This is a genomic window from Bacteroides sp. Marseille-P3684 (assembly GCF_900291465.1).
Lineage (GTDB): Bacteria > Bacteroidota > Bacteroidia > Bacteroidales > Bacteroidaceae > Phocaeicola_A.
Genome location: NZ_LT985808.1, coordinates 2,779,198 through 2,836,868 on the forward strand (window position 1 = coordinate 2,779,198; position 57,671 = coordinate 2,836,868).

The window sequence follows — 57,671 nt, forward strand, 5'->3', positions numbered from 1 at the left end:
ACGACTGCCCGGCAGAAGGTACGACTTGGCATAGAGGGCACGGGTACGAAGATAGGTGTCGTAATCAATCCAGCCATTAATGGCTCGGTTCTCGTCGAAAGCCACCCGGTCAGTCAGGCTGCTGAACACTTCCACACTGTCGACCAGCAGACGGATGGAGCGCACCCCATAGATGTTGCTGGTCCCGGTCATGTAGTCATTGGCACGGATGGCTACGCCAATCTTTCCCCATGCTTCAATCCGACGGTTCAGGGAGTTGCCACCCTGGGTCCACTGAAACTGCTGCTTCGCCGCACTTCCGTTGACCACTCCCTCACCCTGACGGGGATAGAGCATCACGCCCCGTGACAACGGACGCCGTGCATCCTTCAGGTGTTCCATATAGAAAGGCAAGGGGTCAATCATCTCGTTCGTGTCGGTACGACGCAGTTCCAGATGCAGATGCGGTCCGCCCGATGAACCGGTATTACCGCTCAGGGCAATGACATCCCCCTCCCGGTAACGGAAGAGCGTACTGTCCGGCGTAAGGTTGACGGCAAAGCTTTCCTGCAGGTATTGCTCTTCACGGACATAGCGGGCTATCTCCGGAGCGAAACTCTCCAAATGACCATACACCGAGGTATAACCGTTCGGATGGGTCACATACAGCGCATTGCCATAACCGGTGGGGCTGACCGAAATACGCGACACGTAACCGTCCGCCACCACATGTACCGGCTTACCGGTGACTCCCTGCGTCTTGATGTCCAGTCCGCCATGGAAATGGTTGGGACGTAGCTCGCCAAAGTTGGCACTCAGCAGCATGGGAAAGTCAAAGGGAAGTCCAATATGAAGCGTCTGCTCTTGTGCACGGACCAACGTCACGGCACAGAGCAGACAGAGAAAGAATAGTTTTTTCATACAAGGGATTCGTCTGTTAGCATTGCATCAAGCCGGAGTCAGCAGGCTTTGAAACTCATGTCCAACCCCTTTACCGAGTGAGTCAGTGCACCGACGGAGATGAAGTCCACACCCGTCTCGGCATACTGACGAAGGGTATCAAACGTGATGCCGCCGGAAGACTCGGTCTCGTAGCGTCCGCCAACCATCTCCACCGCCTTACGGGTCAGCTCGGGCGTGAAGTTGTCGAACATGATGCGGTCCACACCGCCGAGGTCGAGCACCTGTTGCAGTTCGTCCAGGTTGCGCACCTCGATTTCAATCTTCAGGTCCTTGCCCTTCTCCTTGCAATATTCCTTGGCACGGTGAATGGCCTTGTCGATGCCTCCGGCAAAGTCCACATGGTTGTCTTTCAGGAGAATCATGTCAAACAGTCCGATGCGGTGGTTCACTCCGCCACCAATCTTTACCGCCTCCTTCTCCAACATACGCATGCCGGGAGTCGTCTTACGTGTATCAAGCACACGGGTATGAGTACCCTCCAGTTGCTTTACATACCTGCGGGTCATCGTCGCGATACCGCTCATGCGTTGCATCACATTGAGCATCAACCGTTCCGTCTGCAAGAGAGAACGCACCTTGCCCGTCACGACCATAGCCACGTCACCGGGCTTCACTTCCGAACCGTCTTCCATCATCACTTCCACCTGCATGGTCGGGTCAAAACGGTGGAAGATTTCTTTGGCAATCTCTACTCCTGCCAGCACGCCCGGCTCCTTAATAAGCAGTTTCGACTTGCCCACGGCATCCTCCGGAATGCACGACAGGGTGGTGTGGTCGCCGTCACCGATGTCTTCGGCAAAGGCAAGATCAATCAAACGGTCAATCAATTCGTGTACTGTTTCCATTGTGTTTATGTTGTATTAGTCAAATAGATTCAACTTGTTGGCCTGTGCATCCTGAAGGGACACGAGAGGGACCTCGTTCTTCTTCCGCCGCTCACACAAAGCGCGGTAGTTGTCATAGACCTCTTTCACGTATGCGTCCCGCGTCTCAGGATTGAGCAACCGGGCAGCTGCCGGCGCATTCTGCGACGCATCTTTCAGGTGGATGACCGGTCCGTCATAGACGGGGACAATCTTCAGCGCCGTATGCAGCGCACTGGTCGTCGCCCCACCAATCAGCAAGGGGATACGCAAACCGGCTTTCTGGAGTTCACGTGCCACATGGACCATCTCGTCGAGCGACGGGGTAATCAGTCCGCTCAAGCCGACAATGTCCACCTTCTCTTCCACGGCACGGCGCACGATGACGTCGGCAGGTGTCATGACTCCCAGGTCTATAATCTCATAGTTGTTGCAAGCCATGACCACCGAGACGATGTTCTTGCCGATGTCGTGCACATCGCCCTTCACCGTGGCAAGCAGAACCTTACCCGCCGAGCGGCTGCCTTCCACCTTCTCGGCTTCTATCAGCGGTTGCAGGATGGAGACCGCCTTCTTCATCGTACGTGCCGTCTTCACGACTTGCGGCAGGAACATCTTGCCGGCTCCGAAAAGCTCGCCGACCTCATTCATCCCGTCCATCAGCGGACCTTCGATAATGGCAACCGCATGGACGTATTTCCGGACGGCTTCGGCAAGGTCCTCCTCCAGGTAGTCACCGATGCCCTTTCGCAAAGCATATTTCAACCGGTCTTCCACCGTACCGTCACGCCAGGCATCGTGATGCCCCTGTGCAGTGTCGGTTCCTCCTTCCTGCTGTCCCGCCTTCAACCGGTCAGCCAGTTCGATGAGTCGCTCCCCGGCATCCGGACGTCGGTTGAGCACCACATCCTCGATGCGTTCCAGGACGTCCGCAGGAATGTCGCTGTAGAGCACCGAAGTCGCCGGATTGACAATGCCTATGTCCATCCCTTCCCGAATGGCATGATAGAGGAACACGGCATGCATTGCCTCACGGATGTAGTTGTTTCCACGGAAAGAGAACGAGAGATTGCTCACCCCACCGCTCACATGGGCTCCGGGGAGGTGCTTGCGAATCCAGCCGGTGGCACGGATGAAGTCCACGGCATAGTTGTTATGTTCCTCCATACCGGTCGCAATGGCAAGCACATTGGGGTCAAAGATGATGTCGTTGGGGTTCAGACCTGCCTGTTCGACCAACAGGCGATAGGCACGTTCACAAACTTCTATCTTGCGTTCATAGGTATCCGCCTGCCCCTTTTCATCGAACGCCATCACCACGACGGCTGCACCGAGACGGCGCACTTCGCGGGCATGGGCAAGGAAGACATCTTCTCCCTCCTTCAGGGAAATGGAATTGACGATGGACTTGCCTTGCAGGCATTTCAGTCCTGCCGTAATAACCTCCCATTTGGAGGAGTCTATCATGATAGGGACGCGCGACACATCAGGATCGGAAGCCACCAGGTTGAGGAAGGTGGTCATCTCGGTCTGCGTGTCAAGCAGTCCGTCGTCCATATTGATGTCGAGCACCAACGCTCCGTCTTCCACCTGACGGCGTGCGATGGAGAGTGCTTCTTCGTAGTTCTTCTCTTTAATCAGCCGGAGGAACTTGCGCGAACCTGCCACGTTACAGCGCTCGCCGACGTTGACAAAGTTAATCTCCGGCTTCACCTCCAGCCGTTCAAGTCCCGACAGCCACAGATGCTCGGGCTTCTGTACCGGACGGTGAGGCGCTGCCCCGTCGACCAGGGCGGCATAACGGGCAATATAGGCATCGGTCGTGCCACAACAACCGCCGATGATGTTCACCAACCCTTCGTCAATGTACTCCTTCACCTCGGCAGCCATCTGTTCGGGCGTCTGGTCATACTGCCCCAGGCTGTTGGGAAGTCCGGCATTGGGATAGGCGGATATATAATAAGGTGCATTGTCTGCCAATGTCTTCAGGAAAGGTTTCAGCTGTGCAGCCCCGAACGAGCAGTTCAGACCGACAGAGAACAGCGGCGCATGCTGCACGGATGCCAGAAACGCCTCCAGCGTCTGTCCGGACAAGGTGCGTCCTGAGGCATCGGCAATGGTCACGGAAAGCATCAGAGGCACCCGCCGTCCGACACTCTGCATGGCATCCTCGGCTGCATAAAGGGCGGCTTTGGCGTTGAGCGTATCAAAGATGGTCTCAATGAGCAAGGCATCGACCCCTCCTTCCAGCAACGCTTCCATCTGCTCCCGATAGGCAGCAGCCAGTTCGTCGAATGTCAGGGCACGACAGGCTGGGTTGTTCACATCGGGACTCATGGAACAGGTCTTGTTCGTCGGTCCTACCGAACCCGCCACAAAACGGGGCTTATCCGGTGTGCGGAGGGTATATTCATCCGCCAGCGCACGTGCCAACCGGGCAGCAGCCAGATTGATTTCGCGGCAAAGATGCTCCACATGGTAGTCTGCCATTGACACCCGGGTAGAACTGAACGTATTGGTTTCGATGATGTCTGCCCCGGCTTCCAGGTACTTGCGGTGAATCTCGCTCACCACATCGGGCCGTGTCAGGCAGAGCAGGTCATTGTTTCCCTTCAGTTGTCCGGGAATGTCGGCAAAGCGGTCTCCCCGGAAATCCTCTTCTCGCAAGTCGTATTGCTGTATCATGGTTCCCATCGCTCCATCCAGTATCAGGATACGGCGGGGAACTAACTGTTCGATTGTAATATCCGGCATAAACTAACTGTTTCTCTCACTTCTATCTTTTAAAGGCACGGTCCATCTCACGGCGTGCATCTTTCTCTTTCAACGTTTCTCGTTTGTCGAACTGCTTCTTTCCTTTTGCCAGGGCAATCACCAGCTTCGCCAGTCCCTTTTCGTTGATGAAAAGGCGGGTCGGGACGATGGTGAAGCCCGGAGCCTGCGAGTCTCGCTCCAGCTTGCGCAATTCCTTGCGGTTCAGAAGCAGCTTCCGGTCACGACGCGCCGTATGGTTGTTGTACGAGCCATAAAAATATTCGGCGATGTGCATGTTCTTCACCCACAGTTCTCCACGGATGAAGTAACAGAACGTGTCCACCAGGCTGGCTTTTCCCATACGGATGGACTTGATTTCCGTCCCCGTAAGGACAATGCCTGCCGTATAGGTATCGACAAACTCGTAGTCAAACGAAGCGCGTTTGTTCTTGATATTAATAGGAGTAGACTTAATCATAAACTCTGCTGTTATTTAACTTTACTTACGTTTCGCATGTGCCGGTCCACTTGTCAACTGACAGCCCGGACACGGGTCTGCAAACGTCGGATTACTGTAACAAGTACGACAGGCGCATGAACACCCATCGGATGAGCATCGGGGCGACGATGATAAACACGGATACGCTGAGCGTATAGACCAGACGTTTGTTCTCTTCCACCTTCATCAGGCGTCCGGCCCCTTCCCACACCACATAGACAACATAAAACTGGAAAATAAGTTGCAGGATGAGGAAGCTGGGGAACAGCCCTGTCACGATGTCGAGCACGAAAGTCACCACCATGCTGTAACCGACGAACTGCTGGCACAAGGCCGGCTCGCTCGGACGGTTCAGATACCTCATTCCACATTGGTTCGTCAGGTAGGAAACCAGAAAGTAACCTCCGAAGAGTGCCACAAACACGGCGCAACAGTTGGTCATGGCCAGCTGCAACGAGGAGCCTCCCCACCCGACACCGATGAGGGTACCGATGAACATCGACAACCCGCAAAATGCAATCATAGGATAGACGAAGGTGCTCATCACCGCTCGCCTATCCTCTTCTAAACTAATTTCCTCCCAAGCCTTCGCCGGGGAGGAAATCAGAGTTATCACTTTTCGAAATAATTCTTTATAGTTCACCTCAATCAATAAGTGCGTTTCAAATAGCCTTTCTGAATGGAAGCATAGTTCATGGATACTTTCACCTCCTCATACTCGCCCTTGCTGTTCTTCTGTGCCTTGTAGATATTAAAGGTCACAGCGTCCTCATCGGCAATTCCATTCAGATAGGTATACAGTTCATAAGTATCAAAGTAGAAGCAGAACGTGCTCTTCTGGGAGATGTAGCCTTCCTTCAACTTCCCATTCTCATCCAGGCATTCGCTGGAACGGTTGTCATAACCGAGAACCAGGTCCACAATCTTGTTGCTCGTATCCAAGCGTTTCACTTTTACATAGTAACGGGGAGTCAGCAAGGTATACGAATCGCTGGAAGAAGAGCTGGAGCTTTCGTTCTTCTTGGCATAAGCCATACCGGTAGTCATGAAGTTCATATAGCCGTTCAGGGCGTTGACCAGGCTGTAACCGTCCGGAGAGAACCAGTTCAGGCTTTCCATCTCCGACAGGTTCAAATCCGACCACGAAGCGTCTTCCAAGAAGGATTGCGCCTTGGACAGGGTCACGTAGAAGTTCGGGGTAATCGTCACTTTATCGCCCGGATTGATTGATTCCAGATTGGCATCCTCGCCGGTGAGCTGACCGTAGACATACATGCGGTCGATATCCATCAACGTCGTAGCCGAGATACCTGAAAGGGTCACGATGACACCATTGTCCAACTTCACGTCTGCACTCAGGCTGCCCAAAGGCTTTCCGGTACATCCGATGGAAGGTGCATAGTCAGAGTCTCCCAGACAAGACGAGAACAACAGTGCAACGACTGACAGCATTGCAAGAACAGAAGTCTTTACTTTTCTCATAATCCCAATGAAATTAGTTAATGTAGTATGTTATTGTTTTGTTTAGTTAAGTCGCGGCAAATATATAAAGATTCTGACTAATAATCAAAAAGGAAAGAATGATTTTCAGGGAGGAACAGCGTCCGGACCGGCATCCGTCACGTTCAGTCCTTCACTACCTCGGCAAACAGCTCCAGGTGCTCGTCCACATAGTGGGCGATGGCGGCAGTGATGGCCTCCTCCTCCTCAAGGTATGTTTCTTCGAGGGGATCGAACACTTCATATTGTTCGTACATGGCCATGAACTCCTCGTCGGTGCAGTCACGGGTCAGGTCTTCCTTGTGGGCATCGTAAATCTCACGGGCCTTGTAGATGAGCTTGGAGAAGTCTTTGAGTCCGAAGAGGCGCATGGCTTTGGCAAACGGGTTTTCAAAGATGTAGGGACCGTAACCGTTCTGAATGAGTTGGACGAAACCGCCTTCCATCACCTCGTCACGGAACAGCTGGTAACCCAGCAACACGTGTTGTTCGCCCGTGAGCAGAGGCATGGTTGCTGCGGTCAGCTCGCCCCCCACACGCTCCCAGTAGGCATCGGTGAACACCTTGATAAACTCGTCCATGCCGGCTTCTGCCGCGGCAATGACTTTCGATTCGGCTATTTGTATCGGTTTGATTGTTTCCATCGTGCTATTTGATTGATGAGGGAACAAAGATAGGGCTTCTTCTCGAGGAATGAAGAACGATTCGTCCACATTTTTTGTGGCGCATCCGCCCGACTGCCCGACGGAGACGCATCCGGCAGGCTGGGGAAACAGTGCCTTCACTCCTGCGCCTGACTGCCGTCTTCCAGCTCTTCCTTTGCCCAATTGACCAGGTAAAGGCGCTCCGTGGCACGGGTGAATGCGGTGTAGAGCCAGCGGAAGTAGTCGGGCGTCAACATGTCCTCGACCAGATAGCCCTGGTCCAGGTAGATGTGCTGCCATTGCCCGCCCTGTGCCTTGTGGCAGGTCACGGCGTAAGCATACTTCACCTGCAGGGCATTGTAGTGGGGGTCCGCCTTCATCTTCTTCATCCGGTCTGCCTTGTGGGGGATGTCGGCGTAGTCTTCCAGGACGGTATTGAAGAGGCGGTCATTCTCTTCCCGCGAGAGGGAGGGATAGTCGGAGTGAAGGGTGTCGAGCAGGACAGTGGCTTCGAGTTCCCAATCGCCGTAATCGGGAAAGGACAGCAGCACGTCCGCAAAACGGAAGCCGTACAGTTCGCGCGTCCGGCGTACCCGGCGCACGACAGCCAGGTCGCCGTTGGCTATGAACTCCACGTCCTTGTTGCCCTCCGTCCAATAGTAGTTGTTCTTCGCCACCATCAGCCAATCTCCGGAGGTCAGCTCTTCTTCCCGGTAGAGAATGGTCGAACGGATACCATTATTATATTGGTTCGCACGTTTGTTGGAGCGGCAGATGACCATCGTCTCGTCCATACCGACCTTGTCATAGCTCGACGAGAGCGCCTCAATCAGCTCACTGCCCGGGAGTCGGCGTATGTCCGCAAAGCCCTGAAGCCGGAACTTCGGGAAATCGAAGCAGGCCTCTTCCGCCAACAGGCTGCGCAGAAGGGTGGCATTGAACAGGATGCCGGAGCTGTCCAGCTGACGGACGACCTGGGTCAGGCATACCTCGGTCACTTGTAGCCCGTAGCCTTCAAGCATCGGCACCGACAATGCCGGGCTCTCCTCCTCTCCCACCGGCGGCAGCTGTGCCGTGTCTCCCATCAACAGAAGCCGGCATCCCTGACCGGAATAGACATACTGCACGAGGTCGTCCAGCAGACGTCCGGAACCGAAGCCCGCGCCTGCCAGCCCCTCGTTGGCAATCATGGAGGATTCATCGACCAGGAAGAGCGTATGCTGATGGAGGTTGTCGGACAGCGAGAAGTTGTCGGTGCGGTTGGAGAACGACCGCTGGCGGTAAATCTTCTTGTGGATGGTATAGGCGGGATGACCGGCACTGCGTGAAAAGACCTTGGCGGCACGCCCGGTGGGTGCCAGCAGGACCACTTTCTGTTGGAGGGCATCGAGCGTCTTCACCAGCGCACCGACCAGCGAAGTCTTTCCCGTTCCGGCGTATCCCTTGAGCAGAAACAGACTGTCGGGCTGCGTGGACAGCATGAAATCCGCCAGGGCATCCAGGGCTTGTTCCTGTCCGGAAGTAGGTTGAAATGTCAGGTTTGATTTGATTTGTTGGACAAAGAAGGCGTTTATCATTCTTTTTAGTGTTATTTTTGCAGCACGAATGTAAGCTAAAAAGCCCTATCCGGCAACAATCAGAATGAATAAATCGCAAACAAGCATTCAGTAGACCATATACCCAGCGACATGACAAACGACCTTTTTGACTACAACCTGACGGAACAATACCGCCTCTGCCTGCGCATCAGTGCCGAACGGTTCACCTTTGCACTCCATGACGAAACGGGGAAACCGGCATTCTACAGCCGGGACTATTCCACGGACCGTGAACGTTCGCTGACCGCCAACCTGAAGACCATCTTCAAGGACAATCCGTTTGCCGGACGGACGTTCCGTCATGCTGACATCCTGCTCGCCAACACGCCGTGTGTCGCCATCCCGCGAGAGGAGTTTGAGGAGGAACGGGCTGAAAGTCTCTACTACGGCTGCATGCCCAGGGAGAACCGTCAGACGGTCTTCCATCATGCCCTGCCGCAGGAGAACCCGGTATTGCTCTATGCCGCCGACCGCACATTCTGCCAGCTTCTGTTGGAGCAGCTGCCCGGTGCACATATCTGCGCGTCCGTCCTCCCGGTTCTGGAGTACCTGCACCGACGGAGCCTGACCGACGACCAGCGCAAACTGTTCGTCCACTTCCACGACAGACGGATGGACGTGTCCGCCTACGAACCGGGCAGGCTCCTTCTTCACAACACCTTCCGCAGTACGCAGGGGGCAGACGTGGTGTACTACCTGCTCTACATCTGGCAACAGCTGGGCTTTGACCAGCAGAAGGACGAGCTTTACCTCATCGGACGTGTCCCCGACCAGGAACATACGCTCCGGGAACTGCACCGTTTCCTCGCGGAAGTGGCATTCATCCATCCGGCGGCAGAGTTCAAGCGCGCTGCCTATGCCCGAGGGGATGCGGACTTCGAGATACAGGCGGACTTCGCCCTTTCCTAATGTAAAACCGTAAAACAACCAACAAACCGTATGAGAGTCATCAGTGGAATCTATAAACGCCGTCGCTTCGACGTGCCCCACAGCTTCAAGGCACGCCCGACAACCGACTTTGCCAAGGAGAATCTGTTTAACGTACTGACCAACTACCTCGATTTCGAGGACGGGGTATCCGCCTTGGACCTGTTCTCAGGAACGGGGAGCATCAGCATCGAGCTGGTGTCGCGGGGTTGCGACAAGGTGATTTCGGTAGAGAAAGACCCGCAGCACCATGCGTTCATCTGCCAGGTAATGAAAGAGGTAAAGACCGACAAGTGCATCCCCATCCGCGGCGATGTGTTCCGCTTCATCGAGCGTTGCCACGAACAGTTCGACTTCATCTTTGCCGACCCGCCCTATGCCCTGCCGAACCTGGAAGAGATTCCGTCGCTCATCTTCAAGCACGGACTGCTGAAGGAGGACGGCATCTTCGTCCTCGAACATGGCAAGGACAACCACTTCGAGGACGACCCGCACTTCATGGAGCACCGCCACTACGGCAGTGTGAACTTCACGCTGTTCAGAGCAACGGCGACAACAGACGAACCACCGACTCTTTGAACTTCTCGCTGAACGGACGCTCCCGCCACTCCTTCAGGCGGACCATCCGGCACGAGCGCTGGTCGTTCAGGAAAAGCATCCTTGCCTCCAGTGCCGTCAGTTCGTCATAGACAAAGGCATTGATTTCAAAGTTGTGCTCAAAGCTGCGGAAGTCCATGTTGGTCGAGCCTACGGTGACCAGACGGTCGTCGGAGACCATCAGCTTGGAGTGCAGGAAGCCCTTCCGATAGAGATAGACCTTCACGCCTGCCTTCAGCACATCCAGCACATAGGACATCGACCCCAGATGGGTGAGCAGGCTGTCGGAACGTTCGGGCAGCATGATGCGGACGTCCACCCCCGCCAGGGCTGCCGTCTGCAAAGCGGACAGGACCGGTTCGGTGGGCATGAAATAGGGAGTCTGAATGTAGAAGTAGCGGCGTGCCCCCGTAATGGCAAGCACCAGTCCCTGCATGATGGCACGCCACTCGCCCACCGGCTCCGACGTGACCGTCTGCATCAGGGCGGTCCCTGTCCCTTCGACCGACGGATAATATTTGGATGCCGTCAGCAGGGAGCTGTCCACAAAGAACCAGTCCATCAGGAAGTTGCTCTGAAGTCCGTAGACTGCCGGACCGGTCACCTTCAGGTGCGTGTCCCGCCATACGCCGAAGCTGACGCCCTTCAGGTAACGCTCGGCAATGTTCATGCCGCCAATGAACCCCACCCTGCCGTCGATGACAGCCACCTTCCGGTGGTTGCGGTAGTTCACCTTGCTGGTGAACAGCGGGAAGCGGACCTTCAGGAAGCCCTTCACCTCGATGCCCTCGCTGCGCATCCGGTCATAGAAGGCATTGGGCACCTTCCAGCAACCCACATCGTCATAGAGCAGACGCACCTCCACCCCCTTCTTCACCTTATCCACCAGCAAATCGCGCACCAGACGCCCCACGGCATCATCCTCGAAGATATAGAACTCCAGATGGATGTGGTGGCGGGCGCTGGCAATCTCATGCATGAGCGACTGCAACATGGAGTACCCGTCCGGATAAAGCTCCGTGCTGTTTCCTTCAAAGGGAAGGGCCTTGTTGAGCGAGTGGAAGAAATTGATGAGCGAAGCGTATTCCGGCGGTGCCTGGAAGGAACTTTGCTCCACATACGCCTGCAACGACTTGCGGCTAATGCGGCTGGCAGCCTTCCGGCTGATGAGGTGCTCGCGCCGCGTGTTGCGTCCGAAGAAGAAATAGAGCACCAGCCCGACGACCGGCAGGAAAAGCAAGACAACGACCCACGACATGGCACGCACGGGGTTCCGGTTGTCGAGCACGACAACCAGCACCGTACTGACGACCAGCACCAGATAGGCGAGTCCCAGCACAGCCAAGAACACTTCATGCATCATTACATCCCAAACCATAGGGCACGTTTCTTAGATAAGTTTGTACAAAATTAATCCGAAATGCAGAGGTAACCAAGCAGAATCGTCTGATTGTTGTGCCCACAAGGTGCGTTTTTATCAACTACAGGCCGGGGATAGACGTTACTTAACCGCCACTTGAACGGACCAAAGTATAATACTTAGCCTGCCAAAGTATAATACTTAGGGTGTCTAAGTATAATACTTTGGTCTGTATAAGCCCGGCTTGGTTCGTATCTATCCCTGCCTGGGGGAAGGACAAGCCATGCCTTCTTCCGGTAGCATCCCCGGACCGAGGCTCAGACGGACGCCCCATAGCCGTCCGAAAACAAAACGATGCGGACTACACGGCGGCCCATTGGCCTGTCAGTGTAGTCCGCATCGCTTCAGAGGAGCAGCATGCCTGCAGCATCAGAATCTCCGGGGTCTGCCGAAGCCACCGCCGCCACCGGGAGGACGATGTCCGCCGGGACCAAAGCCCCCGAACCCGCCCTCATCGCGACCCGCCTGCTTGCCTCCGAAGAGGTTCAGACGGTAGATGAAGTGCAGCATGCAATAGCTGTTGATGGCATTGGTCTCCGAGTCCCGACGCATGAAGGCGGTAATGTTACGGCTCACGTTGCTCTGGTTGCGAAGGATATCAAAGACCTGGAAGGTGATGGTAGCGGCATTGCCCTTGAGGAAGCTCTGCGAAAGCTGTGCATTCCAGATCAGTTCGTCGGTATTCATGCTGGCGCTGCTGTAACCCCGACGGCTGCTGTTGGATATATTGGTGCTCAGCTCCATGTTCCAGGGGAAACGCACGGTCGCCTCACCACCGTAGGAGAAGTCGTAGGTATTCATGTTGTTGCTTTCCTGCAACTTGTTCTTCACGTCACTGTAGCGGATGGTTCCGTTCAGCGAGAAGTCATACCAGTCTGAACGGTAGTTGAAGCGCAGGGCCTCCATCAGGCTCAGGTTGTTCGTCACGTTCTTCATCGACTCGTCGTTCTGGAACAAATAGGAAGGCTGGTTGGAGTAGCTTCCGCGCGTGAAGGTATTGATGGTGAACTTCTGGTTCTTCAGGGCGGTACTCAGCATGAACATGGCTGACGCATTCCAGTCGCCGTTGATGTTCTCGGGTCTCGTGGTGCGCACACCGGTTTCCGCGTCATAGCTCATCCGCGAGCTGATGGAGTTGAGCGTGTTGGTATAGTCCAGACGCGCCATCATGTGGCGTTGCTTGTCGGGATTGAAGGTTCTGAACTCCGAGCTGATGCGGTTGTTGTACGACGGTTTCAGACCCGGATTACCACGGGTGATGTTCAGCGGGTCGGAATCATCCACCACATCGAGCAGGTCGGTCATGCTCGGCTGGGAGGTGGAACCGCGGTAGTCCAGACGGAGCTGGGTCTGCTTGGAGAAGCGGTAACGGAAACGGATGTTCGGCGAGAAGTTCTGCACGTGGCGTACGACTGCCGTATCGAGTCCCTGGTACTTGTAGGACATCTCCGACTTCTGGGGCACGAAGTTCAAACCTACATTCAGGCGGAGCTTCTCCCGGGTCACACGCAGGCTGATGGCTGCCGTATGGATGAAGTTGCGGTATTCGGCAAACTGGCTCTGCTCGTCGTCACGCGTCAGGTTGTCGGGGTTGTCGAAGTCCACCGGCAGCTCGAAGCTGTCGAAAGGAATGCCGCCAATGTCATAGGTCGCACGGTCGCTCTTCGAGTAGCGATATTGGTATCTGTAACGGAACTGGAGCCAGCCGCCCTTGAAGATGGGTTCGCTGTAGAGGGCTTCCGCCGAGTAGTTCCAGTTCTTGGTCGGGGTGACGGAATAGCGGTTGATGGCTTCGGGGTCCTGCGGATTCAGGAAGTACTCGATGCGCGACAGGGACACCGACTCGCTGTCTCCGTCCGTGTAGCCCGCCGAACCGCGCAGCGTGATGTTGCGTCCGTCATTGCTCAGCCGACGGTTCACCTGCAGGTTCAGGTTGGCATCGGTCGAGTTGCCGTTGCTGGTCGACCACCGGCGGTTGCTGTTCACCAAGATGTCCGACAGGGCGCTCTCCGCCATCTGCTCCAGCGGGTCGGTGATGCCGTCACGATAGGGGTCATCGTTAAAGGTAGCCGACGTATTGTTGGAGTTGCTGTCGTCTTTGCCATAGGAGAAACGCGGACGGATGATGATGTTGGTCAGCGTGTCCGGCTTCCACTCGAACTTGAAGTCCGTATTGAAGTTGTTCGAGGTGCTCAGGCTCAGGCTGCGGGCATTCTCAAAGGAGCTGGACGCATCGAGGAAGGTCTCGCTGCTGGTCTTGCTCTGGTTGTCATTCTTGTTGTAACCGAAGCGGGCGTTACCCTCAATCTCCAGTTTCTCGGTCTCGTTGGTGTAGTTCACACCGAAGTCCTTGCGCGTGCGCAGTCCCCGGTTGCCACGTCCCCTTCCGCTGATGCCGCGGTCGTCCACGTTGTTCAGACCTCCCATCACGGTGAGCTTCTGCACATCGTCAAAGCGGTTGACCATTCCCTTCAGCGAATAACGGCTCTTGGTACCTCCGGCAGCATCGACATTGGAGAACATGCCGTGCTTCATCTCCTTCTTCACCGAGAGGTCGAGCACCGTCTCCTCTTCTCCGTCATCGATGCCGGTGATGCGTGCCAGGTCGGACTGACGTTCGTAGGTCTTCAGCTTCTCGACCATCTCCACGGGGATGTTCTTCATCGCCATGTCCTGGTCGTCGCCAAAGAATTCCTTTCCGTCAATCAATATCTTTGAAATGCTCTTGCCGTTGATGGTGATTTTTCCTTCATCGTCCACTTCGGCACCCGGCAGCTTCTTCACCAGCTCTTCGAGGGCAGAGCCTTCTGCCACCTTGTAAGCCGCAGAGTTGAACACGACGGTGTCTTCCGACATCTGTACCGGAGCCACGTGTCCCACGACAACCGCCTCCTGCATCATGATGGCGTCTGCCGAAAGGGAGATTCTGCCGACGTCGTGTTTCGGACGGTTGGCTGCCAGCTGAAGGTTCTTGAACTGGGATTGATAACCGATGAACGACACCTTCAACAGGTACTTACCGGCTTTCACAGCAGGCAGCTGGAAGCGTCCGTTCATCTGGGTGACTCCTCCGTTGACAAATGAACTGTCTTTTGCCGAAAGCAGCTGGACAGTGGCCTGCCCCATTGCTTCATTCAAATCGGCGTCCCATACCAAGCCTGATACGGTCACTTTTCCGCCCTGGGCATACAGGAGCAAGCTCATCCAGGACAGGCATAAGAATAACAAACTCTTTTTCATATATTACGTTTACCACTGTTACGTTTTCTCCGTTTGACCTTTCGTGTGTGGAAAAGTTCAACGATTAAAGTTTTTTTTGCAGATATTTTCCAGATTAAGGCTCACAAATATACAGCTAACAGCACGCTTTTGTCCGTCTTTGTCCGTTAAAAAACTATACAATCCCCGATATTCCGGGCGGACGGACACGCGTCAAGCACAAGAAAGGTTATCTTTGCGGGCAAATCCTAACGAAACGAGAGAAACATGAGCAAACAAGAAGTTATCATCTCCAGGCAGCTGGACGAGAGCCTCAGCCTCGCCGTCAGCCAATGTCCCCACGACAAACGATTCATCCTGACCGACACACATACCCGGCAGCTGTGCCTGCCGCTCATCGACCGGCTCCCCTGCCTGGAAGGCAGCGAAATCATCACCATCGGCGCCGGAGACGAACACAAGACCCTCGACTCACTGGCAGCGGTATGGAACGAACTGAGCAACCGGGGAGGTTCCCGCCACTCCTTGCTGCTCAATCTGGGAGGTGGCATGGTGACCGACCTGGGGGGATTCGCCGCATCGACTTTCAAGCGGGGCATTACCTATATTAATCTGCCGACGACCCTCCTGGCGATGGTGGATGCTGCCGTCGGCGGAAAGACCGGCATCAACTTCAACGGACTGAAGAACGAGGTGGGTGTGTTCAATCCCGCACGTTTCGTTCTGCTCGACACCGGATTCCTGCGCTCGCTCGACGATGCGAACCTGCGCTCAGGCTATGCCGAGATGCTGAAACACGGACTTATCAGTACCGAGGAGCACTGGGCGGAACTGCTCAATTTCGACCTGGAACATCCCGACTACCAACTGTTGCAGGACCTCGTCGCCCGGTCCGTTGCCATCAAGGAACACATCGTGGAACAGGACCCCTATGAGAAAGGCATCCGCAAGGCCCTCAACCTGGGACACACCGTCGGACATGCCTTCGAGAGCCTTGCGCTGGAAGAGGGGCATCCCCGTCTGCATGGCTATGCCGTGGCATGGGGCATGGTGTGCGAACTGTACCTCTCGACCCTGCGTACGGGATTCCCGAAAGACAAGCTGCGGCAAACCGTGCAGTTCATCAAGGAGACGTACGGCACCTTCGCCTTCGACTGCAAGCAGTACGACCGCCTCTATGCCTTCATGACCCACGACAAGAAGAACGAAGGCGGACACATCAACTTCACCCTGCTGGGGGATGTGGGCGACCTGCGCATCAACCAGACTGCCGGTAAAGAAGAGATATTCGAGATGCTCGACTTCTACCGGGAAGCCATGTGACCGTCCGCTTCCTCCCGGCACATCACCACATACAAAAGGCACAAAGAGGCAGAAGGACTGACTGTTTCCCCTGCATCTTTGTGCCTTTTATGTATCAACGGACGGCAAACGGAACTTCTGCCCGCCTCGGTCCGGTTTGCGGTTTAACGGATGGTGACCATGGTGGCACCAAAACCGTACTCACGGAAGGAAGCGTCCTGGTACGGATAGTCGCGGTATTTCGACTTCAGCTCCTTCAGGATGGCGTTGCGCAGCACCCCTTCCCCCTTGCCGTGGATGAAGACAATCTTCTGTCCCTTCCGGTCCTTATACTCGTCCAACGTCTTGCGGAACACGCCCAGCTGGTATTCGAGCATTTCGCCGTTGGTCATGTTGGTGGTGTCGTCGAGCAGTTCATGGATGTGCAGGTCCACCTCCACCAGGTCGTTCTTGCGTTGCGGTTTCTCGATAGGCTGCGACTTCGGACGTTCGGGTGTCTTCTTCTGCAACAGCGCTTCCTTCAGCGTATCGGCGTCGGCGAAATACTGGCAGACGGGTTCATCGTCCTTCACCAGGTCATACATCAGCGACGGCTCCTCAAAATAGATGGACGGACGGAAGGTATGCAGCTTGTAGAACTTCACGGTGTCCACGCGCAGCTCCACGCTCACGGCAGGTTTCAGCTGGAAGCTCTTATCCTCCTTGTAAGCGACGAACTGCACCGCCACATGCTCCAGTTCATTGAGCACCTCCTTGCCGAACTCCTCCAGGAAGAGCTTCGTATTCGGTTCGATGACGCCTTGGGAACGTACCCGCCAGCTCTTGCCTTCCGCACTCAGGTAGGTATAATAAAGGTAATAGTTGCTGTCGTTCACCAGGTAGGCGTCAAAGTCGGTAGCCGAAATAGCCTTCACGTCCTGCGGGACGTATGCCAGCATCACATTGAGCCGTTCGCCCTCCCTGGTCTCTGCCGGACGATAGGTAATCTCCGGTTCCCGTTCCTCCTGCTTGGGCGGTTCGGGTTGTGCCTGCGGCTTGCGCTTGATGTTATAGTCATCGGTATCAATGACCACGCACTCACGGATGAGCATGGGGATGTCGAAGCCGTCGGCATCTTCCACCAACACCGTGTCTTTACCCTGGAATCCTTTCACGATGCCGCCTCCCACTTCACTCAGGAAACGGACTTTATCTCCAATCTTCATCTTTGTATCTGCTTTTGATGTTTTCAGGTTGCAAATATCGCGATATTTCTTGAGCAGACAGCCGCTTGTCCTTGGGAAAATGCAAGTTTCTTCCCGGACTGAAGGATTGCCGGTCCCGTCGCCCTGCCTTTGCACTGACGGACCATTCCCGCTCCAGGGGCTTTTGACATTTTGTCAAACGAAGGCCTCCACAGTGCGCATCCTCGCACCAAAATACAGTTTGGTGGATTCCGAGGCCCTTCTCAGGCGATTCGCAAAATACACATTGTTGCAGATGGAGGGGGAATGCTGTCCTTCTGAGCAGTTGAGGTCCTTCAACTTTTCATCGCGGATACCCGGAACCCGGTATACCATCCTTTCTGAAACCTTCCGATTTGTTGACACGACACACCTTCTGGAGAGTGAAACTCCGGATTTATTACTTCCATTTTCCAAAGATTTGACTTCCGGGCATGAAACAATTGTGTTTGGCAGGTGAAACTATATTGTTTGACTCGGCAAACTATATTGTTTGGCTCGCGAAACAATATTGTTCCGGGCACGTTTTGTCTGTTTTTCGAAAAAGAAATGTATAGTTTTCTAAAATGAAGGGCTTTTTTCGGACGTTTCGTTTGCAATCATTCACGTTTCTTCTCCAGATGATTGGATTTTCGAAAAGTACGAGTCAGTTTAAAACGGCAAATCCGTAACTAACGGAAGCAAATGGGGCCGTTCCGGCTTCAAAATGTCAACCGCCGTTCGTCCGTCAGCTGAACAAGCCGGACGGATGCGGAACTTCCGTCATCAACACAGGCAAAAACCTCCCGGCTCTGCTGAGAAATGTTTACCTTTGCCCCATAACCATCTGCACAGTCCTATGAAAACAGAATTTGAGAAAATGCGTAGCGAGGAGCTTTATGACTTCTCCGACCCGGAAATCGCCCGGAGCCTGGTCCACGCCAAAGAGACGTGTGCCCGTCTGCAAACCATGACCATCTACAGCCCCGACTACCGGGAAGTAATCGAAGACCTCATCCCCGGCTTTCCGCAGAGCGCCACCATCTGCCCGCCCTTCCACTGCGACCACGGACACGGCATCGTGGCGGGCGAGGGAGTCTTCGTCAACTACAACTGTACGTTTCTCGACGGTGCGCTGATACGTATCGGACGGAACACCCTCATCGGGCCTCACTGCCAGCTCTACACACCCCAGCATCCCATGGATTACGTTCCCCGTCGGAAACAACAGGAGACCGCCTACCCCATCACCATCGGCGACGACTGCTGGCTGGGCGGAGGAGTCATCGTCTGCCCCGGTGTGACCATCGGGAACCGCTGCATCATTGCCGCCGGCAGTGTGGTGACGCGGGATATCCCCGACGACTCGTTGGCAGCAGGCAATCCCGCCGTGGTAAAACGTCGGCTGAACGGGTAGCGGAAGGCAGAGGGTTCTTTCATTCTTCATGGAAAACCCTTACCTTTGCATCCGCTAAAAAACAGGAAGCGTGCCGACCGGCACGTCCGTCCCTCCCGCATCCCGACCGGAGCACGCCGGCACTGCTTCCGCCAATTCCAACAAACGACATGGAAGAAACCAAACACATCCGTATTGAAGATTTCGACTATCCCCTGCCCGACGAACGCATCGCCAAATTTCCGCTGCCGGTGCGCGACCAGTCAAAGCTCCTGGTCTACCGCCACGGTGAAGTGAGCGAAGACCGTTTCACCTCCCTTCCGGAGTACATCCCGACGGGCAGCCTGATGATATTCAACAACACCAAGGTAATCCAGGCACGCCTGCACTTCCGCAAGGAGACCGGCGCCCTCATCGAGGTGTTCTGCCTCGAACCCATCGCCCCCAATGACTACGTGCTGTCCTTCCAGCAGACCCACCGGTGCAGCTGGCTCTGCATGATAGGCAACCTGAAGAAATGGAAGGAAGGCACGCTCGTCCGCGAGGTGGAAGTGAAGGGAATCCCCGTCCGCCTGAGTGCCACGCGCGGTGAATGCCGGGGCACCAGCCACTGGGTGGACTTCGAATGGGACAACCCCTCCCTCACGTTTGCCGATGTGCTCGAAGCCGTCGGCGAACTGCCCATCCCGCCCTACCTGAACCGCGAGACCCAGGAGAGCGACAAGGAGACCTACCAGACGGTGTACTCCAAAATCAAAGGCTCGGTGGCAGCCCCCACAGCCGGACTGCACTTCACCGAACGGGTACTGGACAGCCTCCGACAGAAGGGCGTCGACCTCGAAGAACTGACCCTGCATGTGGGTGCCGGCACCTTCAAGCCGGTGAAAAGTGAAGAGATTGCCGGACACGAGATGCACACGGAATACATCTCGGTGAGCCGCACGACCATCGAAAAGCTCATCGCCCACGGCGGAGAAGCGACAGCCGTCGGCACCACTTCGGTCCGTACGCTGGAGAGCCTATATTATATAGGTATACATATCCATGCCAATCCGGATGCCAACGAAGAGGAGCTGCACGTGCACCAGTGGGAGCCCTACGAGACCGACAGCCCCCTGACAACCCTGGAAGCCCTGCAATGCATCCGGGACTACATGGAACGCCATCACCTGGAGGCCCTGCACTCCAGTACGCAGATTATCATCGCCCCGGGCTACCGGTACCGCATCGTCCGCCGGATGGTGACCAACTTCCACCAACCGAAGAGCACCCTGCTGCTGCTCGTGTCCGCCTTTGTGGGCGGAGAAAAGTGGCGTACCATCTATGACTTTGCCCTCGGTCACGGCTTCCGTTTCCTGAGCTATGGTGACAGTTCGTTACTCATTCCCTAATTTTAACCTTATTTTTGGGCATAAACGGTGAATTTATGTCCCTAAACATAGTTTTCGATAGCATAATGCTCAAATATTCTCCTTACCTTTGGGGACAAACATTTGAGCATTATGACTATTACACTACCTAACCATCTACCTGAGTATCCCACATTCGTGGAAGGCATACGTCGTGCTCCGGACAGAGGGTACCGCCTCACTCCCGCACAGACCGCCACAGCCTTGAAGAACGCACTTCGCTACATCCCTGAAGAACTGCACGAACAGCTCGCCCCCGAGTTCATGGACGAGCTGTTGACCCGCGGAAAAATCTACGGTTACCGTTTCCGTCCGCAAGGCGACCTCAAAGCCAAACCCATCGACGAATATAAAGGCAACTGCATCGAAGGCAAGGCTTTCCAGGTAATGATTGACAACAACCTGTGTTTCGACATCGCGCTCTATCCCTATGAACTGGTGACCTACGGCGAGACCGGACAAGTCTGCCAGAACTGGATGCAATACCGCCTCATCAAGCAATATCTGGAAATCATGACCAACGAGCAGACGCTCGTGGTGGAAAGCGGCCACCCGCTGGGCCTGTTCAAGTCGAAGCCCGAGGCACCGCGCGTCATCATCACCAACTCCATGATGGTCGGCATGTTTGACAACATCAAGGACTGGGAGATTGCCGCACAGATGGGTGTGGCAAACTACGGACAGATGACCGCCGGCGGATGGATGTACATCGGTCCGCAGGGCATTGTCCACGGGACCTTCAACACCCTGCTCAACGCCGGACGCATGAAGCTGGGCATTCCCCAGGACGGCAACCTCAACGGACACCTCTTCGTCTCTTCCGGACTGGGAGGCATGAGCGGCGCACAACCGAAAGCCGCCGTCATTGCCGGTGCTGCGGCTATCATTGCCGAAGTGGACGCTTCACGCATCGAGACCCGCTACAAGCAAGGGTGGGTGGAACATGTCACCGAAAGCATTCCCGAGGCATTCAGCCTGGCAGCCCAGGCGATGCTCGACCGTCGTCCCTGCTCCATCGCCTACCACGGCAACATCATCGACCTGCTGCAATATGCCGTCGACCACCATATCCACATCGAACTGCTGAGCGACCAGACTTCCTGCCACGCCGTCTATGAAGGCGGATACTGTCCGGCAGGCATCACCTTCGAGGAACGTACGCGCCTGCTGAAGGAAGACCGTGAACGTTTCGAAGTGATGGTCAACGAGTCTCTTCGCCGCCACTTCGGGCTCATCAAGGAGCTGGTGGCACGCGGCACCTACTTCTTCGACTACGGCAACTCCTTCATGAAAGCCATCTATGACGCCGGCGTACAGGAGATATCCAAGAACGGTGTCGACGAGAAAGACGGCTTCATCTGGCCTTCCTATGTGGAGGACATCATGGGACCCGAACTCTTTGACTACGGCTACGGTCCCTTCCGCTGGGTATGCCTGAGCGGAAAGCATGAAGACCTCATCAAGACCGACCATGCCGCCATGGAATGCATTCCCAAGGAAAGACGCGGACAGGACATGGACAACTGGATCTGGATTCGCGACGCCGAGAAGAACAACCTCGTGGTTGGCACACAGGCACGCATCCTCTACCAGGACGCCGTAGGACGTATGAACATCGCGTTGAAGTTCAACGAAATGGTGCGCCGCGGTGAGGTGGGTCCCATCATGCTGGGACGTGACCACCACGACGTGAGCGGTACCGACTCTCCCTTCCGCGAGACCTCGAACATCAAGGACGGCAGCAATGTCATGGCAGACATGGCCGTACAGTGCTTCGCCGGGAACTGTGCCCGCGGCATGAGCCTCGTCGCCCTGCACAACGGTGGCGGTGTCGGCATCGGCAAAGCCATCAACGGCGGCTTCGGCATGGTGTGCGACGGCAGTGAACGGGTAGACCGGATTCTGCGTTCGTCGATGCTGTGGGATGTCATGGGCGGTGTGGCACGCCGTTCGTGGGCACGCAATCCGCATGCCATGGAGACTTCGGCTGAGTTCAACACCTCGCATGCCGACGGCTACCACATCACCATGCCTCACCTGGCCGAGGATGCACTCATTGAAAAAACACTGAAAGACAAAGGAATTCTGTAATCCGTGATTTCAAATCTCTCTCAATTCTTCTTTAACCTTATAAATACCCACCGTGAGCCCAAAAGCTCCGGATAAAGAGACCTAAGAATACAGGAACTTAAGAACTTAAAACCTAAAATACCATGTGGACAAGAATTATGGAATGCGTGCCCAACTTCAGCGAAGGGCGCGACCTCGAAAAGATAGATAAGATTGTTTCTCCCTTCCGCGCCCGTCAAGGCGTGAAGCTGCTGGACTACAGCAACGACGAAGACCACAACCGCTTGGTGGTCACTGTCGTGGGTGAACCGGAAGCCCTGAAGGAGGCCGTCATCGAAGCCATCGGTGTCGCCGTGAAACTGATTGACCTGAACCATCACCAGGGTCAGCACCCCCGTATGGGAGCAGCCGACGTGGTACCCTTCATCCCCATCAAGGGATGTACCATGGACGAAGCCATCGCCCTGTCAAAGGAGGTAGGCGCCCGTGTGGCAGAAGCGTACAACCTGCCGGTGTTCCTCTATGAGAAATCGGCTTCAGCTCCCCACCGTGAGAACCTGGCAGCCATCCGCAAAGGTGAATTCGAAGGGATGGCAGAGAAGATACACCAACCCGAATGGAAGCCCGACTTCGGTCCTGCCGAACGTCACCCGACAGCCGGTACCGTTGCCATCGGCGCACGCATGCCGCTCGTTGCCTACAACATCAACCTCGACACCCCGAGTCTGGAAATCGCACACGGCATCGCCAAGAAGGTACGCTTCATCGGTGGCGGCCTGCGCTTCTGCAAAGCCATGGGCGTGGAACTGAAAGAGCGCGGCATCACCCAGGTATCCATGAACCTGACGGACTACAGCAAGACCGCCATCTACCGTGCGCACGAGATGGTGCGTTTCGAGGCACGTCGCTATGGAGTGAACATCGTGGGCAGTGAAATCATCGGACTCGTCCCCATGGAAGCCCTGATTGACACAGCCGCCTACTATCTGGGACTGGAGAACTTCTCCATGCAGCAAGTGCTCGAATCACGCATCATGGAATAAGCTATGAAGAATTCCAACCTCATCATTACCGGTGCACGCATTGTCACCCCGCTGGGACGGACTGCACGCAAGGGAAAGGACATGAACGAGCTCTTCGATGAATACGGAAGCATCGAAATCACCGAAGGGAAGATTACCTATGTCGGTCACGACCGTCCGCACCTCCCTGAGGGGTACCAGGTCATCCATGCAGACGGGAAAGTGGTGTTGCCCGGTTTTGTGGACTCACACACCCACCTCGTCTTCGGCGGATTCCGACCGGACGAATTCATCTGGCGCCTCAACGGAGATACCTACATGAGCATCCTCCAACGGGGCGGAGGTATCCTGAGCACGGTCAAGGCCACCCGTGAAGCGTCTCCCTCCTCACTACGCAACAAGACGGAGTGGTTCATCCATACGATGAGCCAGATGGGAGTCACCACCGTGGAAGGCAAGAGCGGGTACGGACTCGACCGCGACACCGAACTGAAACAGCTGGAAGTGATGCAGAGCATCAACTTCGACCCGATACGCAAGGTCGACATCGTGCCTACCTTCCTGGGAGCACATGCCGTCCCCACGGAATACAAGGGACGGGAAGACGACTACATCGACTTCCTCATCCGGGAGATGCTGCCCCTCATCAAGCAACGGATGCTCGCCGAGAACTGCGACATCTTCTGCGAGCGAGGTGTCTTCACCGTGGAACAGTCCCGCCGGTTGCTCCGTGCCGCACAGGAGATGGGCTTCGGTGTCAAGATACATGCCGACGAGATTGTGAGCTTCGGCGGCTCGGAACTGGCAGGAGAACTGCATGCCTTGAGTGCCGACCACCTGCTCCATGCGTCAGACGCCGGCATCCGTGCCCTGGCAGACAACGATGTGGTGGCAACCTTGCTGCCCCTCACTGCCTTCACCCTGCGCGAACCCTATGCACGCGGACGGGAAATGATTGACAGCGGATGCGCCGTGGCACTCGCCACCGACCTCAATCCGGGCAGCTGTTGTTCCGGCTCCATCCCCCTGACGTTCGCCCTCGCCTGCATCTACATGCATCTCACCGTGGCAGAAGCCATCACGGCAATGACACTCAACGGTGCAGCAGCCGTCAACCGTGCCGACACCATCGGCAGCATTGAGGTGGGCAAGCAGGGAGACCTCGTCATGCTCGATGCCGACACCCCCAACGTCATGCCCTACTACACCGGCATGAACGCGGTGGAACGAACCATCAAGGGGGGACGCGTCGTCTCCCACAGAGAATGATTACGATTGATTCATACCCAACAACCTAATACCATTATGTTAGCAGAACTTACACTAAAAGCTTTCATTGATAAAGTCATCAGCAACGATCCCGTACCCGGCGGAGGCAGTGTCTCGGCGCTCAACGGTGCACTGGCAGCTTCGCTTGCCGCCATGGTGGCCAACCTGACCGTCGGACGGAAGAAATACGTCGAAGTGAACGACCTCATGCAGGAACTTGCCGGACGCCTGGAAAAGACAGCCGGCAAACTGCTCGCCGATGTCGACCGTGACTCAGACGCCTACAACCGGGTGTTTGCCGCCTTCAAACTGCCCAAAGAGACGGATGAAGAAAAGGCTGCACGCAGCGAGGCCATCCAACGCGAGACAAAATACGCCGCAGAGGTGCCGATGGAAGTGGCACGTGCCGTCCATGACATCCTGCCGCAAATAGCCACCGTAGCACAACGGGGCAACTCCAATGCCGTAACCGACGCATGTGTGGCAATGATGTGTGCCCGCACGGCTGTGCTGGGAGCATTGCTCAACGTGAAAATCAACCTGTCGTCCATCAAGGACGAAGCCTACGTAAAGGCCATGAGCGAAGAAGCTGCACGCTTGGAAATCGACACGATGGAGCAGGAACGCAACCTACTGTTATACGCCAAAGAACAACACGGATTATGAAACACAAGAACGTCTACCTGATAGGGTCGGAAGACCTCACCTTCGAAATCATCGAACGGATTATCAACGAGAACCTCAAACTGGAACTTGCTCCCGAAGCCAAGGAACGCATCGAACGGTGCCGCGACTACCTGGACCGGAAAATCGAGCAGTCGGAACAACCGCTCTATGGCATCACCACCGGCTTCGGCTCCCTCTGCAACCGCAACATCTCCCCGGACGAACTGAGTACACTCCAGGAGAATCTGGTAAAGAGCCATGCCTGCAGTGTGGGTGCGGAAATGCCCCACGTCATCGTCAAACTGATGTTCCTGCTGAAAGCCCATGCACTCTCATTGGGACACAGCGGCGTGCAGCTCATCACCGTACAACGCATCATCGACTTCTTCAACAACGACGTCCTCCCCATCGTCTACGACCGTGGCTCCCTGGGTGCATCGGGCGACCTCGCTCCACTGGCCAACCTCTTCCTGCCGCTCATCGGCGTGGGTGACGTCTATTACAAGGGGAAACGTTGCGAAGCCATCAGCGTGCTCGACGAATTCGGTTGGGAACCGGTGAAGCTGAAGAGCAAAGAAGGACTGGCACTGCTCAACGGCACCCAGTTCATGAGCGCCAACGGTGTGTTTGCCATCCTTAAGGCACGCCGCCTGATGCAACGCGCAGACCTCATTGCGGCCGTGTCGCTCGAAGCGTTCGACGGACGCATCGACCCCTTCATGGACTGCATCCAACAGATGCGTCCGCATCAGGGACAGATTGAGACAGGTGCTGCCTTCCGCCGCATCCTTGAAGGAAGCGAACTGATCAAGCAGCCCAAGGCACATGTGCAAGACCCGTACTCCTTCCGCTGCATCCCGCAAGTGCACGGGGCAACGAAGGATGCCGTCCGCTATGTATCGTCTGTCCTGCTCACTGAAATCAACTCGGTCACAGACAATCCCACCATCTTCCCCGATGAGGACCTGATTATCTCCGGTGGTAACTTCCACGGACAACCTCTGGCCCTGGCATACGACTACCTTGCCATTGCATTGGCAGAGCTGGGCAATATCTCCGAACGTCGTGTCGCCCAACTCATCATGGGGCTGCGCGGACTGCCGGAATTTCTGGTTGCCAATCCGGGACTCAACTCGGGCTTCATGATCCCGCAATATGCTGCCGCCTCCATGGTCAGCCAGAACAAGATGTATTGCTATGCCGCCAGCAGCGACTCCATCGTGTCGAGCAACGGACAGGAAGACCATGTCAGCATGGGTGCCAATGCCGCCACGAAACTTTACAAGATCATGGACAACCTCGACCACATCCTTGCCATCGAGCTGATGAACGCCGCCCAAGGTCTGGAGTTCCGACGTCCGCTGAAAAGCTCACCTGTCATCGAACGTTTCATCGACGAATACCGCAAGGAGGTCCCCTTCATCAAAGAAGACATTGTCATGTACAAGGAAATCCACAAGACAGTGGCCTTCCTGAAACGTTACAAGATGGAACACTAGGCAAATTTTCCCATTGATACCTATGAGCAACCCCGCGCATGCCATTCCCTCCAGGAAGATGGATGTGCGGGGTTTCGCATGTATATCACTGCACCCCGATGAGCTTGTGCAGCTGCAGGCTGAGACGCCAATGAGGATGCTCCAGGATGTAAGACAAGGTCTCCGGAATGTTTGCCCCGGAACAGGGTTGAAGAAAGTAGTGAGAGGCTTTGCCGGTAAAATAGCGTTCCACATCTTGTCCGATATAGACAACCTTGATTTCATCGCATGCCTGCAAGACGACCTCCGCCCCTTCTTTGGGAGAACAAGTCACCCAGTCAATCCCCTCCGGCAAGGGACGGGTTCCGTTGATCTCAATGCTGACATGAAAACCTTCGGCATGAAGACGGTCGACAAACGCCTGGTCAATCCACAAGGAGGGTTCCCCACCGGTCAGGATGACCCGGCGCGAAGGAAAGGCAGACAGGCGCCCCATGATTTCGTCATCAGTCATCCAGACCCCGTCTTCGTGACGGGTATCACAAAAACTACAATGAAGATTGCAACCGCTGAAACGGAGGAACACAGAGGGCGTACCGGCATGGTAACCTTCCCCCTGGATGCTGTAGAAAATCTCGTTAATCTTTCTCATAAACAGCCACATTCCCTTCCGACTCGCGGACTTCGACCTTGAAACAATGCTCCACATGCTCGCAAACCCAACGAGCGATATTCTCAGCTGTCGGGTTGAAAGGCAACACATCGTTGAGATGCTTGTGGTCGAGCCGGTCGTGAATCTGCTGCTTGATATGAGAGAAGTCTACCACCATACCGTCGGCGTTCAACACTTCGGAACGACAATAGACGGTAATAATCCAATTGTGGCCGTGAAGATTTTCACACTTGCTGCGGTATGACAGACGCAGTGCATGGGAAGCGGACACTTCCATCCGCTTGATAACAGTGTACATGTTCGTTAGTGATTAAAGTGAGTAATAAGATGCCTGTCGCCTAATGTCGGAGCAGTAGAAAATCAGTGGGGATTAGTTTTCCAATATCCAGAGGAATTCCGACCTTTGCCTTATGGAAAAGAATCAATTGGAAGTGCTTGCGCGTATCGTGCTGCCTTCAGAAATACTGGATCATTTTGAGATAGCAGGTGTGCAACAGAGTCGGACAGAGATTCATATTTATCTCGACGAGTTAATGAATGCGGGATTGTCATCAGATGCCAATTTTGCATCCAAAGGCTTCATGGAGGCTGTGAATGTGACCGATTTCCCGATACGCGACCATAAGGTCATACTGGTCATACGCCGTCGCAGGTGGACCGACCTGCGTACAGGCAAGAGTTTCAGCCTTCCAATCAGCCTTGACATAGCCTGCAAAGGAACCCGTTACTCCAAGGAGTTCGGGGCTTTTTTAAAAGAAACGTATGGAGACATCCCCTGTGACCTGCCGTACGCTTGAAACATTCTACCACATAAATGCACATACCTTTGAGAAACAGTACAAGGAAACGCTAAGCGGCTTCCACGACTGGGACCAGCTCGACCATGCCGATTCATGGCTGTTGTTTCCCGAAAACATAGGTCGACATCTTGCCATAGACGAGTCTTCCCTGTCCAATGGGGAGCTGTATACGTTTGTCACCAACCGTGACCGGCATACAGGTGAAGGAAGTCTGGTGGCGGTCGTTTCCGGCACGAAATCGGAAGACGTGATACAGGTGCTGAAGTTGATAGACGAGGAAGAACGCATGAAAGTGGAGGAAGTGACCCTTGACCTTTCCGATTCAATGCGCAAGATTGTTTCTGTCGCATTTCCGAAGGCTCAAAGAGTGATTGACCGTTTCCACATCCAGAAACTGGCTTGTGATGCCGTGCAGGAAATCCGTGTGGCGCACCGTTGGGACGCCTTGCAGCAAAGCAATGAAGAAATGGAAGAGTGCAAACAAACCGGCAAGCCCTATGTGCCGTTCCGCTTTTCCAATGGAGACACGCGTCCGGAATTGCTCATCAGAAGCCGTTACCTTCTGTTCAAATCAGCAGACAAATGGACGGAAAGACAAAAGGAAAGGGCTAAAATCCTCTTCGAGGAGTATCCTGACATCAAAATGGCTTATGGTCTGTCCCACTCATTAAGAATGATATTCTCAAAGAACACCATCAAAGATGCAGCGCGGTTGAGCATGGCCAAATGGTACAACAAAGTCGATGATTCAAGAATGAAGCAGTTCAATGTCATTGCCTCGACATTCTATGAGCATTATGACGAAATCCTGAACTTCTACAACAAACGCTCATCAAATGCGGCAGCCGAATCATTCAACGCCAAAATCAAACTTTTCAGGGCGAATCTGCATGGAGTCGTAGACAAAAAATTCTTCCTCTTCAGAATTGCAAAGCTGTATGGTTATCCCCACTGATTTTCTACTGCTCCCTAATGTCACCTCAGCAACGGCAGCGCAAAGATAGAAGTTTCATGCCGGACAGCCAATCTTATGACACGAAAAAAGTGTGCCGACGATTGCCTGTCAATGCGTCAACACACTTTTCTATCAGAAAAATCCTCTTCAGGATATTATCTCATCATTTAGCCAACAGCTCATCAAACAGCTTGGATATGGAAGGCTCAGAAGGACGCGGAGCGTCTGCCTTCACAATCTTGCCTTCGCGATCCAACAAAATGAAACGGGGGATTCCGGTAATCATGAACTTATCCATGAAGTCGTCCTTAGGTCCCATAAAGAGCTGGATGCCCTTCATGTCTCCGTCCTTCACCATCTTTTCCCAAGCAGCCTTGTTACTGTCGCATGACAGACTGACAAAAGCAATGTCCTTCCCGGCATACGCTTCTTCCAGCTTCTTCAGGTGGGGCAGCTCGCCACGGCAAGGACCACACCATGTAGCCCATACGTCAATATACACATACTTGCCTTTCAGGTCAGCCAATGAGACAGACTTCCCGTTGATATCCGGACAGGTAAAGGTCGGAGAAGGTTGCCCCGCCTTGACTGCTTCCCATTGGGTGCAGGTCTCGTCGAAACGTTTGGTCAGAGCAGGATCCTTCACATTCTTATGGTAGAAATCAATCAATGCTTCAGCCCCGTCAACACCGGACCTTGACACCTTATCATAGATGTAGGCATCAGTCACATGTTCCAATACCTTCGGATCCTTCACATGAGCTGTCAGGTAATCCATGAACTGTTGGTCCATATCCCCATTTCCCATACGCAGTACATTGGCATACACCGCGTTGGTAATGAACTCACGGTATTCAGGATAGCTCATCAACGAAGCATCAATAGGCGAAAGCTCCTGCAACTTGGCATAGTATGTATCTGAAGGAGTAAAGTCGGCGACATTATTCAGATACTTGTAGTAGTTCTGATACAGCGGGAGCAAGGCGTAGGAGGCATATTTCAGACGTTCCTGTTCCTGCCGGGTGAAGTTTTCCGGCAATTGTGCCTTGTTCAGTGCATCCATATTCGCCTGATAGACACTGTCCACACTGTGAAGGAATGCATCTTCTGCACGCTTGGCAGCAGTAAAGCTCATCTTGGCAAACTGAGTCGTATTCAAATAGCGGTTCACGGCAGCATTGTCACCGGCAAAATCAACATTCTTGTAAAAGGTCTCTCCATCGAAAGACACCTGCAAGTCCTTATCCGGTTCGAGGAACAGCGTACGCGAAGAGCGCCCGTATTTCATCTGTACATACTGAGGATTGAAACCGTTGACCTCAATCACTCCTTCCCCATTGGTCAACGCAACGGTTTTCTCCGTCCCGTCAGCATTCCAGGTCAAGGTCAGCTTAGCGCCTTCCACCGGATTGGTTACCTTAAATGTGTACTTTCCGGCCTGTGCCGAAACAGCCACCGCAAACAAACAAGCCGCACCGGCCCATTTTCTTACATTCTTGTTCATATTCGTACCTTTAACGGATTATATACTCTTGTTTCACTGACGCAAAGGTAAAACAATCATTGACAAATTATCAATAAAGCTCTGCATTCTTTCAGGTATTAAGCATTATTTAGTTAAGACAACCCTTCAATCTCTCCGTTTACGATGTCAATATGTAAAGCTTGCGGTTCCTTGGGCAACCCGGGCATGCGCAGAATCTCTCCGGCAATTACTACCAGCATCTCCGCTCCTCGGTTGAACACAATGTCCTGCACGTGAAACTCAAAGTTGTCCACGGCACCGTAGATTTTCGGATCGGTAGAGAACGAATATTGTGTCTTGGCTATGCAAATCGGGAAATGAGCGAGACCTAATTCAGCAACCTTCTTCAGCTTCTTCCGGGCCGTTCCACTGTAAGTAATCATGCTGGCGCCGTACAGTCCGCAAGCGACCTTCGAAATCTTGTCCTCAACACTGTCTTCATTTTCATACGCATAACGCAATGGGCGGGAAGGATTCTCTTCAATAGTCTTCACCACCAGCCGTGCCAGCTCCATGGCTCCTTCTCCCCCTTCGGCAAAAGCATTGTTCACCGCAAATCCTACTCCCAGCTTCTGCTCGCAATGTCTGCGCACATAGTCAATCTCTTCCTCCGTATCGTTGGCATATTTATTGAATGCAACCACGACAGTCTGCCCGAAGGCATGCAGGTTACGTATGTGCTTGTCCAGGTTGGCAAGTCCGGCCTTGATGCCCTCCAGGCTGGGTTCCTTAATCCTATCCAGGCTGATGCCTCCATGCATCTTCAATCCCTGTGCGGTCGCCACAATCACTGTCAGCTTAGGCTGAAGACCTGCCTTGCGACACTTGATGTCATAGAACTTTTCAGCACCCAGATCGGCCCCGAAACCAGCTTCCGTAATGGCATACTCACCGTAGGTCAATGCCATCTTGGTTGCCAGGACCGAATTGCAACCATGAGCGATATTTGCAAAAGGACCTCCATGTACAAACGCCGGTGTATGCTCGGTCGTCTGAACCAGATTGGGTTGCAAGGCATCCCGCAGCAAGACGGTAATTGCCCCTGCCACTCCCAGGTCCTTCACCGTAAAAGGCTTACCATCCAAGGTGATTCCCAACAGGATATTTTCGACACGGCGGCGCAAGTCCTCCAGGTCCGTAGCCAGACACAGGATGGCCATAATCTCCGAAGCGGCAGTAATGTCAAAGCCGGATTCCTGCGTAATGCCATTCGTCTTCGGTCCCAGTCCTGTCACAATGTAACGCAGCGAACGGTCATTCACATCCAGGACCCTTTTCCAAAGTACTTCTTTCAATCCAAAACCATTATCCTGATTCTGATAAAGATAGTTATCCAGCAAAGCCGAAATCATGTTATGCGCCGAGGTGATTGCATGAAAGTCACCGGTAAAGTGCAGATTGATCTTCTCCATCGGCAGTACCTGTGCGTAACCGCCTCCGGCAGCTCCGCCTTTCATTCCAAAACAAGGACCCAGCGAAGGTTCACGCAAGGCGACGATTGCCCGCTTCCCGATCCGGTTCAGTCCCAATGCCAGGCCAATGGAAACGGTCGTCTTTCCAATACCGGCTTTGGTCGGTGTAATGGCTGTGACCAGAATCAGATGATGCTGCTTCACCTTCTCTTCATCTATCGCTGCCGTCGATACCTTGGCGATATGACGTCCATAGTGTTCCACCAGGTCTACAGGCATTCCGTTTTCCCGAGCGACCTCCTTGATTTTCCGAAGCTCAATACTGCGAGCTATTTCAATGTCCGACTTCATGTTTTTCTCTTAAGTTTTTGGTTTAGGCCGCGAATTTACCGAAAAAATGGATTTCCCCAAGCCAAGAAGTATTTTTTCAGCTTTCCTCCATCCGGTAGCCATGCCCAAAAGCCACGCAACAAGGAGGTCATTGGTGACAATAACGGGGGACACCTGTCATTTTGTATATAAGAAAGGTGTAATTCATAAACTATCTTAAGCCTGTCCCAAACAATTTGCTAGAAACATAGCATGTATCAAAAAATAATATCTATATTTGAAGCGTAAAATCAATGAATGACCTATGAAATATATCAGTCTGCCTCACAATATCACCCACCGCCTTCCTTTCTATCTGGCGATGGAGGAGTTTGTTGCCCGCAATCTGGATGAAGACGAATGCTTCTTCATGTGGCAAGTTGCTCCGACTGTGATTTTTGGCAGGAATCAACTTATTGAAAATGAAGTAAACCTTGACTATTGCCGCACCCACGGGATCCAGACCTATCGTCGGAAGAGCGGCGGAGGTTGTGTGTACGCGGACCCGGACAACATCATGTTCTCTTACGTGGCAAGAGCACAGAATGTCAACTTCACATTCGACCGTTATCTCCGTCTGGTGGCATTCGTACTACGTAAACTGGGCATACCGGCTGAAGCATCGGGCAGAAACGACATCCTGATAAACGGAAGAAAAGTTTCGGGAAATGCATTCTACCACCTGCCCGGGAAAAGCATCGTGCACGGGACCATGTTGTTCAATACCGATATGGAACACCTGGTACGGGCCATCACCCCTTCCAACAAGAAGCTGATCAGCAAGGGGGTCGAGTCTGCCCGACAACGGGTAACCAACCTTTCCGAACATACCGACATCGGTATTGAAGAGTTCAAGCAGTTTGTCCGTGAGCAGCTGTGCGAAAGCACCATCCAACTGTCTGAAGACGATGTCGCCATCATCAAGCAAATCGAAGCGGAATATCTCACCGATGAATTCATCTATGGCAACAATCCACGCTATACCCTTGTCAAACGGGGCAAAACACCCGCTGCCGGAGAACTGGAAATACGCATGGAAATCAAGAATGGCATCGTGAAAAAGATCAACCTGCTGGGAGATTACTTCCTGACAGGAGACTTGGACAACGGACTGCTGAAACCACTGACCGGACTTCCCTATAAGGAAGAGGACTTCCGGCATGCACTGGAGTCTGTCAATGTCGGCAGCATCGTGTTGAACCTGGACACTGAACAGCTGTTGAACATCCTTTTCAAAGAAGACAAATAAACATCAAAAATATGCATACCATGGAAACTAATTTGAAAAGAACGTGCTTGTATGACAAGCACATCGCACTGGGGGCTCAGATGAGTCCGTTCGGAGGCTTTGACATGCCCATCCAATATACTTCCATCATTGAAGAGCATAATGCCGTTCGCCATGCCTGTGGCATCTTCGATGTATCACACATGGGGGAAGTGCTCATCAGCGGTCCTGAAGCCGAACGACTCGTGGGACACTTGTTCACGAACGACGTACGGGAGATGCCGGTTGGCAAGGTGCTCTATGGCATGATGCTCTACCCCAACGGCGGTGTCGTGGACGATTTGCTGGTCTACAAAAAGGGAGCTGAGGAATTCTTTCTGGTCATCAATGCAGCCAACATCGATAAGGACTTCGCATGGATGCAGGAAAACAGCAAGGGCTTTGATGCCAAAGTAGAGAACCTCTCAGACAACTATGCGGAAGTGGCCGTACAGGGACCACAGGCTGAAGCACTCATCGAAAAGCATCTGCACATCACCGTATCCGACCTGGAATTCTATACCTTCAAGGAACTGGATATTGACGGACACCACGTCATTGTCAGCCGCACAGGCTACACTGGAGAAGACGGCTTCGAAATCTACAGCGACGACGCCTATATAAATAAGGTATGGGATATCCTTGTAGGCTCCAAGGAAGTGGCACCCTGCGGCCTGGGCTGCCGGGACACCTTGCGCTTCGAGGTAGCGCTTCCCCTCTACGGGCATGAACTGAGTCCGGAGATTACGCCCATCGAAGCCGGATTAGGCTCGTTTGTCAAAATGGACAAGCCGGAATTCATCGGCAAAGAGGCAATTGCTCACCAAAAGGAGCATGGCATTGCACAGAAGGTGGTAGGCATCGAACTGCACGAGAAAGCAGTTCCGCGCAATGGATACGACATTGAAATCGATGGAGTACGCATCGGCTACGTGACGACCGGCTACCAATCCATCTCCACCGGGAAAAGCGTCTGCATGGCACTCATCGACAGCCAGTATGCCGCCTTGGGCACTGAAGTGGACGTCCGCATCCGCAAAAAGGTCTTCAAAGGGACCGTCTGCAAGAAACGCTTCTATCAGAAGAACTACAAGAAATAATAATCCTTTTTCCAATATTAATCTTAAAAACACAACAAAATGAGCAAAGTTATTGAAGGTCTGTATTACTCAGAATCACATGAATGGGTCAAAGTGGAAGGCAACTTTGGTTATATAGGTATCACCGACTATGCACAAAATGCCTTGGGCAACATTGTCTATGTGGATATGCCCGATGTAGACGACGAGATTGAAAAGGACTCTGAATTTGGAGCCGTGGAAAGCGTCAAGGCTGCCAGCGACCTCATCGCCCCTGTCAGCGGTAAAGTGGTTGAGGTGAATGAAAGCCTGAACGACGAACCGGAACTGCTCAACAAAGATGCGTTCGAGAACTGGATCGTCAAGGTCGAACTGTCCGACACAGCCGAACTGGATGCCCTGATGGATGCCAAAGCCTACGAAGACATCTGCAAAGAATAAGTAATTAACCGGACACACAGGCAGGAACAGACCCGTCCGCGCCTGTGTGCCCCTCAAAACCTGTTATACCATGAACTATAAATACTTTCCACATACGGAGGCCGACATCTGCCACATGCTGGAGCGCATCGGGATACAGTCATTGGACGAATTGTATGCCGATGTCCCCGAGAGCGTGATTTTGAAAAAGGATTATGACCTGCCGTCCTCCCTTTCAGAGACTGAAATCAGAACCTTCTTCCAACAATTGGGGAAGAAGAACCAACAACTGACCATCTTTGCCGGCGCCGGCGCTTACGACCATTATGCCCCCTCGGTCATCGCACAGCTTCTGTCGCGCTCGGAGTTCTTCACCGCCTACACCCCCTATCAGCCTGAAATCTCCCAGGGCACCCTGCAATATATCTTCGAGTTCCAGAGCATGATTTCCGAACTGACCGGACTGGAATGCACCAATGCCTCCATGTACGACGGAACGACGGCTACTGCCGAAGCCATGTTCATGGCAATAGCTGCCGGAAAGAAGAAGAACCGTATCCTGATTTCATCAACCGTACAGCCCAACACGCTCGAAGTGGTCAGCACTTACGCCAAATTCCGCGGCATTGAACTGGAACAAATCCAAGCTACTGACGGCGTAACCGACAAGGCAGACATGGAACGGAAACTCGAAGCAGGCGATGTGGCAGGCGTCATCGTCAGCTATCCCAACAAGTATGGCATCATCGAAGACTTCAGCGGATATGCGGACGCCATCCATGCAAAGAAAGGACTGTTCATCATACAGGCCGACCCGTCAGCACTTGCCGTCTTGAAATCTCCGGCAGAATGGGGAGCAGACATTGCCTGCGGCGACGGACAGTCACTGGGCATGCCGCTCAACTACGGCGGTCCTTACGTCGGATACCTGTCGTGCGTGAAAGACCTCGTACGCAAACTCCCCGGACGTATTGCCGGAGCAACCACCGACGTGGACGGCAAACGCGCTTTTGTCCTCACCCTTCAGGCACGTGAGCAACACATCCGTCGGGAAAAGGCCAACAGCAACATCTGCTCCAACCAGTCATTGATGGCTCTGTATGTCACCATCTACATGGCACTCATGGGCAAACAGGGACTGCGCGAAGTCAACGAACTGTCCTACAGCGGTGCCCACTATCTCCACGACCAGCTCCTTGCCACCGGTAAGTTTGAAGAACTGTTCAAGCAGCCGTTCCTGAAGGAATTTACGCTGCGTTCACTGGTTCCGGCAGAGACCGTACAGCAGAAGTTGCTGGAGCAAGGCATCTTCGGCGGAATCGAAGTCGACAAAGACTGCCTTTCCTTCTGTGTCACAGAGAAACGTACGAAAGAAGAGATTGATAAACTAGTTGCCATCATAAAGGAGATATAAAGCTATGAAATATTACGATAAACTGATATTCGAACTCTCCAAGGAGGGACGTAAGGGCTATACTCTCCCGGAGAACCGCTTGAAAGAATACACGCTCGCTTCCCTGCCGGAAGGACTCAAACGGCAGCAGGCACCCGAACTCCCTGAAGTCAGCGAGTTTGACGTGGTCCGCCACTATACCAACATATCCAACAAGAACTTCGGTGTCGACACCGGCTTCTATCCGTTGGGCAGCTGTACGATGAAGTACAATCCGAAAATCAACGAGGAGATGGCCGGCCAGCCGGCTTTTGCCAACCTGCATCCGCTCCAGCCTGCCGCAACCGCACAGGGGGCACTGGAAGTCTATTACAACCTGGCACATGCCCTGGCAGAGATTTCCGGATTGGCTGAATTTACCCTCAACCCTTATGCCGGCGCCCATGGCGAGCTGACGGGACTGATGGTCATGCGCCAATACCATCTCAAAAGGGGCGATCTGAAACGTACCAAAGTCATTGTACCCGACAGTGCCCACGGCACGAACCCCGCAAGTGCCGCCGTCTGCGGACTGAATGTCGTGGAGGTGAAATCCAAACCTGACGGACGCATCGACGTCGAACACCTCAAACCGCTGCTCGACGACACCATCGCCGGCATCATGATGACCAACCCCAACACCCTGGGACTGTTCGAAAGCGATATCCTTGAAATCGCCGAACTGGTGCATGCCTGTGGCGGACTCCTCTACTACGACGGTGCCAACCTGAACCCCTTGCTGGGCAAATGCCGTCCGGGCGACATGGGCTTTGACATCATGCACATCAACCTGCACAAGACCTTCTCTACCCCTCATGGCGGTGGCGGTCCCGGCGCAGGACCTGTCGGTGTAGCCAAGGCGCTGGTAGACTACCTCCCCAGCCCACGGGTATGCAAGGCAGATGACGGCACGTTCTATCTGAGCCACCCGGCTGACTCGTTGGGACGCGTCTCCGGCTTCATCGGCAACTTCGGCGTCATGATGCGCGCCTACACCTACATCCTGTCCCTGGGTAAGGAATACATCAAGTATGTCGGTCCGCTGGCAACCCTGAACGCCAACTACATCAAGGAGTCACTGAAGGACTGCTACTACCTCCCCATCGAAGGCATCTGCAAACACGAGTTCGTGTTCGACGGCCTGCTGGACAAATCGACGGGCGTCACGACGCTCGATGTCGCCAAGCGGCTGCTCGACTATGGCTACCATGCACCGACCATCTACTTCCCGCTCCTGTTCCACCAGTCCATCATGATTGAACCGACGGAAACGGAATCACTGGAAACACTCGACGAGTTCATCGACGTGATGCGCAAGGTCGCACGCGAAGCCATCGAATGTCCGGAGGAAGTGAAGACTGCGCCCCACCACACCCCGGTACGCCGGTTGGACGAGACCAATGCTGCCAAACACCCCATCTTGCGTTACCGCGACCTGGCTCAATAACCCCACACCCTGCCTATGATTACAAGTGACATATTGATTATCGGTGCCGGCCCGGGAGGATATGAGACTGCCGTAGCCGCCGCCAAGAAAGGAAAGACCGTCACCATCGTCGAAGCTGCCAAGGTCGGCGGCACCTGCCTGAACGAAGGCTGCATCCCGACCAAGGCACTTTGCCGGAACGCGGCTGTCATGGATGACCTGAAGGATGCAGAGACCTTCGGCATCATGCAATGCTCCTACACCCTCGATTTCAACCGGGTCATGGAGCGCAAGAACCAGGTGGTGTGCTGCCTGCAGACCGGTGTGGAGACGCTCCTGAAGCACAAGAACATCCACTTGGTCTACGGAAAGGCAAGCTTCCAGGATGCACATACCGTCAAGGTCGGCGAGGAGCTGTATCAGGCCGGACACATCATCATCGCGACAGGCTCCGTCACCAAGTACCTCCCCATCGAAGGGCTCCACCTTCCCGGTGTCCTGACTTCGAAGGAGATGCTTGACATCGACCATGTCCCGCAACGACTGTGTGTCATCGGTGCCGGAGTCATCGGACTGGAGTTCGCCTCTATCTTCAACAGCTTCGGAAGCCAGGTCACCGTCGTGGAATTCATGAAAGAGATTCTCCCCAACTTCGATACCGACATTGCCAAACGCCTGAAGCAGTCCCTCTCCAGGAAGGGGATTGAAATCATCAACCAGGCTGGCGTCAAGTCGGTGGAGCAACGGGAAGGGGGCGTACTGGCCGTCAACTACGAGGTGAAAGGGAACATCAAGACCTGTGAAGCCGACACTGTCCTGCTGGCTGTAGGACGTGCCGCCAACGTCGGTGCACTCAACCTGGAGGACGTCGGTATCGCTTTCACGCCCAAGGGGATTGAAGTGAATGAGAACATGCAGACGAACGTGCCTCATATCTATGCCATCGGCGATGTCAACGGACGCTGCATGCTGGCTCATGCAGCCACCTTCCAGGGGATGCGTGCGTTGAACCACATCCTCGGAGAAGCGGACGACATCCGTCTCGACATCGTCCCGGCAGCCGTCTTCACTTCCCCCGAAGCCGCCATGGTCGGACTGACGGAAGAGCAGTGCAAGGCGCAAGGCATCGCTTTCACGGCAAAGAAAGCCTTCTTCCGCGCCAACGGCAAAGCCGTCAGCATGAATGAACCCGACGGACTTTGCAAACTGCTTGCCGATGCCGAAGGGCACATCCTGGGATGCCACCTCTTCGGAGCACACGCGGCAGACCTGGTGCAGGAAGTCTGCGCCCTGATGAACCGCCGGGCTACGGTCGATGACCTGAAGGCCATCATCCACGCCCACCCCACCCTGGGAGAAGTGGTTCAGACCGCGGCACATGAATTTTGACCTAATGCCGGGAGGCTAACAGCCCACCCGGACTGATAAAAGCACAGAGACACGAAGATTCAGGAATCGCATCGGAGCATTACCGAACAGATTCCCGGTCTTCGTGTCTCTGTGTTTTTATTTTTTGCGGAAAGTACCTGAAGCGGAAGAAGACCACGGCAGGAGCAAGCTCCCTCCCCGGCATGTATGCGATAAGCCCCGGGGATAGACAGACCAAAGTATTATACTTAGCCTGCCTAAGTATTATACTTAGACCCCCTAAGTATTATACTTTGGTCCGTATAAGCCCGGCATGTACCGCACTCCTCCCCTGTCTTCAGGTGACTCTCCCCGGGCACATGCCCCGTATGCGCCGTGCCGTCAGCTTACTTCATGCACAGCTTCACGGCAGCCCAGTTGTGCTTCTCCTTGCAATGGACAAACTCCATCCCCAACCGCTCGCCTTCCGCACGGATAGCGGGAACGTCCTCCACGTAGAATCCGCTCATGAAAATGAGGGAACCCGGATGCATGCACGCCGCATAGCGCTCCATGTCAGCCAACAGGATGTTGCGGTTGATATTGGCGATAATGACGTCGAACGGGGCGCGTCCCTCCAGCAACGAGGCATCCCCCAGTTCGACCGTAATGCCCTCCACGTGATTCAGCGCGATGTTGTCGCGGGAGTTGTTCACGCACCAGTCGTCTATATCTATTGCCGTCAGCGGACCGGCCCCCCGCTTGGCAGCAAGGATGGCAAGGATGGATGTGCCGCATCCCATGTCCAGTACCGACTTGCCCTTCAGGTCCGTGTCGAGCAGCTCCTCGAGAATCAGGCTGGTCGTCTCATGATGTCCGGTCCCGAAGGCCATCTGCGGATTGATGACGATGTCGTATTCTGCCGACGGTACATCCTGATGGAAGGTGCTGTGGATGACACAGCGGTCACCGATGACGATGGGACGGAAGAAATGCTTCTCCCACTCCTCGTTCCAGTTCTTGTCTTCCATTTCCTTTACCTCGTAACGGATGGATGCCCCCTCGACCGGGAACGAAGACAGGACGTCCTTCAGTGCATCCTCATCGAAGAGTGAAGCCTGGACGTAGGCCTGAACACCGCCGTCAATGTCAACAAAACTCTCAAATCCTATCTCGCCGCAAAGTGCCGAAAGCACGTCGTTGACGGTCTCCGTGCAAGGATGGGTATGGAAGGTCACTTCTAGATATTTCATAGCTGTCAAATAATAGTTAATGGGTTAAACGGGAGCAAAGATACGAACGATAGGGGGAAATCCCTACGAACAATTAGGGAAAATCCCCCGTCCGATTGTCCAAAGCTTTTTATCTTTGCATCAGAAAAAACAGGACCATTAATAAAGAAAGGAGACTGACGCTATGAAAAAGATTGGATGGCTTATTTGGATAATGGCGCTGCTGCCATGCCTGGCGATGGCGCAAAGCCCCGGCGACGACGTCTACTTTGTGCCCAAGAAGCAGAAGGATGACAAGAAAACCGAAAAGGTGACGGCCAAGTCGGCAGGTGACGTACTGAACGCCACCCAGAAGAAGGGCAACGGCGTGGGTACGGTTGTCGTCCGTGACTACACCGGACGCACACGCGACATCGACGAATACAACCGACGTGAATATGTAACAGGAAAAAATGACTTCTCCATCCAGGACGACACCCTCTACATTGACGAGCGTGCCGACAGTGACCTGCCGGGCGGATGGGTCGGCGAGTTCCAGGGCTCGCAGGATGACTATGAATACGCGGTACGCCTGATACGCTTCCGCAATCCGGCTTATGCCATTCCGGTGAGTAGCCCGCTCTATTGGGACGTGGTCTATGGGACGGCACTCTTCCCGTCGTGGGACTGGAATGTCTACGACGACGGGCTGTATGCCTACGTCTTCCCGACCTTCTCCAACCCGCTGTGGTGGAACTGGCGCTATGACCCCTGGCCCTCATGGAGATACAGTTACTGGTACGGTCCCCGTTATGCATGGGGAGGATATTGGGGCGGTCCGTACTGGGGATGGCATCATCCGCGTCCGCACTTCCATCCGTCGTATGCCCCTGCACGTCCCTCGTTGACCGTGCGACGCAATCCCAACTACATCTCCGGCTCTTACCGTCCGCGTAACACGGTGCGTCCGTCAAGAAACGGTTACGGGAACTATACGCGTCCGAACATCAACCAACGGCCCTCGGCCACGGGACGGGTGGTACGTCCCACACGTCCGAATGTGAACAACGACGGTGTGCGCGGCAACTCCACCTACACGCGCCCGAACGTCAACCGTCCGCGGAGCATGGACTATGACCGTCCGAGCAGCACCCGCACACGCAACGTGGACCGTGAACGCCCGACGCGCATGGAGCGTCCGTCCATCCAACGCAGCAACTTCGAGCGCCGCTCCACCCCTGCCAACCGTCCGGCAAGACGACCGAGCGTAGGTGGCGGAGGCGGTTCGAGAGGACGCCGATAAAACGACAGTGTGTGTGAATGTATTGTTTAAATGAATCAACTAACCTAGGAGTATTCTCTATGAAAAGTATCTATAAACTCTCTCTACTGGCCTGCCTGGGAGGTCTGTCGCTGACGACACAGGCGCAGACTTCCTACAACGCCGGTCTGCTGATGGAAAACCAACTGAACGGTACTGCCCGCTTCATGGGCATGGGCGGTGCCATGAGCGCCCTGGGGGCAGACCTGTCGACCCTTGCGACAAACCCGGCAGGTATCGGACTGTACCGGAGCAACGACGTCGCCTTCTCATTGGGCTGGTTCCAACCGACGGCAAAGGCTGAATTCAACGGAGAAAGTACCGACACGAAGCACTCGAAGTTCTCCTTTGACCAGATAGGCTTCGTCTATTCCAGCAAGGTGGGAAACCGCACTGCCATCCGTTTCCTGAATTTCGGCTTCAACTACCGGAAGGTGAAGAACTTCAATTCCGACTTCGACATGATAGGTCCCATGCCCAGCGGCGACTCCTATTCACATAACATCAGAGCCAACCTGCAGGCGGCAGGGAACACGCCGGAGGACTTCGACAACGTGTTGAACAGCAACAATCCGTTGGCAGACACCAATTACAGCTGGCTCAGCATCCTGGCGGGTGAGACGGGCTACGTCTCCCCGGGGGCGGACAACAAGGACTTTGACACATGGGGTGCCGACTACATCGGCTTCCACAGTGAGAACAGGGGCGGCATCAATGCCTATGACTTCAACCTGGCACTGAACATCAAGGACCGCGTATACCTGGGAGTTACCCTGGGCGTCTACGACCTCGACTTCGACCGCTACTCCTACTACTACGAAAGGCTGTTCAGTGACAAGCTGCCGGACGAAAGTCCGCTGATGACCCTGGAGAACCAATACAGCCTGGAAGGCTCAGGCTTTGACATCAAGTTGGGACTCATCTTCCGTCCGATGGAATATTCGCCCCTGCGTATCGGCCTCGCCGTACATACCCCCATCTGGTATAACCTGAGCCAGTGCTATGCGGCAGCCATGGGCATGCAAGACTATCAGGGGCAGGACTGGAACAGCAGCACCGGTTTCACCGACTGGTATGACTACAGCCTGCGCACCCCGTGGAAGTTCAACCTCAGCGCCGCCTACACTTTCGGTCAGAACGTCGCGCTTGATGCGGAATATGAATACGCCGACTACAGCAAGGCGAAGTTCACCGACCCGAACGGCTATGACCTGGACTACTCCAACCAGCTGGTATCCGAGGACCTGAAGGGAGTCCACTCCTTCCGCATTGGCGTAGAGGGACGCATCTTTGACGACATCAGCCTGCGCGCCGGCTATGGTTATACCAGTGCCCTGTACAAAGAGCTTGCCTACAAGTACGATGCTCCGACAGCCATCGAGACGGACATCGACTATATGAACAACTACGATGCCCACAGCCTGAGCCTCGGCTTGGGACTCCGCTTCGGAGGGTTCTATGCAGACATGGCATACGTCTATACGCACCAGAAAGCCGACTTCTATCCCTATTCGAACATGATATTCGAGCAGGCTGACCCGCTGACGAAAGTCACGCACGCCGACAACCGTGCCGTGTTCACCTTGGGCTACCGCTTTTGAGTAAGCGCAAAGCATCTGAACAGAGACGCCGCAGAACCATCCAGCTCTGCGGCGTCTCTGTTTGTCAGACTCCTTCATAATGCAGCCTTAATATCTTCCGTGTATGCTCGTCCACCCGGAAACGGTTGTCGATACGTTCCCCCACGACCCAGGCGACACGGTCTCCGTCCCATAAGAGCCACTGACGTTCCTTGCGGTTCAGCGGGAACTTGCGGTCCGTCATGTAGTCGCTCAGGAGCTTCTTCCCCTTCATCCCGAAAGGTATGAACCAGTCCCCACGGGCGACACGGCGCAGGGTCAACGGGAACGTCAGCTTGTCGGCATCCAGACAGGCAAACTCCCTTCCACGGGGTATGTCGACGTCCGCTCCTCCGGGTATCATGCTCCAAGACACCCGTCCCATCCCGTCAGGCAACGGGACACTCCCTTCAGCCGAAGCTATCTCCAGGCATCCCCACTCCCCTTCCGTCAGTGGATAAAGCAACCAACAGTCCCTATCCACCACGACCTCGTGGGTGAGCGAGCGGAACCGGCGTCCCGGAACCGACGTTGCCGAAGCGTAAATGGCTTCCAGTTGTGCCGGGCGGAATCCGTAAGGCGACAGCAATTCATAGAGCAGGCTCTTGGGTGCCTCACTGGCGCATAAGGCTGCCTGCCGGATGCGTATGCCCCCATCGGGCAGTCGCTCAGCCACTCGTTGCTGTTCCTCCGCCATTACCTTATTATATAGGACTGCCACATCTGCCAGCCGTTCCGCGGTAGCAGCCAGTCCTTCGCGCACCGAGGGGTTGAGCTGTTCCATCAGCGGAAGGAGGTGGAGCCGTATCTTGTTGCGCGTAAAGTCGTCGTGCAGATTGGTGCTGTCGGTCACATAGTCCTGTCCCCTCTCCTGCAAATAGCGTTCAATCTCCCGACGGGAGACTGCCAACAGCGGACGCACGACATGACCGTTGCGCGGACGAATCCCCTTCAGTCCGTTGATGCCCGTACCGCGAATCAGATTAAGCAACAAAGTCTCCACACTGTCATCCCGGTGATGTGCCACCGCAATCTCCCCGGCTCCACACTCCCGGCGAATGCGTTCAAAAGCCTCATAACGCAATTCCCGTGCAGCCATTTCGATGGAAAGCTTATGCTCCCGCGCGTACGCTTCAGTCTGAAAATGTTCAACAGACAACGGCACAAGAAGGCGTTCACACAAATCACGCACAAACGCTTCATCCCGGTCGGACTCCGCCCCTCGCAAATGGAAATTGCAATGCACCGCATGCAAGGCATACCCCAGTTCCCGGAGCACACAGAGCAGCGCCACCGAATCAGCCCCGCCACTCAATGCCACAATTACCGGCACATCAGCCGCTAACAGACGGCCGGCAGCAATATAGTCAGCTATTCTTTTCGTAAACATGCTGCAAAAATAGTCAAATCCAGGCAGGATGGCAGCGTCTCCGGGACAAAGCGATGGGACGAGCACGGCTTATTTAAAAACATTCTAAATAAGTTTGCAGTCTGATGAGAATAAAATATCTTTGCAGGCACAAACTTACAAACACACTTATATGCGACTATCAGAACTCAACACCGGAGAAAAGGGAGTCATCGTAAAGGTGCTTGGACACGGAGGTTTCCGCAAACGAATCGTGGAAATGGGCTTTATCAAAGGCAACACCGTGGAAGTCATCCTGAATGCTCCCTTGAAGGACCCCATCAAATATCGCATTCTTGGCTATGAGATTTCCTTGAGACGCCAGGAGGCATCCATGATTGAAATCGTCAGCGAAGAAGAAGCCAAACAACTCATCCATACCGAATATAAGGAAGGCATCGCCGAGGAAATCCCCATCGAACAGGTGAAGGATGTCGCACGGGACAAACGGCGTACCATCAACGTTGCGCTGGTGGGCAATCCCAATTGCGGGAAGACCTCCCTGTTCAACATCGCGTCCGGGGCACACGAACATGTGGGAAACTACAGCGGTGTGACGGTAGACGCCAAGGAAGGATTCTTCGAGTTCCAAGGCTACAAGTTCCGCATCGTCGACCTCCCGGGCACCTATTCCCTCTCTGCCTACACGCCCGAAGAGATGTATGTACGGAAGCACATCATCGAACAGACCCCGGATGTCATCATCAACGTCGTGGATGCATCCAACCTGGAACGCAACCTCTACCTGACGACCCAGCTCATTGACATGAACGTGCGTATGGTCATCGCCCTGAACATGTTTGACGAACTGGAAGCCAGCGGCAACAAGCTCGACTACCGCATGCTGGGCAAAATGCTCGGCGTCCCGATGGTCCCCACCGTGTGCCGTACCAACAAAGGCATCGACCACCTGTTTCATGTCGTAATCAATATCTACGAAGGAGGTGACTTCCTCGACAAGAACGGGGAAATCAATCCGCAAATCCTCCAGGAGCTGCAGGACTGGCACAAGACGGATGTACCCTCCGGATATGAGGACCACATGGCGGACTTTACCCAAAACTATGAAAACGGCAATCCCAAAGAACGCCATTCCTACCGGCACATACACATCAATCATGGTCCGGAGCTGGAGATGAACATCGATGAGGTGAAGAAAGCCATCTCCCGGAACGAAGACATACGTTACAAATACTCGACCCGCTTCCTCGCCATCAAGCTGCTGGAGAACGACAGCCAGGTCGAAGGAATCGTCCGTCAACTGCCCAACGGTGAGGAAATCCTCCAGACACGCGACAGAGCAGAAAAGCGTATCAAGGAGACACTCAACGAGGACAGCGAGGCGGCGTTGGCCGACGCCAAATATGGCTTCATCGAAGGAGCCTTACGCGAGACGTTCACCGACAACCATTTGCAGAAAGAGCAAATGACAAAGGTCATCGACTCGATTGTCACTCATCGCATCTGGGGCTTTCCCTTCTTCTTCCTCCTGCTCTTTGTCATCTTTGAAGGAACCTATGTACTGGGTGACTACCCGATGCAGGGCATCGAATGGCTGGTGGAACAAATCGGTACGCTCGTCCGCAATTACATGCCCGAGGGACCGCTGAAAGACATGATTGTCGACGGCATCATCGGCGGTGTGGGCGGTGTCATCGTCTTCCTGCCCAACATCCTCATCCTGTACCTGTTCATATCCATCATGGAAGACTCGGGCTACATGGCACGCGCGGCATTCATCATGGATAAGCTGATGCATAAAATGGGGTTGCATGGGAAATCGTTCATCCCCCTCATCATGGGCTTCGGATGCAACGTACCCGCCATCATGGCCTCACGTACGATTGAGAACCGCAAGGCGCGCCTTGTCACCATGCTTGTCACGCCGCTGATGTCATGCAGTGCGCGTCTGCCCATCTACCTGGTACTTATCGGCGCTTTCTTCCCGAAACAAGGCAGCCTGATACTGCTGACGCTCTATGCAACGGGTATTCTGCTTGCCATCCTGCTGGCACGTCTGTTCAGCCGTTTCCTTGTAAAGGGAGATGACACCCCGTTTGTCATGGAACTCCCTCCCTACCGTATGCCAACCAGCAAATCCATTTTGCGGCACACCTGGGAGAAAGGACGCCTGTATCTGAAAAAGATGGGAGGGATCATCATGATTGCCTCCATCATCATCTGGTTCCTGGGCTATTACCCCAACCATGACGCCTATCCCACTGAAGCCATCCAGCAGGAGAACTCCTACATCGGACAAATCGGCAAAGCGATAGAGCCTGTCATCGAGCCTTTAGGATTTGACTGGAAGATGGGTATAGGCCTGTTGACCGGTGCCGGCGCAAAAGAGCTTGTGGTAAGTACGCTGGGAGTACTTTATGCCGACAATGGCGACATCGAGAGTGTAGAACTCGCCAAACGGCTTCCCATCACCCCGCTGGTTGCCTTTTGCTACATGCTCTTCACCCTGCTTTACTTCCCCTGTATTGCTGTAGTTGCAGCCATCAAGGGAGAAACCGGTAGCTGGAAGTGGCCGCTATTCACGACCATCTATACCACGGCATTGGCATGGATTGTCGCCTTCCTTGTTTACCGGATAGGACTTTTATTCATGTAAAAACGAAAGAACACTATGGACTATCAGGACATCATCGTTATCCTGGTCGGCATCGGATGCCTTCTTTGGATTGGAGTACGTATCTATCGGAGTTTCAAAAGCGTAGGGTGCAATGGAGACCCCTGCGCCAATTGCCCTACAGGCTGTGAGCTCCATCAAAAGCTGCAAGAGAAACGCCGTACTTGCGAAAAAAATCAAGGAGGAAGCAAAAAAAGTTGCTGCGAATAGTTGGAGATATAAAAATTTGTACTACCTTTGCAACCGCAAAACCAAGGAAACAAGGTTTACAAAAAGCAGCAACCAAGATGGTTCCTTGACCGAGTGGCTAGGTAGCGGTCTGCAAAACCGTCCACGGCGGTTCGAGTCCGCCAGGAACCTCTCGCAAGAACGACGCGGGAAGGAAGTTTGGGTGAGTGGCTGAAACCAGCAGTTTGCTAAACTGCCGTACGGATTTCCCGTACCGGGGGTTCGAATCCCCCAGCTTCCGCGACATATATAAGGCGCTTTCGTCTAGCGGCTAGGACACATGCCTCTCACGCATGGAACACGGGTTCGATTCCCGTAGGCGCTACAAGGTAAGAATGAAGGAGTTATCTAAAAAGATAGCTCCTTTTTTTGTTGCGTAATATTAAAATATGTTCCGTTTTGGGGCGTTTTTGGGGGCTTTTAGGAGCAGTAGAAAATCAGTGGGGATTAGTTTTCCAATATCCAGAGGAATTCCGACCTTTGCCTTATGGAAAAGAATCAATTGGAAGTGCTTGCGCGTATCGTGCTGCCTTCAGAAATACTGGATCATTTTGAGATAGCAGGTGTGCAACAGAGTCGGACAGAGATTCATATTTATCTCGACGAGTTAATGAATGCGGGATTGTCATCAGATGCCAATTTTGCATCCAAAGGCTTCATGGAGGCTGTGAATGTAACCGATTTCCCGATACGCGACCATAAGGTCATACTGGTCATACGCCGTCGCAGGTGGACCGACCTGCGTACAGGCAAGAGTTTCAGCCTTCCAATCAGCCTTGACATAGCCTGCAAAGGAACCCGTTACTCCAAGGAGTTCGGGGCTTTTTTAAAAGAAACGTATGGAGACATCCCCTGTGACCTGCCGTACGCTTGAAACATTCTACCACATAAATGCACATACCTTTGAGAAACAGTACAAGGAAACGCTAAGCGGCTTCCACGACTGGGACCAGCTAGACCATGCCGATTCATGGCTGTTGTTTCCCGAAAACATAGGCCGGCATCTTGCCATAGACGAGTCTTCCCTGTCCAATGGGGAGCTGTATACGTTTGTCACCAACCGTGACCGGCATACAGGTGAAGGAAGTCTGGTGGCGGTCGTTTCCGGCACGAAATCGGAAGACGTGATACAGGTGCTGAAGTTGATAGACGAGGAAGAACGCATGAAAGTGGAGGAAGTGACCCTTGACCTTTCCGATTCAATGCGCAAGATTGTTTCTGTCGCATTTCCGAAGGCTCAAAGAGTGATTGACCGTTTCCACATCCAGAAACTGGCTTGTGATGCCGTGCAGGAAATCCGTGTGGCGCACCGTTGGGACGCCTTGCAGCAAAGCAATGAAGAAATGGAAGAGTGCAAACAAACCGGCAAGCCCTATGTGCCGTTCCGCTTTTCCAATGGAGACACGCGTCCGGAATTGCTCATCAGAAGCCGTTACCTTCTGTTCAAATCAGCAGACAAATGGACGGAAAGACAAAAGGAAAGGGCTAAAATCCTCTTCGAGGAGTATCCTGACATCAAAATGGCTTATGGTCTGTCCCACTCATTAAGAATGATATTCTCAAAGAACACCATCAAAGATGCAGCGCGGTTGAGCATGGCCAAATGGTACAACAAAGTCGATGATTCAAGAATGAAGCAGTTCAATGTCATTGCCTCGACATTCTATGAGCATTATGACGAAATCCTGAACTTCTACAACAAACGCTCATCAAATGCGGCAGCCGAATCATTCAACGCCAAAATCAAACTTTTCAGGGCGAATCTGCATGGAGTCGTAGACAAAAAATTCTTCCTCTTCAGAATCGCAAAGCTGTATGGTTATCCCCACTGATTTTCTACTGCTCCCCGATTTGCACAACAGTACAGAATTTGCACAAAATTTGCACAATAAAAGTACCTAAAAGCCGGAGCAGTAGAAAATCAGTGGGGATAACCATACAGCTTTGCGATTCTGAAGAGGAAGAATTTTTTGTCTACGACTCCATGCAGATTCGCCCTGAAAAGTTTGATTTTGGCGTTGAATGATTCGGCTGCCGCATTTGATGAGCGTTTGTTGTAGAAGTTCAGGATTTCGTCATAATGCTCATAGAATGTCGAGGCAATGACATTGAACTGCTTCATTCTTGAATCATCGACTTTGTTGTACCATTTGGCCATGCTCAACCGCGCTGCATCTTTGATGGTGTTCTTTGAGAATATCATTCTTAATGAGTGGGACAGACCATAAGCCATTTTGATGTCAGGATACTCCTCGAAGAGGATTTTAGCCCTTTCCTTTTGTCTTTCCGTCCATTTGTCTGCTGATTTGAACAGAAGGTAACGGCTTCTGATGAGCAATTCCGGACGCGTGTCTCCATTGGAAAAGCGGAACGGCACATAGGGCTTGCCGGTTTGTTTGCACTCTTCCATTTCTTCATTGCTTTGCTGCAAGGCGTCCCAACGGTGCGCCACACGGATTTCCTGCACGGCATCACAAGCCAGTTTCTGGATGTGGAAACGGTCAATCACTCTTTGAGCCTTCGGAAATGCGACAGAAACAATCTTGCGCATTGAATCGGAAAGGTCAAGGGTCACTTCCTCCACTTTCATGCGTTCTTCCTCGTCTATCAACTTCAGCACCTGTATCACGTCTTCCGATTTCGTGCCGGAAACGACCGCCACCAGACTTCCTTCACCTGTATGCCGGTCACGGTTGGTGACAAACGTATACAGCTCCCCATTGGACAGGGAAGACTCGTCTATGGCAAGATGCCGGCCTATGTTTTCGGGAAACAACAGCCATGAATCGGCATGGTCTAGCTGGTCCCAGTCGTGGAAGCCGCTTAGCGTTTCCTTGTACTGTTTCTCAAAGGTATGTGCATTTATGTGGTAGAATGTTTCAAGCGTACGGCAGGTCACAGGGGATGTCTCCATACGTTTCTTTTAAAAAAGCCCCGAACTCCTTGGAGTAACGGGTTCCTTTGCAGGCTATGTCAAGGCTGATTGGAAGGCTGAAACTCTTGCCTGTACGCAGGTCGGTCCACCTGCGACGGCGTATGACCAGTATGACCTTATGGTCGCGTATCGGGAAATCGGTTACATTCACAGCCTCCATGAAGCCTTTGGATGCAAAATTGGCATCTGATGACAATCCCGCATTCATTAACTCGTCGAGATAAATATGAATCTCTGTCCGACTCTGTTGCACACCTGCTATCTCAAAATGATCCAGTATTTCTGAAGGCAGCACGATACGCGCAAGCACTTCCAATTGATTCTTTTCCATAAGGCAAAGGTCGGAATTCCTCTGGATATTGGAAAACTAATCCCCACTGATTTTCTACTGCTCCTAAATCTGGTGCAAATCTATTGCAAATTTCAGGCTCTTAAAAACGGAACATCGTCACCAGCCCGTTGAACTTCAGCAGGGAGTCGCGCAGCCGTTCTTTCCCGTCGATGGAAAGCTTGATATTAAATTTTACGTCTTTAGACATTGCTTTTCTGATTTTTATTTCTTATGTTTGCGACAAACCAAAACCTTTAGCCCCATGAGAACTATTGAAATTGGATACTTTCTGTCTGTTGTATCTTTCCTTGCCCTCCTTTTTAGCTCGAATCCGTATGTATTCTTGTGGGGGTGGCTATTTTTCCTAATAGGTTGCTTCCTTGTCACCATAGACCCCCGTCACCTCAAAGAAGACTGGGAGGTCAAAGAGATTGAGGAACGTTGGGCGGAAAAGAAACGTGCCAGGGAGCAGCGCCGCTTGCAGAAGCAAAACGGCAAAGCGAAACACTAACCCCGTTTAGCCAGTTCCTCGAAGCGTCGCTTCTGCTCCTCTCGGCTCATCACTACCCGGTCAGCACCCCGCTTTTCCTTCTTCTCATCCCAGGGCAACGGCCAGAACCGCTGCACCGTGGTCTTGTGCTTCATGTACGGACCGCTCAGCGTGTACGCCAGTGCCCGCGTCTGTTCCCACGACTCGCGGCTGTCTGCCTCCCGGGTCTTGGCATGCGCCTCACAGACCGCGCTGAACTCGTCGGGGGTCATCCGCTCAAAGTCATCCAACCGCATCCCGACACAGCCCAGCGCGTATCCCAACAACCCGGCTATGGTCAGGCTTTCTTTTTTTTACTCCTGCATCCTGCTCCGTGCCCTCCAGCATCGCGGCGGCCCAGGCTTCCACCTGGTCGGGGGCGATATGGTCGGCGATGTAGGGGCGACCGGTCTGGTCGCCCGGTCCAACAAACGCCCGGTCCAACACGCATCCGGTTCGCCCCCTACACGCTACACGGTCAAAACGGTTTAGACTTCCGTCTCGCTGTATGAAGCGGCTCAGGGCTCAGCTTATGCAAATCCTATACCTATTTCAGTTTGCCAAAAAAGAATATAATCTAAATATAAAAACAGGTCGCGTTATATGTAAGAGGACAGCCCGAACTACTATATTTGTGATTATCAAAACACTTGTCAAACGAACTTTAAATTTAAATATTATGCCTATCGGATGTATACTCTGGATAATCTTACTTTTCATCCTTGCCACAGACAAGACAGAATGGCGTCCAACTATTATCGGCGCAATTATTGTCATTATCGCCGCAATGATAATAGTGTCTACGCAAAAATGCGACATCAACTTCCCTGATGAACCGGGAAAAGACAAAGACAATAACGACAAAAAAACAATGAACCATGACAACAACGACATTAAAAGAGGCATTTGCGGCGAAATACCCGAAATACATGCAGATTCTTTCCATGTTTAAGAAGGCGAACGGCTGCCCCGCAACATAGGAAAACCTAACCAAACCACAGCTAGCCCGCTTTGTCAGCTTCATGACCGAACGATACATCATCTGTGGGCTAAGGCGGATGCCCGAATCAATATTGGAACCACGCCCCCCATAAACGCAAAAAGAGGGTGTGTCGCAATGAGCGATGCACCTTCTTTTTTTCGTCAATTACAAAAGAAAAGTTTGATATCTTCAAGCAGCGATATTTTGAAGATTTCTTTGATTTATGTGTTCCCTGCATCTGAAGAAAGCGGCTGTAAGCTCACAAAACAGTTTAATCAGCCAGTCTATGCCTTCTTTTCTCATCCTTGCACATAACTTTTTTATATTGAAGGCAATGGCAAGGAAGGAGAAGTCCATAAAGACCTTGTCCTTTCCAAAATGACGGAAACGTTTGTAGTTCATATTATATTTTATCTGCCCGAACACGGCTTCCGGTTCTATGCATCTTCGTCCCCTGTGTTTCAGCCCTTCCTCGGAGCAGAGCAACTCTTTGGCTTTTTGCTTGTATTTCCTGAGCCTGTGGTTCAGTTCTATCGTCCTGTCCCCTTTTGCTTTAAAACATAGACACCTTAGCGGGCAGCCTTCGCACCTGACGGCCCTGTATCTGGCACTTTCGCTCACATATCCGGATGCGGTTTTCACATGTCTGTTTCCTATCCTCCGCATCTTTTGTCCCATGGGGCATACGCAATAGTCATGTTCTTCATTGTAGTAGAAGTTTTCAGCCTTGAACGGGTCGGGTCTGAATCTCGGCCGTTGCTCCATGTGGAAGTAATTGTATTTGACGTAAGCTTCCATGCCGTTTTCTGCCATGAAGCGGTAATTTTCCTCGGAGCCGTAGCCCGAATCAGCCACTACGGTATGGGCCAGCCTGTCGTATCTGTTTGAGAAGGATTGCAGGAAAGGTATCATGGTCAGCGTGTCCGTAGGGTTGGGAAAAAGTGCAAAATCGGTAATGAACTGGTTCTCGGTGGCAATCTGAAGGTTGTAACCGGGTTTGGTCTGTCCGTTACGCATGGCATCCTCCTTCATCCTCATGAAAGTGGCATCCTTGTCCGTCTTGGAATAGGAGTTGCGCTCCTGCAGCGTGTCCAGATGATTGTCGTATTCCTGCAGCTTGTCCCTGTGCGCTTCCAGTTCTTTCAGCTGCCTGCGTTTCTTTCTTTGTGCGGCCTTCTCCTCTTTTGTGGAAGGCTCGGGAACCTGTTCAAGCGCATTGCGCAGTTCGCCCGCCATTTCGGTCAGCATGGCTGGGGTAAACTCAACTTCCTCATTGTTTTCCGATGATTTCTCCTGGGCGATGGCATCGTCTATCTGACCCAACAGGACATGGATTTTCTTCATCAGGCGTTCACGGTTCCGCTCGACGGTCTTTTTCCACACGAAAGTATACTTGTTGGCCTTGGATTCAATCTTCGTTCCGTCAATATATTCCACGTTCAGGCTGATGAACCCTTTGGCGGAAAGCAGAAGGACGATTTGGGTGAACACTTCGTTGATTTCCTTCTTCACACGGTTGCGGAAGCGGTTGATGGTAATGAAGTCCGGTTTCTCGTACCCGGCCAGCCATATATAATGGATGTCGCGGTGGAGGAGTTTTTCTATCTTGCGGCAGGAGTAGATGTTGTTCATATAGGCGTACAGGATAACCTTGAGCATCATTCGGGGATGGTAAGGGCTACGGCCGCATTCCTTATATAACTTCCTGAAACCTTCCAGATTCAGGCTCTCAACAAGAGCGTCAACCATGCGTACCGGATCGTTCTTTGCAATATCCTCATCGATTCTTTGAGGAAACAGCACTGTTTGGTTGGGAATGTAAGGACGAAAATGTATCTTTGTCATAAGATTATTATTGTTATAATGCTTAAAGATACAAAATCTTTAGGTAATAGCAAAGCCTCGGCTTGTGAAAGTCGGGGCTTTGTGCAATCGAGTAGGAGGAAAACGACGTAGTTTTCTTCCTACTTTCGTTTTCCGTCCTCTCACACCACCGTACATGCGGTTCCGCATACGGCGGTTCCTATTTTGGGTACCATTCGAGATATTCACCCATTAAAGTAGCATACCCTGCTTTGCGCAAGTTCTCATTTGTGATTGCCCTGTGCATTATGTGGCTGTCTGCTATGCGCCAGCAGCCCTTGCGAGTATTACCCCATTCATATGCCTTGTACTTATCGATACCGCATCTAATGAGGTTTGCCACTTTTGTCTTGACTTTCTTCCATGCTTTCCATATACACATACGTATTCTACGCCTTAACCATTCGTCAGTGGTAAGTAGAAGACGTTTCATATTGGCAAGATGATAATAGCCGACCCATCCTCTTATGTATTCTTTGAGCTTTTGCTTTCTCTTGGAATATCCCCATCCATTGCTGCGACTTGTCAGTTCTTTTAGTCTTGACTTCATCTTGGCTTTGGATGTCGGGTGTACCGTAAGTTGGCATTTACCTTTCATTACATTAAAGGAATAGCCGAGATATTTCACTCCGCGCACATACGACACTACGGTCTTCTCCTGGTTGACTTTGAGATATAGATTGTTCTCTATAAATCGGGTTATGCTCTCCTTCACTCGCATTGCTGCCCTTCGGGACCTGCAGAATATCATCGAGTCATCCGCATAGCGCACAAAAGGGAGGCCTCTGAGTTCCAGCTCTTTGTCCAGTTCATTGAGCATAATGTTGCTCAACAAGGGACTTAGCGGACCTCCTTGGGGAGTTCCTTCCTCGCTCGCTTCAAACAAGCCTTTATTCATTACACCGCTACGGAGATACTTATGTATAAGACTGACCACTCTGCCGTCTTTTATGGTACGGCTGAGGATTTCTATGAGCTTGCTGTGGCACACCGTGTCGAAGAAGAGTTCAAGGTCAAGGTCTACAACATATACGTAGCCTTCATTGATTATCCTCTGCGCTTCACGTAGTGCGTCATGGCATCCTCTTCTCGGACGGAAGCCGTAGCTTGTCTTGGAGAATTGGTTCTCATAGATGGGAGTCAACACTTGGTTTATGGCTTGTTGCACCAATCGGTCTATCACGGTGGGGATACCTAAAAGGCGCATCTTGCCATTGTCTTTGGGGATTTCTACCCTTCTTACCGGGTTCGGACGGTAAGAGCCGTCCATCAAGGAACTAAGGAGCATTTCCCTATTGGTCAGGAGCCATGGGAGCAATTGCTCGCACGACATCTTGTCGATACCACCACATCCCTTGTTTCTCACCACTGTTTTGTAGGCTCTGTTGAGATTTGACGGACTGAGAATTTGCTCGAAAAGGTGTTCCTTGTCGAATGGTACTTCCACGATGTTGTCTTCACACATCCACATAAAGGTCTGCACTCCCCCATATCTTTCGGTTTCCGACCTATTCCTTTGAGGGCAGCCATTAAAACGTGATAATGTTTTCTGCATTCTGTCCTTCATATGGTATGTTTCAATTACTATCGTTTAATTGTTAGGTTCTGCCCTTCATGCAACTCTATCGACAGCTGCACTACTATGGCGTCTGCTGACTTCTCACGACAAGCTTTACTCCACTTCTTTCGTAAAAAAAAAAAACTATTCGAAGTGTCCGTGAGACCTCCTCGGATAAGGGCGTTGTCTTTCCATCTTATACCTACTTCATCTACACCGACCGTTCCGAATAGCTATAGGGCTTCGATTTGTTTAGCAATCTTACCCACGGTCATATGCCTTGTATGAAGTTTCTGTTCGTTAGGCCAGATGTTTGCCGACGGCTTCCTTCAGATTTCACCTCGCGATGAACACCCTTGCCTGGGGCTATGTAATTCCCGCTATTAGGGCTTACTCGGGACTTGCACCCGTTAGACAACACTCATGCCGAGCGTACTAAAAAAAAAGAAGGTGCGCTTTTTGACACACCTTCTTTTTTCTTACAATTTAGTATGTCTTTACTTATCGGAATCACTTCACTTCCTCAAAATCAACGGCATCTCTGTATGAGCAACTTGCGTAAACGTGTTGCAAATATAGTGTAAACCCGAAAATAAGCATCCATAAGCAACCACAGCTCAGTGATAACCTGAAATAGCATCGTGGAGGTTTTCCCTGAAAGCCGTTGCGTTTTCCTTATGATTGGGATTTTCACTCGTCCTCCGGCACAAAATCAAGTGGCAAAGGAGTATCACCGATAAACCGGTCGAAGTCGGAAGAAAAGTTCTTATCCTGAATAACGCGATACTTTTCAAATTCGGCTTCGGCGAATTGCTTGGCAAATTCAGCCGTAATGTGTCCGGCATTGTCCAACACAGCATCACCTCCGGCTTCAAGAATCAGGTCTATACGCTTCGCCCAATCTTCCATTGTCAGCGGAATATGTCGTTTCGCCATACGTTCCGCCATGTCGAGCACAGCGTTGACGAGCCGCCCCATATCTTCCAGTTCAGTTTGTTTCAGATAATTCTTGGCTATGCTCACGTCCGGCTTTACGATTTTCCCGTCTGGAGCATTCTCCCATGTGGTCAGTCCCATGTGTTCCTTCTGTGCATTCGCACGTTCAACAATCAGTTCCGCTGCCGTATGCCTATGCACAGCATAGTGCATTTTGTTCTGTACCTTTTTGTAAAACAGCCGTGTGGTAGGTGCGCTTTTGTTGTAGTCTATGGCCGTGGCATAGATATCGGTAAGTTTTTGATAGAACCGCCGTTCACTCAAACGTATCTCGCGAATTTCAGCGAGCAGATGCTCAAAATAATCTTCCCCGATAAACGAACCATTCTCCATTCGCTTTTTGTCAATGACATATCCTCTGATGGCAAACTGGCGAAGCACGTAAGTACACCATTGACGAAATTGCGTGGCACGAACGGAATTGACACGGTAGCCTACGGAGATGATGGCATCGAGATTGTAGAACGTAGTATTGTACGTTTTCCCATCCTCGGCAGTATGTGCAAATTTTGCACATACTGAATTTTGCTGTAACTCAGAACTATCAAAGATATTTTTCAGATGCTTGGTGAT

47 protein-coding genes, 3 tRNA genes and 2 pseudogenes (2 of these 52 only partly in view) are annotated in these 57,671 nt (G+C 53.0%); 29 read left to right on the plus strand and 23 right to left on the minus strand.

Translation table 11 applies throughout. The features are described 5' to 3' along the window. From C8275_RS10955 to C8275_RS10990, 8 genes are all read right to left on the minus strand, one after another. On the minus strand, positions 1-900 hold the 5' portion of the coding sequence (locus C8275_RS10955) for a M23 family metallopeptidase (protein ID WP_106485129.1). The gene continues 783 nt to the left of window position 1, outside the view; 900 of the gene's 1,683 nt are visible here — the first part of the coding sequence; it begins with the start codon at positions 898-900; the stop codon falls past the left edge of the window. Between the two features lie 38 nt (positions 901-938). Further along, the gene (gene nadC, locus C8275_RS10960; protein ID WP_106485130.1) at positions 939-1,787 is read right to left on the minus strand and encodes a carboxylating nicotinate-nucleotide diphosphorylase; all 849 of its coding nucleotides are present in this window, start codon (positions 1,785-1,787) and stop codon (positions 939-941) included. Between the two features lie 15 nt (positions 1,788-1,802). Continuing rightward, entirely contained in the window at positions 1,803-4,559 is a 2,757-nt protein-coding gene (gene metH / locus C8275_RS10965) for a methionine synthase (protein ID WP_106485131.1), read from the minus strand. Positions 4,560-4,581: 22 nt separating this feature from the next. Beyond that, positions 4,582-5,034 carry an SsrA-binding protein gene (smpB, locus tag C8275_RS10970; protein WP_106625816.1) on the minus strand — a complete coding sequence of 151 codons (453 nt, stop codon included), beginning with the start codon at positions 5,032-5,034 and terminating at the stop codon, positions 4,582-4,584. Positions 5,035-5,128: 94 nt separating this feature from the next. Beyond that, positions 5,129-5,701, minus strand: a complete 573-nt coding sequence (locus C8275_RS10975; protein WP_106625817.1) for a Yip1 family protein — start codon at positions 5,699-5,701, stop codon at positions 5,129-5,131. Positions 5,702-5,706: 5 nt separating this feature from the next. Continuing rightward, the gene (locus tag C8275_RS10980) at positions 5,707-6,540 is read right to left on the minus strand and encodes a hypothetical protein (RefSeq protein ID WP_157948255.1); all 834 of its coding nucleotides are present in this window, start codon (positions 6,538-6,540) and stop codon (positions 5,707-5,709) included. Between the two features lie 143 nt (positions 6,541-6,683). Continuing rightward, positions 6,684-7,202 (minus strand): DMP19 family protein, encoded by a 519-nt coding sequence (locus C8275_RS10985; protein ID WP_022385872.1) that lies wholly within the window; start codon positions 7,200-7,202, stop codon positions 6,684-6,686. Between the two features lie 137 nt (positions 7,203-7,339). Further along, positions 7,340-8,779, minus strand: a complete 1,440-nt coding sequence (locus tag C8275_RS10990; protein ID WP_106485133.1) for an ATP-dependent RecD-like DNA helicase — start codon at positions 8,777-8,779, stop codon at positions 7,340-7,342. A gap of 111 nt (positions 8,780-8,890) precedes the next feature. Between C8275_RS10990 and C8275_RS10995 the strand changes: the two genes are divergently transcribed. Together C8275_RS10995 and C8275_RS11000 are read left to right on the plus strand one after the other, a co-directional pair. Beyond that, positions 8,891-9,709, plus strand: a complete 819-nt coding sequence (locus tag C8275_RS10995; protein WP_106485134.1) for a DUF3822 family protein — start codon at positions 8,891-8,893, stop codon at positions 9,707-9,709. Between the two features lie 30 nt (positions 9,710-9,739). Then, positions 9,740-10,306 carry an RsmD family RNA methyltransferase gene (locus tag C8275_RS11000; RefSeq protein ID WP_106485135.1) on the plus strand — a complete coding sequence of 189 codons (567 nt, stop codon included), beginning with the start codon at positions 9,740-9,742 and terminating at the stop codon, positions 10,304-10,306. Here the strand turns inward: C8275_RS11000 and cls are convergent. Next, positions 10,266-11,702 (minus strand): cardiolipin synthase, encoded by a 1,437-nt coding sequence (gene cls, locus C8275_RS11005; RefSeq protein ID WP_022385868.1) that lies wholly within the window; start codon positions 11,700-11,702, stop codon positions 10,266-10,268. The genes C8275_RS11000 and cls overlap by 41 nt on opposite strands. Before the next feature lie 411 nt (positions 11,703-12,113). Continuing rightward, positions 12,114-14,984, minus strand: coding sequence for a TonB-dependent receptor (locus C8275_RS11010; RefSeq protein WP_106485136.1), 2,871 nt, complete (start codon positions 14,982-14,984; stop codon positions 12,114-12,116). 246 nt (positions 14,985-15,230) lie between these two features. Here C8275_RS11010 and aroB point away from each other — a divergent pair, with 246 nt between their 5' ends. Further along, complete coding sequence (gene aroB, locus C8275_RS11015) at positions 15,231-16,286, plus strand: 3-dehydroquinate synthase (RefSeq protein ID WP_022385866.1); 1,056 nt, start codon at positions 15,231-15,233, stop codon at positions 16,284-16,286. Positions 16,287-16,429: 143 nt separating this feature from the next. On the opposite strand, the gene C8275_RS11020 is transcribed toward aroB, so the two are convergent. Beyond that, positions 16,430-17,470, minus strand: coding sequence for a DUF2027 domain-containing protein (locus C8275_RS11020; RefSeq protein ID WP_106485137.1), 1,041 nt, complete (start codon positions 17,468-17,470; stop codon positions 16,430-16,432). Between the two features lie 856 nt (positions 17,471-18,326). Between C8275_RS11020 and C8275_RS11025 the strand changes: the two genes are divergently transcribed. The 7 genes from C8275_RS11025 (at position 18,327) to hutH (ending at position 26,798) form a co-directional block, all read left to right on the plus strand. After that, positions 18,327-18,884, plus strand: a complete 558-nt coding sequence (locus C8275_RS11025) for a sugar O-acetyltransferase (protein ID WP_106485138.1) — start codon at positions 18,327-18,329, stop codon at positions 18,882-18,884. A gap of 149 nt (positions 18,885-19,033) precedes the next feature. Further along, a complete protein-coding gene (locus C8275_RS11030; protein ID WP_106485139.1) occupies positions 19,034-20,254 on the plus strand; it encodes an S-adenosylmethionine:tRNA ribosyltransferase-isomerase in 1,221 nt (406 codons plus the stop codon). Between the two features lie 111 nt (positions 20,255-20,365). Beyond that, complete coding sequence (locus C8275_RS11035) at positions 20,366-22,363, plus strand: urocanate hydratase (protein WP_022385862.1); 1,998 nt, start codon at positions 20,366-20,368, stop codon at positions 22,361-22,363. Between the two features lie 122 nt (positions 22,364-22,485). Then, the gene (gene ftcD / locus C8275_RS11040) at positions 22,486-23,385 is read left to right on the plus strand and encodes a glutamate formimidoyltransferase (protein WP_022385861.1); all 900 of its coding nucleotides are present in this window, start codon (positions 22,486-22,488) and stop codon (positions 23,383-23,385) included. A gap of 3 nt (positions 23,386-23,388) precedes the next feature. Next, positions 23,389-24,633 carry an imidazolonepropionase gene (gene hutI, locus C8275_RS11045; protein ID WP_106485140.1) on the plus strand — a complete coding sequence of 415 codons (1,245 nt, stop codon included), beginning with the start codon at positions 23,389-23,391 and terminating at the stop codon, positions 24,631-24,633. 36 nt (positions 24,634-24,669) lie between these two features. After that, the gene (locus C8275_RS11050) at positions 24,670-25,299 is read left to right on the plus strand and encodes a cyclodeaminase/cyclohydrolase family protein (protein ID WP_106485141.1); all 630 of its coding nucleotides are present in this window, start codon (positions 24,670-24,672) and stop codon (positions 25,297-25,299) included. Then, entirely contained in the window at positions 25,296-26,798 is a 1,503-nt protein-coding gene (gene hutH / locus C8275_RS11055; protein ID WP_022385858.1) for a histidine ammonia-lyase, read from the plus strand. Before C8275_RS11050 ends, hutH begins: the two co-directional genes overlap by 4 nt. Before the next feature lie 85 nt (positions 26,799-26,883). Here hutH and C8275_RS11060 read toward each other — a convergent pair whose 3' ends face one another. Together C8275_RS11060 and queD are read right to left on the minus strand one after the other, a co-directional pair. Continuing rightward, the gene (locus C8275_RS11060) at positions 26,884-27,429 is read right to left on the minus strand and encodes a 7-carboxy-7-deazaguanine synthase QueE (protein WP_106485142.1); all 546 of its coding nucleotides are present in this window, start codon (positions 27,427-27,429) and stop codon (positions 26,884-26,886) included. After that, a complete protein-coding gene (gene queD / locus C8275_RS11065; RefSeq protein WP_022385856.1) occupies positions 27,416-27,748 on the minus strand; it encodes a 6-carboxytetrahydropterin synthase QueD in 333 nt (110 codons plus the stop codon). Before queD ends, C8275_RS11060 begins: the two co-directional genes overlap by 14 nt. A gap of 112 nt (positions 27,749-27,860) precedes the next feature. Between queD and C8275_RS11070 the strand changes: the two genes are divergently transcribed. Together C8275_RS11070 and C8275_RS11075 are read left to right on the plus strand one after the other, a co-directional pair. Continuing rightward, positions 27,861-28,247, plus strand: coding sequence for a hypothetical protein (locus C8275_RS11070; protein ID WP_106484096.1), 387 nt, complete (start codon positions 27,861-27,863; stop codon positions 28,245-28,247). After that, positions 28,213-29,205 carry a transposase gene (locus C8275_RS11075; protein ID WP_199881879.1) on the plus strand — a complete coding sequence of 331 codons (993 nt, stop codon included), beginning with the start codon at positions 28,213-28,215 and terminating at the stop codon, positions 29,203-29,205. Before C8275_RS11070 ends, C8275_RS11075 begins: the two co-directional genes overlap by 35 nt. A 163-nt stretch (positions 29,206-29,368) precedes the next feature. On the opposite strand, the gene C8275_RS11080 is transcribed toward C8275_RS11075, so the two are convergent. Continuing rightward, entirely contained in the window at positions 29,369-30,709 is a 1,341-nt protein-coding gene (locus tag C8275_RS11080) for a TlpA disulfide reductase family protein (protein WP_106485143.1), read from the minus strand. 113 nt (positions 30,710-30,822) lie between these two features. Next, on the minus strand, positions 30,823-32,493 hold the full coding sequence (locus tag C8275_RS11085; protein ID WP_106485144.1) for a formate--tetrahydrofolate ligase: 1,671 nt from the start codon (positions 32,491-32,493) through the stop codon (positions 30,823-30,825). A 283-nt stretch (positions 32,494-32,776) separates the two neighbouring features. On the opposite strand from C8275_RS11085, the gene C8275_RS11090 reads away from it, so the two are divergent. From C8275_RS11090 to lpdA, 6 genes are all read left to right on the plus strand, one after another. Next, positions 32,777-33,760 carry a lipoate--protein ligase gene (locus C8275_RS11090; RefSeq protein ID WP_106485145.1) on the plus strand — a complete coding sequence of 328 codons (984 nt, stop codon included), beginning with the start codon at positions 32,777-32,779 and terminating at the stop codon, positions 33,758-33,760. Positions 33,761-33,780: 20 nt separating this feature from the next. Next, positions 33,781-34,878, plus strand: coding sequence for a glycine cleavage system aminomethyltransferase GcvT (gene gcvT / locus C8275_RS11095; RefSeq protein ID WP_106625818.1), 1,098 nt, complete (start codon positions 33,781-33,783; stop codon positions 34,876-34,878). 39 nt (positions 34,879-34,917) lie between these two features. After that, positions 34,918-35,298, plus strand: coding sequence for a glycine cleavage system protein GcvH (gcvH, locus tag C8275_RS11100; RefSeq protein ID WP_022385851.1), 381 nt, complete (start codon positions 34,918-34,920; stop codon positions 35,296-35,298). Positions 35,299-35,368: 70 nt separating this feature from the next. Next, positions 35,369-36,691 (plus strand): aminomethyl-transferring glycine dehydrogenase subunit GcvPA, encoded by a 1,323-nt coding sequence (gcvPA, locus tag C8275_RS11105; protein ID WP_022385850.1) that lies wholly within the window; start codon positions 35,369-35,371, stop codon positions 36,689-36,691. 4 nt (positions 36,692-36,695) lie between these two features. Then, complete coding sequence (gcvPB, locus tag C8275_RS11110) at positions 36,696-38,156, plus strand: aminomethyl-transferring glycine dehydrogenase subunit GcvPB (protein WP_106485146.1); 1,461 nt, start codon at positions 36,696-36,698, stop codon at positions 38,154-38,156. Between the two features lie 15 nt (positions 38,157-38,171). Beyond that, positions 38,172-39,524 (plus strand): dihydrolipoyl dehydrogenase, encoded by a 1,353-nt coding sequence (gene lpdA, locus C8275_RS11115; RefSeq protein WP_106485147.1) that lies wholly within the window; start codon positions 38,172-38,174, stop codon positions 39,522-39,524. 365 nt (positions 39,525-39,889) lie between these two features. Here the strand turns inward: lpdA and prmA are convergent, their stop codons facing one another. Further along, positions 39,890-40,735 (minus strand): 50S ribosomal protein L11 methyltransferase, encoded by an 846-nt coding sequence (gene prmA, locus C8275_RS11120; protein ID WP_022385847.1) that lies wholly within the window; start codon positions 40,733-40,735, stop codon positions 39,890-39,892. A 163-nt stretch (positions 40,736-40,898) separates the two neighbouring features. Between prmA and C8275_RS11125 the strand changes: the two genes are divergently transcribed. Together C8275_RS11125 and C8275_RS11130 are read left to right on the plus strand one after the other, a co-directional pair. Continuing rightward, on the plus strand, positions 40,899-41,996 hold the full coding sequence (locus tag C8275_RS11125; RefSeq protein ID WP_157948256.1) for a hypothetical protein: 1,098 nt from the start codon (positions 40,899-40,901) through the stop codon (positions 41,994-41,996). A 59-nt stretch (positions 41,997-42,055) separates the two neighbouring features. Then, complete coding sequence (locus C8275_RS11130; protein ID WP_106485149.1) at positions 42,056-43,615, plus strand: OmpP1/FadL family transporter; 1,560 nt, start codon at positions 42,056-42,058, stop codon at positions 43,613-43,615. A gap of 64 nt (positions 43,616-43,679) precedes the next feature. Here the strand turns inward: C8275_RS11130 and tilS are convergent, their stop codons facing one another. Next, the gene (gene tilS, locus C8275_RS11135; RefSeq protein ID WP_106625819.1) at positions 43,680-45,023 is read right to left on the minus strand and encodes a tRNA lysidine(34) synthetase TilS; all 1,344 of its coding nucleotides are present in this window, start codon (positions 45,021-45,023) and stop codon (positions 43,680-43,682) included. Positions 45,024-45,174: 151 nt separating this feature from the next. On the opposite strand from tilS, the pseudogene C8275_RS14990 reads away from it, so the two are divergent. From C8275_RS14990 to C8275_RS11170, 7 genes and pseudogenes are all read left to right on the plus strand, one after another. Next, a pseudogene (locus C8275_RS14990) lies at positions 45,175-45,406 on the plus strand (ferrous iron transport protein A); the annotation flags it as partial. 71 nt (positions 45,407-45,477) lie between these two features. Then, positions 45,478-47,658 (plus strand): annotated as a pseudogene (feoB, locus tag C8275_RS11140) (ferrous iron transport protein B); the annotation flags it as partial. A 307-nt stretch (positions 47,659-47,965) separates the two neighbouring features. After that, positions 47,966-48,036: transfer RNA gene (locus C8275_RS11150), tRNA-Cys, on the plus strand. 21 nt (positions 48,037-48,057) lie between these two features. Beyond that, positions 48,058-48,145: transfer RNA gene (locus tag C8275_RS11155), tRNA-Ser, on the plus strand. 12 nt (positions 48,146-48,157) lie between these two features. After that, positions 48,158-48,229 (plus strand) — tRNA-Glu (locus C8275_RS11160). 162 nt (positions 48,230-48,391) lie between these two features. Continuing rightward, the gene (locus tag C8275_RS11165) at positions 48,392-48,778 is read left to right on the plus strand and encodes a hypothetical protein (RefSeq protein WP_106484096.1); all 387 of its coding nucleotides are present in this window, start codon (positions 48,392-48,394) and stop codon (positions 48,776-48,778) included. After that, a complete protein-coding gene (locus C8275_RS11170; RefSeq protein WP_199881879.1) occupies positions 48,744-49,736 on the plus strand; it encodes a transposase in 993 nt (330 codons plus the stop codon). Before C8275_RS11165 ends, C8275_RS11170 begins: the two co-directional genes overlap by 35 nt. Positions 49,737-49,825: 89 nt before the next feature. Here the strand turns inward: C8275_RS11170 and C8275_RS11175 are convergent, their stop codons facing one another. Beyond that, the gene (locus C8275_RS11175; RefSeq protein WP_199881879.1) at positions 49,826-50,818 is read right to left on the minus strand and encodes a transposase; all 993 of its coding nucleotides are present in this window, start codon (positions 50,816-50,818) and stop codon (positions 49,826-49,828) included. Beyond that, positions 50,784-51,170 carry a hypothetical protein gene (locus tag C8275_RS11180; protein ID WP_106484096.1) on the minus strand — a complete coding sequence of 129 codons (387 nt, stop codon included), beginning with the start codon at positions 51,168-51,170 and terminating at the stop codon, positions 50,784-50,786. The genes C8275_RS11175 and C8275_RS11180 overlap by 35 nt, the downstream gene beginning before the upstream one ends. 262 nt (positions 51,171-51,432) lie before the next feature. Here C8275_RS11180 and C8275_RS11185 point away from each other — a divergent pair, with 262 nt between their 5' ends. Further along, positions 51,433-51,681 (plus strand): hypothetical protein, encoded by a 249-nt coding sequence (locus tag C8275_RS11185; protein ID WP_106485152.1) that lies wholly within the window; start codon positions 51,433-51,435, stop codon positions 51,679-51,681. Here C8275_RS11185 and C8275_RS11190 read toward each other — a convergent pair. Beyond that, positions 51,678-51,986: a hypothetical protein gene (locus C8275_RS11190; protein WP_157948257.1), complete on the minus strand. Its 309-nt coding sequence runs from the start codon at positions 51,984-51,986 to the stop codon at positions 51,678-51,680. The two genes, C8275_RS11185 and C8275_RS11190, sit on opposite strands and share 4 nt — an antisense overlap. A 347-nt stretch (positions 51,987-52,333) precedes the next feature. Here C8275_RS11190 and C8275_RS11195 point away from each other — a divergent pair, with 347 nt between their 5' ends. Then, positions 52,334-52,651: a hypothetical protein gene (locus C8275_RS11195; RefSeq protein ID WP_157948258.1), complete on the plus strand. Its 318-nt coding sequence runs from the start codon at positions 52,334-52,336 to the stop codon at positions 52,649-52,651. A 219-nt stretch (positions 52,652-52,870) separates the two neighbouring features. On the opposite strand, the gene C8275_RS11200 is transcribed toward C8275_RS11195, so the two are convergent. The 3 genes from C8275_RS11200 to C8275_RS11210 all read right to left on the minus strand — a co-directional run. Further along, positions 52,871-54,526, minus strand: coding sequence for an IS1182 family transposase (locus C8275_RS11200; RefSeq protein ID WP_106485155.1), 1,656 nt, complete (start codon positions 54,524-54,526; stop codon positions 52,871-52,873). Between the two features lie 178 nt (positions 54,527-54,704). Continuing rightward, entirely contained in the window at positions 54,705-56,111 is a 1,407-nt protein-coding gene (gene ltrA / locus C8275_RS11205; protein ID WP_106484112.1) for a group II intron reverse transcriptase/maturase, read from the minus strand. Between the two features lie 681 nt (positions 56,112-56,792). After that, positions 56,793-57,671 carry the 3' portion of a virulence RhuM family protein gene (locus tag C8275_RS11210; protein ID WP_106485156.1) on the minus strand. The gene runs 156 nt beyond the window's last position, so only the last 879 of its 1,035 coding nucleotides appear in the window; its start codon lies off the right edge, out of view; the stop codon is at positions 56,793-56,795.

What these genes read in the sequence shown, in the direction of transcription:
- nadC (WP_106485130.1), bottom strand. Translation starts at nt 1,787, where the DNA reads ATGGAAACAGTACACGAATTGATTGACCGTTTGATTGATCTTGCCTTT.
- metH (WP_106485131.1), bottom strand. Translation starts at nt 4,559, where the DNA reads ATGCCGGATATTACAATCGAACAGTTAGTTCCCCGCCGTATCCTGATA.
- C8275_RS10980 (WP_157948255.1), bottom strand. Translation starts at nt 6,540, where the DNA reads ATGAGAAAAGTAAAGACTTCTGTTCTTGCAATGCTGTCAGTCGTTGCA.
- C8275_RS10985 (WP_022385872.1), bottom strand. Translation starts at nt 7,202, where the DNA reads ATGGAAACAATCAAACCGATACAAATAGCCGAATCGAAAGTCATTGCC.
- C8275_RS10990 (WP_106485133.1), bottom strand. Translation starts at nt 8,779, where the DNA reads ATGATAAACGCCTTCTTTGTCCAACAAATCAAATCAAACCTGACATTT.
- C8275_RS10995 (WP_106485134.1), top strand. Translation starts at nt 8,891, where the DNA reads ATGACAAACGACCTTTTTGACTACAACCTGACGGAACAATACCGCCTC.
- C8275_RS11000 (WP_106485135.1), top strand. Translation starts at nt 9,740, where the DNA reads ATGAGAGTCATCAGTGGAATCTATAAACGCCGTCGCTTCGACGTGCCC.
- cls (WP_022385868.1), bottom strand. Translation starts at nt 11,702, where the DNA reads ATGGTTTGGGATGTAATGATGCATGAAGTGTTCTTGGCTGTGCTGGGA.
- C8275_RS11010 (WP_106485136.1), bottom strand. Translation starts at nt 14,984, where the DNA reads ATGAAAAAGAGTTTGTTATTCTTATGCCTGTCCTGGATGAGCTTGCTC.
- aroB (WP_022385866.1), top strand. Translation starts at nt 15,231, where the DNA reads ATGAGCAAACAAGAAGTTATCATCTCCAGGCAGCTGGACGAGAGCCTC.
- C8275_RS11020 (WP_106485137.1), bottom strand. Translation starts at nt 17,470, where the DNA reads ATGAAGATTGGAGATAAAGTCCGTTTCCTGAGTGAAGTGGGAGGCGGC.
- C8275_RS11025 (WP_106485138.1), top strand. Translation starts at nt 18,327, where the DNA reads ATGAAAACAGAATTTGAGAAAATGCGTAGCGAGGAGCTTTATGACTTC.
- C8275_RS11030 (WP_106485139.1), top strand. Translation starts at nt 19,034, where the DNA reads ATGGAAGAAACCAAACACATCCGTATTGAAGATTTCGACTATCCCCTG.
- C8275_RS11035 (WP_022385862.1), top strand. Translation starts at nt 20,366, where the DNA reads ATGACTATTACACTACCTAACCATCTACCTGAGTATCCCACATTCGTG.
- ftcD (WP_022385861.1), top strand. Translation starts at nt 22,486, where the DNA reads ATGTGGACAAGAATTATGGAATGCGTGCCCAACTTCAGCGAAGGGCGC.
- hutI (WP_106485140.1), top strand. Translation starts at nt 23,389, where the DNA reads ATGAAGAATTCCAACCTCATCATTACCGGTGCACGCATTGTCACCCCG.
- C8275_RS11050 (WP_106485141.1), top strand. Translation starts at nt 24,670, where the DNA reads ATGTTAGCAGAACTTACACTAAAAGCTTTCATTGATAAAGTCATCAGC.
- hutH (WP_022385858.1), top strand. Translation starts at nt 25,296, where the DNA reads ATGAAACACAAGAACGTCTACCTGATAGGGTCGGAAGACCTCACCTTC.
- C8275_RS11060 (WP_106485142.1), bottom strand. Translation starts at nt 27,429, where the DNA reads ATGAGAAAGATTAACGAGATTTTCTACAGCATCCAGGGGGAAGGTTAC.
- queD (WP_022385856.1), bottom strand. Translation starts at nt 27,748, where the DNA reads ATGTACACTGTTATCAAGCGGATGGAAGTGTCCGCTTCCCATGCACTG.
- C8275_RS11070 (WP_106484096.1), top strand. Translation starts at nt 27,861, where the DNA reads ATGGAAAAGAATCAATTGGAAGTGCTTGCGCGTATCGTGCTGCCTTCA.
- C8275_RS11075 (WP_199881879.1), top strand. Translation starts at nt 28,213, where the DNA reads ATGGAGACATCCCCTGTGACCTGCCGTACGCTTGAAACATTCTACCAC.
- C8275_RS11080 (WP_106485143.1), bottom strand. Translation starts at nt 30,709, where the DNA reads ATGAACAAGAATGTAAGAAAATGGGCCGGTGCGGCTTGTTTGTTTGCG.
- C8275_RS11085 (WP_106485144.1), bottom strand. Translation starts at nt 32,493, where the DNA reads ATGAAGTCGGACATTGAAATAGCTCGCAGTATTGAGCTTCGGAAAATC.
- C8275_RS11090 (WP_106485145.1), top strand. Translation starts at nt 32,777, where the DNA reads ATGAAATATATCAGTCTGCCTCACAATATCACCCACCGCCTTCCTTTC.
- gcvT (WP_106625818.1), top strand. Translation starts at nt 33,781, where the DNA reads ATGGAAACTAATTTGAAAAGAACGTGCTTGTATGACAAGCACATCGCA.
- gcvH (WP_022385851.1), top strand. Translation starts at nt 34,918, where the DNA reads ATGAGCAAAGTTATTGAAGGTCTGTATTACTCAGAATCACATGAATGG.
- gcvPA (WP_022385850.1), top strand. Translation starts at nt 35,369, where the DNA reads ATGAACTATAAATACTTTCCACATACGGAGGCCGACATCTGCCACATG.
- gcvPB (WP_106485146.1), top strand. Translation starts at nt 36,696, where the DNA reads ATGAAATATTACGATAAACTGATATTCGAACTCTCCAAGGAGGGACGT.
- lpdA (WP_106485147.1), top strand. Translation starts at nt 38,172, where the DNA reads ATGATTACAAGTGACATATTGATTATCGGTGCCGGCCCGGGAGGATAT.
- prmA (WP_022385847.1), bottom strand. Translation starts at nt 40,735, where the DNA reads ATGAAATATCTAGAAGTGACCTTCCATACCCATCCTTGCACGGAGACC.
- C8275_RS11125 (WP_157948256.1), top strand. Translation starts at nt 40,899, where the DNA reads ATGAAAAAGATTGGATGGCTTATTTGGATAATGGCGCTGCTGCCATGC.
- C8275_RS11130 (WP_106485149.1), top strand. Translation starts at nt 42,056, where the DNA reads ATGAAAAGTATCTATAAACTCTCTCTACTGGCCTGCCTGGGAGGTCTG.
- tilS (WP_106625819.1), bottom strand. Translation starts at nt 45,023, where the DNA reads ATGTTTACGAAAAGAATAGCTGACTATATTGCTGCCGGCCGTCTGTTA.
- C8275_RS11165 (WP_106484096.1), top strand. Translation starts at nt 48,392, where the DNA reads ATGGAAAAGAATCAATTGGAAGTGCTTGCGCGTATCGTGCTGCCTTCA.
- C8275_RS11170 (WP_199881879.1), top strand. Translation starts at nt 48,744, where the DNA reads ATGGAGACATCCCCTGTGACCTGCCGTACGCTTGAAACATTCTACCAC.
- C8275_RS11175 (WP_199881879.1), bottom strand. Translation starts at nt 50,818, where the DNA reads ATGGAGACATCCCCTGTGACCTGCCGTACGCTTGAAACATTCTACCAC.
- C8275_RS11180 (WP_106484096.1), bottom strand. Translation starts at nt 51,170, where the DNA reads ATGGAAAAGAATCAATTGGAAGTGCTTGCGCGTATCGTGCTGCCTTCA.
- C8275_RS11185 (WP_106485152.1), top strand. Translation starts at nt 51,433, where the DNA reads ATGAGAACTATTGAAATTGGATACTTTCTGTCTGTTGTATCTTTCCTT.
- C8275_RS11200 (WP_106485155.1), bottom strand. Translation starts at nt 54,526, where the DNA reads ATGACAAAGATACATTTTCGTCCTTACATTCCCAACCAAACAGTGCTG.
- ltrA (WP_106484112.1), bottom strand. Translation starts at nt 56,111, where the DNA reads ATGAAGGACAGAATGCAGAAAACATTATCACGTTTTAATGGCTGCCCT.